A 55763-nucleotide genomic window follows, 5' to 3' on the forward strand; every position below is an offset into this window, starting at 1 on the left:
TATGCAGGAAATATTATTCGAGAGTATGGCAGCTGGGTTGATAAATATATCGGCGATGCGGTCATGGCGATTTGGTTTCATGGACCCCAAGGAGTGACCGATGAGGATATGCTCAACATTTGTCAAGCAGTGAGCGCCCTCCATAAAATCACAATGGATTTGAGTAATAAATATCCCGTGCCCTTTCCGCTGCGAATTGGGGCAGGAATTAATACGGGTTTTGCAATGGTTGGGAACACGGGTAGTGGCGATCGCCCCGATTACACCGCGATTGGGGATACGGTGAATGCGGCATTTCGTCTGGAATCTGCCACCAAGCAACTGGGTCTGGATATTGCTGTGGGAGAAACCACTCACGAATATCTCATCTCTTTAGCAAAGCAAGAGACTGGTTTTAAGCAATATATCGTCAATCTAAAGGGCTATGAAGTGCCCACCGTGACCTACGCAGGCTCCTACGCTGACTTAGATAGTTTTTTGCAGGTCAATACGCTCAATAAAGACTAAACAGCAATAAACAATTAGCAATTTTGCACAATTAGCTGAACGTGGAAAACTTCCGCAAAGGCTTTCGCCACTTCTTGGCGCACCTGGTGCAAGTCAATTGCGGGTACGAACTGGGCAAGACTGCCAACCGACTTATCAGCAATGCCGCAAGGGACAATGCGCTCAAATCCGGTGAGGTCGGGACAAACATTTAAGGCAAAGCCGTGCATAGTAATCCACTTGCTGACCTTAATGCCAATCGCTGCTACCTTACAGCCTTCCAGCCAAACGCCAGTCATTCCGGCAACGCGATCGCCCTTTAACCCGTAAACATCCAGTACCCGAATCAATACCTCTTCTAACTGCCGCAAGTACCAGTGCAAATCTTGCTGGTAATAGCGCAGATTAAGGATTGGGTACCCCACCAGCTGACCCGGACAGTGGTATGTCACCTCACCCCCTCGTTCCACTCGGAAAACCTCCCAGTCGGTCGCTGCGGGATCAAACTTAAGAAATTCCAGACTGGCTCCCTGTCCAAGCGTGTAAACGGGCGGATGCTCTAGCAAAATCAGGGCATCCGCCAGACTAGGGTCGTTGATGCGTTCGGAAACTAGCGATCGCTGCCAGTCCCAAGCTGCCGAATAGGACATCTGCCCCCGATTGTATAACCAGAGTTGGCGCAGTTGCTCCGAGGCATTCCCGGCAGAACTTTCAGACTTACTTAAAATCATGGCAAAAATCAACAGTAATTTGACTTATATTTTTTGCATAATTAATCTGCTGGAATCAAGAAATGTCAAAAGATGCAAAGGATTCTGAAGAGAAGTCAAAGGCATAAGTTCTCTAGAATACAAAGTGCTAGTGTTGAAGTTATAACCTCAAGTGTTGAGGGAGGATGCCTCTTCAAAATAACCCCAAAGATAGACTTGGCGATCGCAACCAAGCTGGGGAATGTACATTAGTTAAATAGCACCCTAAGAAACCTAAACAAGAACATCGGCAGTTGCTTATTTGCGATAGGGCTGCTGACAACGCCTCTAGCTGAGGGACTGCCAGCAAGAACATCCTAGCAACAGTGTGAAATCGGGAAAAATTTGCTACTGCTCAAAGTTTTGGCTCCGTTCAACGTTTGCTAACACCAAAAAACGGGAACGCGATCGCTACTGAGAAAGCCGCAATTCTGCTGAGCTTTCTGAATTATCACAACGGTACAGCATGGAGTATCCGGTATGAAGCTTGTTATCCACGGCAAAAACATTGAAATTACCGACGCGATTCGTGAGTACGTAAATCAAAAAATTGACAAGGCAGTCAGCCACTTTCAGAGTTTGACGAGCGAAGTAAACGTGCATCTTAGTGTGGCTCGCAATCCCCGGATAAATCCAAAACAAGCCGCTGAGGTGACTATCTTTGCCAACGGTACAGTAATCCGTGCTGAAGAGAGTAGCGAGAGTCTCTACGCGAGCATCGACCTAGTTGCCGATAAAATTGCCCGCAAACTCCGGAAATATAAAGAAAAGCGTCTGGATAAGAAGACTCAGACTCAAATGAAGACTGGCATTGTGGTAGAACAAGAGCCAGTGCCAGAGGATCTCATTGGTTCTCGCACCCCCGAACTCCCCTCAGAAGTGGTGCGTACCAAGTACTTCGCAATGCCGCCAATGACGATGGACGAAGCCTTGGAACAGTTGCAACTGGTGGATCATGACTTCTATATGTTCCGCAATGCCGAAAGCGGTGAGATTAACGTTATTTATGAGCGCAACCACGGTGGTTATGGAGTGATTTTGCCGCGTAATGGGAATGGACATACCCATCACAAAAATGGCAAAACTGACAACCACAGCAGTGGAACGCCAGAAAAGTCAAGCTCTGCAAAGGCATAAACAGAACTGAAGAGCATCTAGATTCTCGTTCCCAGACTCTTAGTGGACTCTAACTTGATCGGGTAGGAGCATTCTTTGTGGATGCCCCTACCTTCCTGATTTCACAGGATCGCCCCACAGGTTGTAGAGAAACTTTTTCTTGCAAATCGCACTCGCCACTACTGTGCTGGTATTGATTCCAATTTAGGTTGCGATCGCTTTCCCAGCCTCATTACGAAACTGAGCGATCGCACCTTGCATTGCTCGTAGTTCATCTTCTGAAATTCTTAAACAATTTGTCTACATAACACTTTGTTGAAACCCTAATTTCTAACGATCAACACAAACAAGAAATTAGATAAACTTAGCGCCGCAGTAGTTTTATCCCTGGGTTTTCTTCGGCAGCCACTTGCAGGTATCTTTCAACTAAGTGCTGCTATCGTTCCCTTCAAAATCAACCAGATGCAGTTGAAACTTCAAAACAACTTCTTTCTCAACTTTTAAAGGAGCTAGTTGGCAATAAGTAGGATCGTCGTTGCGATGAGTGGGTCAACATGACCAAACCTATATTAAGCCAGAGGATGAGAAGGATAAACAAGTATTAACCTGAGACAAGCGGGTTGTACAAAAAACAGGTTGGTAGAGAAAAAGGAAGGTAAAGTCATTATGCATGAGGTATCAGAGGAACACGCGAAGGCCGCAGAGGAACACGCGAAGGTCTCAGAGGGACATGGGAAGTTAATCGAGGAGGTAGGAAAGACTCTAAAGGAGCGTGGAAAGAGCGCCCAAGAGCATGGAAAGTTGATAGAAGAGTACGGAAAGGCCACACAGCAGCATGCGAAGGCATCGCAGCAGCACGCGAAGGCATCGCAGCAGCATGATGGAAACTCAACAGAGGAATTCGTGAAAGCTGCACAGGAACACTCCAAGGCAACAGAAAAACATACCAAAGCAGTCAAGGAGTTCCTCCAGGTAGCACAGGAGTTCGTCCAGGTAGCACAGGAGCAGGTAGAGACATCCAAGAAATTGTTGGACAAACGATAACTTGATTTGGATATCTATATGCCTTACGAGCGCGATCGCATCAGCTGTTTCAACTCTCGCCAAACTGGCGAGAGTTGTCCAAAATCCGATTGTTTATTCGTGAAGATTCCGTAGCTAGGGCTGAATAATAAAGCTAAAACAAATAATCCTGATGCAACTAATACAATCGCTGGGCCGGAAGGCAAATTTTGGTAATAACTGAGGTACATCCCGCTGATGCTGGAAATAATGCCAATCCCCGCCCCAACTATCATCACATTGTGCAGCCGCTTCACTAATAGATAGGCGGTTGCTCCTGGTGTAATTAACAGTGATAGCACTAGGATGACACCCACAGCTTTCATGCTGGCAACAATGGTTAAGGCAATCAGCAGCATTAAGCCAAAATTGAGCAAGTTAGTAGGCAATCCCGCTGCCTGCGCTCCCAATGGATCGAAGGTATAAAATAATAATTCTTTGTACAGTAGCACGACCACCAATAGGACAATTGCGGCAATGATCGCAGTGTCGCGGACTTCTTCAACGGTAACACCCAAGATATTGCCAAATAAGAAGTGATTGAGGTCAATTTTGTTATCTTTTTGGATCGTGGTAATTAAGGTAACGCCGAGGGCAAAAAAGGCAGAGAAAACAATACCCATTGCGGCATCTTCTTTAATTGGCGATCGCGTTCTGATCCAAGCGATCGCCATCGTACTCAAAACCCCGGCAATAAATGCCCCGACAAAGATATTGGCACCTACCATAAACGCGATCGCTAACCCTGGCAAAACCGAGTGGCTGATGGCATCTCCCAACAATGCCAGCCGTTGCACCATCAGATAGCTACCGACAACAGCGCACAGCAAGCCGACGAGAATGGCAATAATCAGCGATCGCTGCATGAAGCCGTACTGCAACGGCTCAATCAACGCTTCTAACATAAAAATTTAGAGGATTCTAACCGCTCCAGGCGCAAAGGACACAAAGTTTAAGAGGGAGTGAGAAGTGATTTCTTTAATTTAAAACTCACTCCGGGCGGATTGATGAAATATATTTCTGGGCGGATAGATAATGACATAAAGACCTCCTCTACGCAGCTGCTTCTGTAAAGAACATCACCTGCCCGCCATAGGCACGATACAGGTTTTCCTGACTCAGCACCTCGTGGCGCGAACCAGAGGCAATTAACTCAGTATTCAATAAAATTAAGTCATCAAAGTGGGTGATAGATGCCCCTAAGTCGTGATTGACAACGAGAACCGTTTTTCCAGCGTCGGCAAGGTCGCGGAAAATGTCAAAAATAATTGCTTGGGTTTTCTGATCGATCCCGGCAAACGGTTCATCAAAGCAGAAAACCTCTGCTTCTTGGGCTAAAGCCCGTGCTAAAAATACCCGCTGCTGCTGTCCTCCGGAGAGTTGTCCAATCGGGCGATCGCGATAATTGCTCATTCCCACCCGATCCAAAGCCTCTGCTGCCACCCGTCGGCTTACCGTAGAGAAGCGACGAAACCAGCCAGTTTTCTTGACACGCCCCATCATTACAGCATCCCAAACAGTCGCCGGATAAGTCCAGTCAATTTGCGATCGCTGCGGCACATACGCTACCCGTTCCCGTTGCTCCATCAAAGGTCTATCGCCATACAGCACCATGCCACCCGTCACGGGAATCAATCCCAACATCGCCTTCATCAAAGTACTTTTTCCCGCACCATTAGGGCCAATAATCCCTGTCAAACGTCCCGGTGCCACTACACAACTGACATTCCGTAGCGCCTCTACGGTGCGGTACTGCACTCCCACCTGGCTGATTTTAATCGGTGCAGATGCCTCTAGCGAGGCGGCTGGCAGAGGGCAAACCATTTTTGCCCAATCGGTATCAGGAGAGAAGGTGGCAGTATTCATAGAGTAGTTTTATCTTGCTTTCTTTTTAGATTACTCTAATAATGAAAAGAATATGAAAACATCTATAAAGAGAAATAATCTAAAAGATAGGTGAAATTGATGGTACAGCGCTCTAGGCTCTCCCAAAAGGTAAAAGAAAGTAATTTTTGCCTTTCCCAGGCAAAGTCGGGGAATCCTCTAGCTCTGGTTTCTAGCCTTTGCCTGGGAATGCTCTTGCCTTTTGCTTTATTCAGCTGTACCCAGCCTTCCTCAAATCGTGCAAATCCAATTGCAAATGGTAAACCTAATGTAGTTGCCACTAGCACTATCATTGAAGACTTGGCTGCGGAGGTGGCGGGAGACGAAATTCAGATCCAAGGCATTCTTAAACCGGGAACCGATCCCCATGTTTATGAACCTGTGCCTCAAGATAGTCAGGCTTTAGAGAAAGCGAACCTGATTCTATATAACGGCTATAACCTGGAACCAGGGCTGATTAAACTGATGAACGCAACCGGCGGCAAGATTCGCAAAGTTGCTGTAGGGGAAGTTGTGAAGTCTTTGCAACTGGATAAAGGCAGAGGAGAAGTGGTGCCAGATCCCCATGTTTGGGGCGATGTTGATAACGTCATTCAAATGGTAAATGCCATTCGTGACGCCTTGATTGAGCTATCACCCGAAGACAGAGAGAAATTTACTCAGAATGCGGCGCAGCTAACGGGTGAATTAAAACAACTGGATAGTTGGATTACCCAGGAAATTAAAACGATTCCAGAAAATAAGCGCAAATTAGTAACAAGCCACGACGCTTTTCAATATTATGCTCGTGCCTATAGCATTCCCGTTGCTGGCACTTTGATTGGCATCAGTACAGAAGAACAACCCAGCGCCCAAACAGTAAAGCGATTAGTAGAAGCTGTAAAGGCTGCGACTGTACCGACGATTTTTGCAGAAACAACGATTAACCCGGCTTTGATTAAGACTGTAGCTGAGGAATCTGGGGTAAAGTTAGCCCCACGCCAGCTCTATTCTGACTCGATTGGTGCTGCTGGTAGCGATGGAGATTCTTACATTAATATGATGGTTGCGAATACCCGCACGATTGTGGAAGCTTTGGGGGGGAAGTACACGCCCTTTGAGGCAGCAAAGACACCGAAGGAATAAGCTTTTTAGATAAACTAGCGTCAATTAAGATAAAGAGCGATCGCTTTCACCTGCATTAAACTGAAGCTAGAGTAGGTTACACAAAGCGATCGCTCTAAAACTTAGACTTTAAACTTAACTGTCTGATATCGGAAAAAAATTTTGGAATTTTTTTAACTGAGCTAAAAATTACTAGATATATTCTTTGTACACCAAAATTTACTCCTAATTTATCAAAGATTCTTCATCAGCAAAATCTCCTGTAGTTTTAGATTTCTTGAAGGGTAAAGCGTGAACAAGCATACTTAAACCTATTACGGCAAAAAGACCTCCCATTCCCAATAAAAATATCGCCGCAAACCAAAGTGACCAAAAAGAGTTTATCTCTGCTTCGCTCGGATTATTAGGGCTATAAATAATCGGCACGGATTGCCCAATTTCATATCCGGGTGGATTACTCCCCATATTAGATTCAACCTTTATCGTTTCTCCATTGGGGGTTTGAAATTGGAATACAGGGAAATAAGCCCGCGATTTTCTAGATACTTGAAGTTTTAAATTAATGATTGTACCTGTAGTAGAGGATGAGCTTTTAATAAAATCTTGCTTTTGATGGTAATTTACAAAACTGCCAAGTACCATACCCGCTCCAACTACAAAAAATATACCCCCCAGTCCCATTAACCCTGGCTTATCAGACATTTTTAACTTGTTTTCCTTTCTCTAAATATTTTTAACCTAAGTTTGCGACGGCTTAACTATGCCAATTGCTCTCACCATTTTTGGGTGAGTAGTGTCAACCTCCCATCAGGTAAGGAAAGAACACCTGTCTATCTGGATCGCCTGTCCGATAAAAGCTACAGGCTAGCCGGTAAAGATTCCGCGATCTTTTGTTTAATTTTGCTTAAATATCTGATAAAAGTTAACAATAGGTAAGGTGAGCGAGAGGAGAAGCAATGGCTGTTACTCAGCCAAATATTGATATTGCTCCATTTATCGATCATGCGCTGCTCAATCCAACGGCAACCCCAGAGCAGGTTAAGCAGTGGTGTGAAGAGGCTGACAGGTTTCAGTTCGCGGCAGTGTGCGTTTATCCGGCATACGTGCGGCAAGCGGCTGAGCTTCTCAAAGGCAAGCAGCCGAAAGTTTGTACAGTCATCGGTTTTCCCTCTGGAGCGACGACATCGGCGGTTAAGCTCTACGAAGCCCAAGAAGCCGTCGAAAATGGGGCGGTGGAATTGGATGTTGTCATCAATCAGGGTTGGCTGAAAATTGGGAAGACTGAGGAACTACACCGGGAAATTGCAGAAATTTGTGAAACGGGTCAAACTGTCAAGGCAATTTTGGAAACCACCCGCCTGACAGATGCAGAGAAACGACTGGCAGCGGAAATATGTATGGATGCAGGAGTGGCATTTTTAAAAACCAGCACTGGTTTGTTTGGGGGTGCCACAGTAGCGGATATCCAACTTTTGAAAGAAGTAGCACGAGAACGGGTGGGAATTAAAGCATCGGGGGGAATCCGTACCCCTGAGCAAGCCTTGGAGTTAATCATGGCAGGAGCGACGCGGTTAGGCACGTCGCACGGCCCCGATCTGATTCGTCAGCGCGATACGCTGGAGAAGGAGGGAAAGGGGAATTGGTAATGAGTAATCGGGAATGAGTCTGCTAACTCTTGACCCATTACCTCTTGATCAATTACCCATCACCTCTTGACCAATTACCCCACGTCATGAGTCGAACTTACAAAGCAACCGGAATCAATCTAAAGAGTATGGCGCTGGGCGAGTCTGACCGGCTGCTAACGATTTTGACGCCTGAATTTGGTTTGATTCGGGCTGTAGCACCGGGGGCACGCAAGCACCACTCGAAGCTAGGCGGTAGGAGTGCTTTGTTTGTAGTGAATGAGCTACTGATTGCCAAAGGGCGATCGCTCGATAAAATTACTCAGGCAGAAACGCTAGAATCTTTCCCCGGCTTAAGTCAGGATCTACAAAAACTGACAGCCAGCCAATACCTGGCGGAAGTGGTTCTATGTCAAGCGTTGAGCGACCAACCGCAAATGGAATTGTATGAGCTGCTCAACGAACATCTGCATCGGTTAGAGCGGTTGCCTGCCAACAGCGCGGCTCTGGTTTTAGCTCACTTAGCCCACGGGGTGTTTCACCTGATGGCTTTGGCTGGCGTTGCGCCTCAGGTTCAACATTGTTGTGTCTCGCGGCATCCCCTGATGCCGGAATTTACCGATCCAGACTGGCGGGTTGGGTTTAGTACTGCTGCTGGTGGAACGGTGAGCTTACCAGCATTAGAACGCCTGCAAGCCGAAGCGCGATCGCGCATGTCTGGTAGTACAGCAAAAGGCATGGCAGTAAAGGAGAAATTCTCGCCTACAGCCATCGGCTTTTCACCTCAAGGTCAAGGCACAGTGCCAGAGGAAGTCAGTGGAAACTACCAAACAGTTGTTCATCCACAAACGCCCTTGATGCTGAACACCAAACTGAACGCCATCGAGCTGGCGCTGCTACAGCAGCTGGCTCAGCCAGAGCTACCCCAGAACGGAAAAAGCAATGAAAAATTAACTCATCCGACATCCCTAACCCCTCATCCTTCCGAAGACTCCGCTTGGGTTTCAGTAGAGCAACTGTTACGTCAGTACGTCCAGTATCACTTTGGTCGGTCAATTCGCTCTGCTGCTTTGATGGATGCTTGTTTCTCGTCCCAGCTGAATTTATCCTGAACCATGATGCAACGGTATGATTCCGATCTACAAGCTCGAATGTCCCTAAGTCAGTCTAGACAGAGGATTGAGGACGGCGAACGGTGGACTGAGGAAGGAAAATTTCCTCGCTCTTCCGGACTCAGCGTTCCCGCTTCCGAGCGCCCCCACCCTGCTTTTACTGGATCGTCAACACCTACCACATCACGCCCCTTGTCTGACGAGCGCTTAACACCCCCTGAAACTTCTGAATGGGAAGAGGTTCGCCCTGCGATTTCTTTCCCCCACTCCCCCGTGGACGATGCTGTAACCCCAGAGATAGATACAGAAACAGAAACGGATGCTCCCTCAAATGGAGGGTTGAACCACAGCGCCTCACCGTCCAATCTGGTTGTCAATGAGGAAGTAAAGAATGAGGAAGTAGAGGAGGACGCACAAGGATTTTTGCCGGTTCTAAAAAACCGGAATTTCCTGGCGCTATGGGGGGGACAAGTTTTCTCACAGATAGCGGATAAGGTGTATCTGGTGCTGGTGATTGCATTGATTGCCACTCACTTTCAAGCACCCGATCAGACAATCAGCGTGTGGGTATCGGCGATCATGATGGCTTTTACGATTCCCGCCATACTGTTTGGTTCCGTGGCGGGTGTGTATGTGGATCGGTGGCCTAAGAAGGCAGTGCTAGTGGCAACGAACCTGCTGCGGGGGGCACTGGTTTTGGCAGTGCCACCGCTGCTGTGGATTTCGCATGGCTGGTTAACGCTTGGAGGGTTGCCGGTGGGATTCTGCATCCTGCTGGGATTAACGTTTCTGATTTCTACACTGACGCAGTTTTTTGCTCCTGCCGAGCAGTCAGTGATTCCGCTAGTTGTGGGACGCCATCATCTGCTTTCAGCGAACTCGCTGTACACGATGACAATGATGGCTTCAGTGATCGTGGGATTTGCTGTGGGAGAGCCGTTACTCGGAATTGCCGACACCTTGGTGGGACGCTTGGGTGGGGGAGCGGACATTGGCAAAGAATTGGTGGTGGGTGGCAGTTATGCGATCGCGGGATTGCTGTTGATGATCCTCCGCACAGGGGAAAAAACGAACGCTCCCGAACACGAATCACCCCATGTTTGGGAAGACCTGCGCGACGGACTGCGTTACCTAAACGAACAAAGCCGCGTTCGCAATGCCCTGATCCAACTGGTAATTTTATTTTCAGTTTTTGCGGCGCTGTCGGTTCTAGCTGTGCGGATGGCAGAAGTTATTCCTGGTTTGAAATCCTCTCAGTTCGGTTTTTTACTCGCAGCTGGTGGGGTTGGCATGGTTGGGGGGGCAACGGTGCTAGGACACTTTGGGCAGCGGTTCTCCCATACTCGGCTCAGCCTCTATGGTTCTATCGGAACGGCAGCCTCTTTGGTTGGTCTGGGATTGTTTACGAAGCAGCTATTGCTGGCATTCCTGTTGACAACGCTTTTGGGCTTTTTTGGGTCGCTGGTGGCTATCCCGATGCAGACAACCATCCAAGCCGAAACTCCCGACCAAATGCGAGGGAAAGTCTTTGGGTTACAAAACAACGTCATTAATATTGCTCTAAGCCTGCCTTTAGCCTTAGCAGGCGTTGCAGAGACGATTTTGGGTTTACAGGCAGTATTTCTCGGTTTAGCAGCGATCGCGATCGCAGGAGGACTCTTAACCTGGTATATTTCCGGTACAGGAAAAGAAAAGTGATGAGTTTTGAATGACGAGTTTTGAATGATTCACTCATAACTCAAAACTCAAAACTAAAAACTCAAAACTCTTAGAAAATGCACATAGCCTGGCTCGGAAAAAAATCACCCTTTTGCGGCAATGTCACCTACAGTCGAGAAGTTACGAATGCGTTGTTAGACCAGGGCCATCGAGTTAGCTTTCTCCACTTTGCCCAAGACGAAGAATCTGACCTCCAGGCTTGGCCTGGATGTGAAGAAGTGTCTCTACCTTTCCTGTACAAGTCCCAGGTTTATACGATTCCCACCCTGAGATCGAGAAAGGTTTTGACGCAATCGCTTGAAGAGCTAAAGCCAGACCTGGTGCATGCCTCGCTCACTTTATCACCCCTAGATTTCCTACTGCCGGAAATCTGCGAAGAACTGAATTTACCCCTGGTTTCCACCTTCCATACCCCTTTTGACGGGAAGCGACGAAATCTCAAATCAGGGACTCAGCTTTTGACTTATCAGCTGTATGCACCTTTCCTGGCGTATTACGACCGAACGGTTATCTTTTCTCAAGTTCAGCGGGATTTACTCGCACGATTGGGAGTGGCAGCATCAAAGGTAGCTGTAATTCCGAATGGCGTTGATGTCCAGAAGTATTGTCCAGGGCCTTCTAACATCAAATCTGAATTAAACGCTAAGCGCCTCTTTGTCTACCAGGGTCGAATTGCTACCGAAAAAAATGTGGAAGCAATGCTCCGAGCCTGGAAAGAGTCAGAAATGGGGCCGGAGTGTAAATTATTAATTGTCGGCGACGGGCCGATGAAGCCCTCTTTAGAGCCTTTTTACGACTCAGAATACGGAATCATCTGGTGGGGAACCGAACCAGATGAGCAACGGCGAATCGAAATTTTGCGGGGAGCTGATGTGTTTATTCTGCCTTCTCTGGTGGAAGGACTTTCACTTTCCCTACTAGAAGCAATGGCTTGTGGCGTCGCCTGTGTAGCAACTGATGCTGGTGCTGATGGTGAAGTTTTGGAGGGGAATCCATTAGAGGGAGACGCTGGGATAATTCTCAGAACTCAAGGGGTTGCGGGGCAGTTGCGAACTCTACTGCCTGTGTTACGAGGCAACCCGGAGTTTACGCAGCGACTGGGACAAAAAGCGATCGCAAGGGTTTTAGAGCGATATACCCTCAGCCGCAACATCGAGCAATTAGTAAAACTTTATACTGAGTTGCTACAGGAACGGCGAGTCCAGTTGAGTGATTGGCGTTATCCAGGGAGAACGAAAATCAGCTAGTCATCCTTCTCAAGGAGTAATCGCGTATTGTTTTATTGGCCACTACTCTACGCTTAAGCTGGCTTTGGGTGGCATTGGGCAAAGGCCATCCCAGTCGCGTTGGTTGCTCGTAAATCCGTTTGAGGGTGTTGATGTCTCTCGAAGAAATCTGGGGAGGATTACGCACCTGGGAAAAATACAGGGCGTCTGTTTCTAAAGGACTGTGCCCCCAGATACCTAGTGCGTGCCCTAGTTCGTGACGGGCAGCGGATTGAATATAGTCGCCGGTTTGAGTCGGACTCAGTTGGATCGTAAATCGATGGGATAGTACAGATGGGGTGCCCGTCGCTGGGTTGAGGTAGAATTCATAGCGGGTTTCAGCAGAACGAGCGCGAGGCAGGTGAAATTCCCCGGTGCGGCGGTTAAAGGATGGCTTGAGGGGAGGAAGCGATCGCACAATCTTGATGTCAGCTATTTCTGACTGCTCGACCACTTGGATGGGCAAATAAACGCCCCATTCCTGCACGGCTTTTAACACAGCACTTGCCCACCGTTGGCTGGCAGTGGAAGTTTCTGGCATCTCTACGAACACCTTAACCGGAAACTGCGACCAAACCAGATAGCCAACGGGGGTAGGCTTCACCTGAGAGAAGTAATCACCACTGTTGCTAGTATCTTGCCATTGCAACAGTGTCGGCGGTAGGACATGCGCTTGGAGTATGGGGAGGGAGGTTGCAGATAGCTGGCGTGACCCTTCAGACGCCCAAACATCACCCGTATCCACCACCTGAAAATGGGCTAAAACTACCAATAAGCCAGTAGCGATCGCGATCCCCACCCGAATGACTCGTTTTGAGTTTTGAAAAGAGTTTGGATACCACAGGCGGTTCTGTAGGCTTCGTTTAAGAGTTTGAAAGTTTGAGGGTTTCGCCTTTTTTACTTTCCCACTTTTCTCCTTTTTCCACTCAAAAATCATCATTTATCATGCGTCACGATTTGATGCTATTGCCATAACCGATCCATGCTCAAAATTACCGACAAACCCAGAAAGATGACAGTGAATATCCAGGTTACTCGGTTCAGGGCTGTTTCTGCACTTCTAGTGCTGGTAAACAATTGAGCCTGTCCGCCAATCCCCCCAATTCCGTCTCCTTTAGGACTATGTAGCAGCACTAAAACAATCAGAATTGCGGAAGAAACCGCCCATATAATTTGCAGGATGCTATATAGATTCATAGTTGGTTGTTCGGTGTCAGTTTTTAAGAATCGTGAATTGCGGATCGTTAAGAGCTAACTGCTAAGCATCAGAAAGATGCAATGAGTCATTAGCTATTAGCTCCTAGCACTTTACAGAGAAACTCGCACGGGTGTGCGATTGGCGCGGACATCAAATTCCAGAGGAACCAGCATCGAACGACCTGTCATCTCTACTGGCTGTGGCAGCTTTAATATCTCCAGAATCGTCGGTGCAATGTCCGATAAACGTCCATCACTTCGCAAAGTCACTTCAGTCCCATAGCCGGGAATTTTTAACCCTTCCCCTTCCACCAGGATAAAGGGCACAGGGTTCGTTGTGTGAGCCGTCCAAGGGTTCCCTTCCTTATCCTGCATATATTCAGCGTTCCCGTGGTCGGCAATGATGATCGCCGTGCCACCCGCCTTATTGATGCTTTCTAGAAGGCGTCCCAAACATCGGTCTACCGTTTCCAGGGCTTGAATTGTTGGTTCCATCTGACCTGTATGCCCCACCATGTCAGGGTTGGCGTAGTTGATGACCATGAAGGAGTAAATGCGTTTTTCAACGGCAGCGATCGCTACATCCGTCGCCGCTGCTGCTGACATCTCCGGTGCTTGGTCATAGGTTGGAACCATTGGACTCGGTACCAGTTCCCGATCCTCCCCTTCAAAAGGCTGTTCCCGACCGCCGTTGAAGAAATAAGTAACGTGGGCGTATTTCTCGGTTTCAGCAGTCCGAAACTGGCGCAGTCCCCGATTGGCAATGACTTCTCCCAGGATGTTACTCAAGTTCTGGGGTTCAAAAGCCACCAAAACTGGTAAATTCGGTTCGTACTGAGTAAAAGTAACAAAGCTCAGTGGCTCGATATGCTGTCGTTCAAACCTCTTAAAGCCTGGAGACACGAAGGCTTGGGTAAGTTGTCTGGATCTATCAGGTCGGAAGTTAAAGAAAATCACACCATCCCCCGCTTCTATAGCTCCAGGAGCAATTCGGGTTGGGATGATAAATTCATCTGTGACATTTTCAGCATAGGAAGCCTGCAAAACTTCTTGCGCCGAGCGACCATCTCCTAAGCCATCCTGAGTCATCACATCGTAGGCGCGTTTCACCCGATCCCACCGCTGGTCTCGATCCATTGCGTAGTAGCGACCGCTGAGGGTGACAATGCGCCCGACCCCAATCTGGTCAATGTGGTCTTGAATCTTCTGAATTGCCTCTATCCCCTCGTGGGGATAGGTATCGCGCCCATCTGCGATCGCGTGGATACAAACTGAGGGAATCTCTTGCGCTTTCGCTAAATCCAGTAATCCTAGAAGATGCGCCAGATGAGAATGCACCCCACCTTCAGAACAAAGCCCAACTAGGTGAAGCTTACCACCCCGGCTCTTGACTTCCTGACAGACTTGCACCAGTGCAGGATTGCTCAGTAAACTACCGTCTTCCACGGCGTCTGAGATACGAACTAATTCTTGCGGTACAACCCGACCAGCACCAATGTTGAGATGGCCTACTTCTGAGTTACCCATCTGACCTTCTGGCAATCCTACAGCCTTGCCGGAGGTGTAAATGAGTGTGTGGGGATAGACTGCCCAGAGGCTATCCATCACAGGTGTGTTAGCGGCGGCTATGGCGTTTCCATCGGTTTCTTCGCGGTAGCCCCAGCCGTCTAGAATGACTAGCACCACGGGAGACACAGGTGCTTGCGCCATACTCAATTGCCCTTTGTTTTCAGTAATTTCTCCGTCATGATATCATCGCCCTTTGTACTCGCAGTGTTATTTTTAGCAGCTTCTGTTAGCTTTTTTAGTTTTTTTGTCAGGGACAGCACAGCAATTCTCTCTAGATCGGATGACTATTTTATTACAGGGTTCTGAAGACAGTCCTGGTAGGAAGCGATCGCTAAAAGTACGTAAGGGAGCGCTACTCCCTTGATGACAATCCCTTGACGCACCTGCGAGACTAGTAGGCGTCAAGCCCACACATGGAAACAAGTCTAATAAGGTACAGGCTTTGCAAGCAGGCTTTTTGGCTTTAAGAACAGATCGACCGTGATATGTCAAGAAAACGAAACAATTCCCGATTCTTGCTGGAGCGCAGAGTGGTTTCTAACTCAGGGGGATCTGCTAAGAGCGATCGCATTGAGAAACCAGCGATACAGTTCTGCGGTGACTTGGTTGGCTAGCTCGTCGGTGCCTTGAGCCGCCATAGTTACAGCCAGCCGATGCATAGGCGTTTCGTAGTTGAGAGGACAAGGAAAGTCTGCATAAAGCGGCTTCCAAGGCTCCAAGATTTCTAAGGCTTGTTGCTGGTTGTTCGCCAGGTCGAGGAAAGTGGCACGATTTCCTCCAGCGATGGAAACTTAGTCTTTTTATTATAACTTGCATCTACCTAAAGTAAGACTTTTGGGAACTTGGAAAGCCCACCCTAAGCGGCGTACCTTTTTAGCTCTCAAGAACGCAATAAGCAAGGGTTTAAACCTATCTTTATTGCCAAAGGAACGTCAGCAGTGGTGAGACTACTGCTGACGTTCCTTTGCGACGATTCTTTACGTTCTCTGCATTTAAAAAACGACTTCTAGACTTTATTTGCGTTTGCTAGATTCCTTAGCAGCTTTTGCAGCTTTCTTAGCAGCTTTATCAGCAGCGATCGCCTCTAATCTTGCCTGCTCTTTTTCTTCAGCAATTTTGTCTAGATAGTAATGGTAATCTCCTCGATACAGGCGGAATTCGCCGTCACGGATCTCGACAATTTTATTGGCAACTTTGGAAATAAAATATCGGTCGTGGGAGACTAAAATTACCGTACCTTCGTAGTTTTGGATTGCCTCTTCCAACATTTCTTTAGCCGGAATATCCAAGTGGTTAGTAGGCTCGTCCAAAATCATTAAATTAACTGGGCGCAAAAGCATTTTTGCTAACGCCAGACGAGCTTTTTCACCTCCGCTCAGAGCCTCAACTTTTTTAAATACGGTGTCACCGCTGAACAAGAAGCGTCCTAGAAGTGTGCGAACCTCCTCATTTTTCCACTCAGGAACTTCATCATGGATAGTTTCCATGACAGTTCTAGACAGATCCAACGCTTCCGCCTGATTTTGCTCAAAGTAGCCAGGAATCACGTTGTGAGCGCCTAATTGAACTGAACCTTCAGTAGGTTGTTCCATGCCCATAATTAGACGCAACAAGGTTGATTTTCCAGCCCCGTTCGGACCGAGAAAGGCAATGCGATCGCCTCGTTCCATTAGTAGATTCGCATCTAAAAATAGAATTTTTTCGTCGTAAGTATGTACCAAATTCTGAATTTCTACCACCTCGCGACCACTACGGGGAGCGTCAGGAAAGCGGAAGCGCAGGGTTCTTAATCCCCCAGTCGGCGCTTCAATCCGTTCGATTTTTTCTAGTTGTTTCTCACGGCTTTTCGCTTGGGTGCTGCGGGTAGCACTAGCACGGAAACGATCAACAAAGACTTGCTGCTTTTCTAGTTCTTTTTGCTGGCGTTCGTAGGCGCTGAGTTGGGCTTCTTGGTTTTCTGCTTTTTGTTGTAAATAAGCCGAGTAGTTGCCTAAGTAGGTGGTAGAAACGCCGCGTTCTGTTTCTACAATTTGGGTGCAAAGACGGTCGAGAAATTCTCGATCGTGCGATACTATCACGATTGGAGTCTTCAGCCCTTTGAGATAGGTTTCCAACCACTCAATGGTTTCTAGATCCAGGTGGTTCGTTGGTTCATCCAGTAGTAATAAATCGGGTTTTTGGAGTAAAATTTTGCCCAAACTCATCCGCATTTGCCAGCCACCGCTGAAAGCGCTAACGAGGCGATCGCCATCTTCTGGCGCAAACCCCATTTCTGGCAACATCTTCTCAATCCGCGCGTCTAACCCGTAGCCATCCAACGCTTCAAACTGCCGCTGTAGCCGATCCAATTTGTGGATCAGTCGGTCTAATTCATCTGGATTCGCAGTTTCCATTTCTCTCGGCACCCGCGCCAGAGCGTGCTGTACTTCATTGGCTTCTTTGAAAACCGTCCAAAGTTCTTCTCGCACAGTGCGCGTCGGATCTACCTCAAATTCTTGAGTCAGATAGGCAATGTGCAAATTTGCAGGACGAATCACTTCCCCAGCAGTGGGTTCCATCTCCCCCGCAATAATTTTGAGCTGAGTCGATTTTCCTGCACCGTTAACGCCGACTAAGCCAATGCGATCGCCCGGTTTGACTTCCCAGTTGACATCCTTGAGAACTTCGCCGGTGGGATAAATTTTACTGATATGTTCAAGTCGTAACATCAAGAGTCTCCAAGGATGCTGGGGGGATGAGCGAATTATTTGACGGATGTCCGTTGGTATTGCCAGTAAGTCCGTCAGGCGATCGAGAGAGTCCAGTTTATCTTAACAAAATTTAATTCTAAAATCGGAATTGGCAACTGTTGGTAGACAACTTGAAAATCCAACAGCGCGATCGCCTTTCTCTAGGTGTACTGAGTGGAAAGCTGATTTTAGATTACATAAGTCCTTCTTCTCGTCTATGACTTCAGGCGCTTTTGTTATCACCTGCTCAGAGCAAATAACAACTACTGATATTCCTTGATTCAGGAACGCGATCAAAAATTGGTAAATCTTCTCCAGCCTCAAATTTCCCAAATAATCAGTTGTATTTATTTTTTCCCGCACGCTGACTCACATTAGCGATCGCCTCTGGGAGGTGGCCCATCCCGCACTTCAATCAACTCTTCAATAGATTTCCCTACGATTCGTGCAATTGGCCCTAGCTGATTATCGTTAATTTCTTTTCCTAAGAAAATTTCTTTCAGCTCTTTCCAAGACAATCGATAAGAGTCGCAGAATCGGGCAAATTCTTTATCACTAATATCAAGTTCATCTTGTCTATCCCTCAACAGCAAGGCGACCGCCGCCGATCCATATTTAGGACGCTCGGTACTTGCAATATATCTTTTCATTAAAAGATCGACTCTACTCGTATCGCCCCCTGCCTCAGTTATCAAGTCAAAACAAGCCATTTTGAGAGCTTTGCGTAGCCGTTCATCTTCATTGAGAAAGTCAACGATTCGGAGTGCATATTCTGGTTTTATAAATCCAACGACTGCTCCCTTATAGTAGATTGGAGAATAGGGATCGTTTGGATCGTAATTCCAATCCGAAGCTTGATTATTGTTTGGCATCTCGGCACCTCTGGTCAACGCTATTTATACAAGCCTTTAGAACGGTTTTTTTAAGGAATTTACAAGAGTCTATTTTTACATTGATTTACTTAAACATAGAGTTAGAGAACCTTGACTTAATAGTGTTATTAATAATACATGAGGAATTATTGATATCTCTCTAATAAGAATAAAATACAAGAAAAAAAGGCATTTGGACAGTTTGATTTATCCTAGTCTCACTTCCAATCCACATAGATAGAGGAAAAGTTAGCTCTTTTTTAGGTAAGGGCGATCGCTATTCCAATTTTCGAGCAACACAGCAGGGTCTAACCGTTCCTTAGCTAATTTTGCCAGAATTTCAGCCTGCGGATAGTGATATAGGAGGCAAAACCGCTGATGTTGAAGCGATCGCGTCTAAGAGCAGGTTTGTTAATTTTCCAGTATTCGCTGGCAGGCTGAGTTTCCCTGATTTTGGGCAATTTACTAGAGATGATCTGGATAAAAATAAAAACCCAGCCGTTTATACGTCGGCTGGGTTCAGGATGGCAAAAACGCGATTAATCGCGTCTGTCGATACATTTAGCGCTCATCTTAATTAAGCGACTCAGCGTTGGTAGTGGAAGCGGCTAATTCTGCCAAGCGTTCTTGCTGATCTTGAGAAATACAAGCCTGAATAATATGTTCTAGGTCGCCTTGCAGAACTGGGTTAAGGCTGTAATTCTGACCCAGACGATGGTCGGTGACGCGGTTATCTTTGTAATTGTAAGTACGAATTTTTTCCGAACGGGAGCCAGTACCTACCTGAGAACGCCGCATGGAGGTCACAGCTTCCTGCTGTTCGCGCAGCTTCATTTCGTAAAGCTTGGCACGGAGGATTTGCATCGCGCGTTCTTTGTTTTGCAACTGCGATCGCTCTTCCGTACAGAAAATCCGAATCCCCGTCGGCTTGTGGAACAAGTCGGCAGCAGTTTCTACCTTGTTCACATTTTGACCGCCAGCACCGCCAGAGCGAGCTGTACTCATTTCAATATCCTTCGGGTCAATGTGTATCTCTACATCATCCACCTCTGGCATCACCGCCACTGTTGCCGTTGAGGTGTGAACCCGCCCTCCAGCTTCCGTCACTGGCACTCGTTGTACCCGATGGACGCCTGCTTCAAATTTCAGTTGGCTGTAAACGTTGTCCCCTTGGATTTCCAAGATGGCTTCTTTAAAACCACCCGACTCTGCCCGCGACTCGCTGAGTAACTTAATCTTCCAGTTTTGAGTTTGGGCATAGTACGAGTACATCCGCACCAAATCTCCAGCCCAGATACTCGCCTCATCTCCACCTGTACCCGCGCGAATTTCCAACATGATGTTTTTGTCATCATTGGGATCGCGGGGCAAAAGTAAAATCTTGAGGCGTGTTTCCAAATGCTCAAGCTTGCTTTCCAGTTCTTCCACTTCCAAGGCTGCCATTTCCTGCAACTCAGGATCGCTGGCAGATTCCTTCTGTACCAGTTTTGCTCCCACCAAGTTTTGCTGAGTTGTTTTCCAGCTTTCGTAGGTATTAACAACTTCCTCCAATGAGGAACGAGCTTTTGCCACCCGTTGATACTCATCTGGATTGGAGGCGGTATCTGGATCTGCCAGTCGGCGAGTTAACTCATTAAAGGTTTGCTCAACGGAATTTAATTTTTCCAGCAGGTATGTTTCAGCCATAGGAAATGCGATCGCTCCACAAAAACAGCAGGAAAGCTTATCATCAATAACTTCGACCCAACAGGCGGGTCGCGCTACGAGCAAGCCGACCCGCTACTTTTTGCCTTGGGAACCCGAATCATCACCTTGGGGTTGGGTAGTGTCCAACATTCCATATTTCCGCATGAAGCGCTCTACCCGACCTTCGGTGTCAATAATTTTCTGGGTTCCAGTGTAAAAGGGGTGGTTCCCCGACCAAACATCAACGTGAAGTTCTGGCTGTGTTGAGCCAACGGTCATTACCACTTCTCCGTTGCAGTAAACTTTTGCTTCTGGATACCACTCTGGATGAATTCCTTGTCTTGCCATGATTACTCCTCGACTGGGTAATGTCCCTATATAATTCTAGCTTTCCAGGATCAGCGAGTGCGAGGCAGACCTCGCACCTACCATCGATAACCAACTCAAATGCGATCGCTTTTTTATCGCTTCGAGTACTGCGGAGCCTTCCGGGCTTTGTGCAAGCCGTATTTCTTCCGCTCTTTCGCTCTGGGATCGCGGGTTAAGTAGCCTTCGCTTTTCAGCGGTTGGCGATTGTCCGGGTCGAGTTGGCACAAGGCTCTCGCTACTCCCAAACGAATCGAATCAGCTTGCCCCGTTAATCCCCCACCGTGGGCTTTCACCAGAATGTCATACTCATTTTCCAGACCCAGAGTTTCCAGGGGGGCTTTTGCCGCTGACATATAAGCCGGTTGGTAATTGAAGTAATTGTCGCCCGGTCGGTCATTGACAATCATTTGACCGCTTCCGGGAACCAGGCGAACTCTTGCTACGGACGACTTCCGGCGACCTGTTCCCCAATAAACGACTCGACCACTTTGTTCTACTGCTTGCATTAATTTTCTCCTCCTGGAATTGTTTGAATTTTGAGTTCCTGGGGCTGTTGAGATTCATGGGGATGGGATGGTCCCGGATAAACTTTCAGCTTGGTGAACAGTTGTTTCCCTAGAGAACTCTTGGGCAACATCCCGCGCACGGCGTGTTCGATAATCCGCTCTGGGATACGGCCCTGTAGCTTAGCAAAGGTTTCCGTCTTCATTCCGCCCGGACGTCCAGAATGTTTCCGGTAGAGCTTTTGAGTGCGTTTTTTTCCGGTGACTACCACTTTTTCGGCATTGACGACGATCACGAAATCGCCGGTATCCAGATGGGGAGTAAAGGTAGGCTTGTTTTTGCCTCTGAGAATCATGGCAATTTCACTCGCCAGACGACCCAGCCGCTGCTCTGCGGCATCAACGACGTACCAATTGCGTTCGATGGAATCTTGAGATGGGATGGGGGTTTTGTTCATGGTTCTTTTTATACGCTTCAAGGGGTGAGTCAAAAGTTGGTAAGTTGGAGCTTTGAATGTTGAAGAACCTTGTAACCTTCAACCTTCTCATCTTCAAGCTTTCAACTTAGGCAATATTCGGCGGTGACAGTCGGCAAGACCAACTTAGGCTGGGTGTCAAACCAGACTTCCGGGGGAAAGGGAAACTCTGGGTAGCCAACTCGCAACAGGCACAAGCCTTTAGCGGGCGCAGAGTACTTTACTTCGTGACGACGCTGGTTTACCCACAACTCGGTGAAGCTTTCTGGCGATCGCTCTCCCTTTCCTACCTGCACCAGTAATCCCACTAGCAGCCGCACCATGCCATACAAAAATCCGTTGGCTTGAATCTCAATATGAATAAATGAGCCGTCTCGGTAGCACTCTGCCGCCTGCACATCCACCCAGGAATGCGATCGCGCCGAATTTGCCCTGTGAAAAGCAGCCAAATGATGGCTACCTATCAAAGGGGTTAAAGCTGCCTGGATGAGAGATTCATCTAGCGGTGCATAATAATAATGCCAACTGAAGGGCTGCACAAACAAGTTTGGCTTGGGATCTGTATAGAGCGTGTATCGATACCGACGCCAGCTCGCAGAAAACCGAGCGTGCCAATTTGAACCTACAGCCGCTGAGGCTCGAATCAGAATATCATCGGGCAGATGAGAATTAAGAATCGCAGCCCATTTCTCAGCCGGAATGGGACCCGTAGCCTCAAAGTGTGCCACTTGTGCTGCTGCATGCACACCGCTATCAGTGCGCCCCGCACCGTGTAGAGTAACAGGTCGTTCCTGCACCTTAGACAGAACTGTTTCAATCTCTTCCTGCACGGTGCGCCCATTAGGTTGTCGCTGCCAGCCATGAAAATGAGTGCCCAGGTATTGGATTACCAGGGCAACTCGCTGGGTTGATAATGGCATGGCTTGTAACATGATGAGCTTTGAGTAGTGAGTAGTGAGTTTTGAATTCTCTCAGTCCTCAGTCCTCACGTTAAACCAGCTCGATGATTGCCATTTCAGCATTATCACCCCGACGTGGCACAGTTCGCAGGATACGGGTGTATCCCCCGTTGCGTTCGCCGTAACGGCTAGCGGCTTGCTCAAACAGGGCATGAACCAACTGTTTGTCATAAATGTAGCCCATGGCTTGCCTGCGGGCTGCCAGAGAGCCGTCCTTTGCCAGAGTAATCATTTTTTCCACTTCCGGGCGCAGCGCCTTAGCACGCGTCTTTGTGGTTGTGATTCGGCCCTGACGGATTAATTCGGTTGTCAGCGCCCTTAACAGCGCTCGACGCTGGTCGGCAGGCTTACCTAGTTTTGGAATACGACGACAGTGACGCATAACGATTTTGAATTGCTAATTGGGAATTGGTAACTGCTAATGGGTACTCGGTGAAGAAGTAATGGGTAATCGGTAATTAATTCTACCTATTACCATTACTCTTTACTTCAAGTTGTTTTCGCAGCCTTTTCGTGAGGCAGGGTAATTCCTAGTCGCCGCTGTAAGGCTTCGATGACTTCTTCTGCCGACTTTTGACCAAAGTTTTTAATCTCTAGTAGATCCTCTTGGCTGTAATCCAGCAAGTCAGCTACAGAGTTAATTTGCGCTCGCTTGAGACAGTTGTATGCCCTCACCGAAAGCTGCAATTCTTCGATTGGGATCTGGCTGGTAGGATCTTCATCATCGGCATAGTCTACCGTCATCGGATCGAGGGTGATATCTTTCAGGGGATTGAACAAATCCACCAGAATACTTGCCGCTTGAGAAAGTGCCTCTTGGGGACTGAGGCTGCCATTCGTCCAGATTTCAAGGATTAGTCGGTCTCTTTCCAGAGAACCGTCAATCCGGGCATCTTCAATGCTGTAGTTAACTTTATGCACGGGCATAAACACAGCGTCAATCTGGAGGAAGTCTAAAGCAGCAGTGTCATCTCGTCCCCGGTCTACGGCGCGATATCCCTTTCCTCGTTCGATGCGGAATTCCATTTCCAACCTAGCGTCGTCTGCTAGGGTAGCAACGTATTGATTAGGATCGACCACCTCAACTTCAGAGGGTAAATCAAATCGTCCGGCTGTCACCGTTGCTGGGCCTGTGACAGTTAATCGAGCAATTTGGGGATGGGAGGAGTGACTTTTGAGTACAATGTCCTTCATGTTCAGCAGAATTTCTAGGACATCCTCCCGAACTCCCTCAACTGTGGCAAACTCATGATTAACCCCAGCAATCCGAACAGCTGTCACGGCTGTCCCTTCTAAATTAGACAGTAGAACCCGCCTCAGTGCATTGCCGACGGTGGTACCTTGACCCCGTTCTAGAGGCTCCAGGACAAATTTGCTATATTGGCTCCGATTATTCTCAGTTTTGGACTCTACACACTCAATTTGAAACTGCGCCACGGAGTGACCTCCCTTCTTCATAAAACCCCTGGAAAGAACGCTAGAAGCTCTTCCCTAGCATTGCCCCTACTGTCTCAATGCCAATTTAGCAGTTAGCTGTTTGCCACTTGCTGCTAATTACGAATTGCTTTGACAGCGATTGCTGTCAAAGCAATTCTAGACTCGACGTCGCTTGGGCGGACGGCAGCCATTGTGGGGGATTGGCGTCACATCTCGAATTAAGGTAATTTCTAGCCCCGCCCCTTGCAGCGCTCGAATCGCGGTTTCTCGACCAGCTCCTGGACCGCTAACCATGACTTCAATCTGACGCATCCCCTGATCGGTCGCCCGGCGAGCCGCGCTTTCAGCTGCGGTTTGCGCTGCAAAAGGAGTTCCTTTTTTTGCTCCTTTAAAGCCACTTGAGCCAGCTGAAGCCCAGGATAGGACGTCCCCATTCGTGTCAGAAATCGTGACAATCGTGTTGTTAAAAGTAGACTGGATGAAGGCTACGCCATTAGGTACGTTGCGTTTTTGTTTTTTTGGACCTGTTTTTTTTGTTGGTTGTCGCGCCATGTGGATCTAGTTGACAGTAGTTATAATGGGTTGGCTGAATTGGTTGGTCAATTTTGCTTTTAGCAAACGAACGAAATCCAAGCCTCTGCTTTTAGCTTTTCAGCTAGCAGAAGAAGGTTATTTCGGCCCTGGTGCCTTTCTCTTACCTGCGACTGTGAGACGTCTGCCGCGACGGGTTCGCGCATTTGTACGGGTTCGTTGACCCCGAACTGGCAAGCCCATTCGATGACGCCGACCCCGGTAGGTGCCAATGTCAATCAGGCGCTTGATGTTCATTGCCTCCCAGCGTCTGAGATCCCCTTCAATTTGATAGTTGCTTTCCACTGCTTCGCGCAGAGCAGCAACGTCGGAATCACTTAAGTCTTTTACTCTTGTGTCTGGATTAACTTTGGATGCTGCCAAAATTTCTTTGGAGCGCGAGAGTCCAATTCCATAAATGTAAGTCAGACCAATTTCTACGCGCTTATCGCGAGGAAGGTCTACCCCAGCAATCCGTGCCACGCTTGTTGTCTCCCTAGTCTTGTTTTTAGTGCTATAAACTTGTCCTGAGGATCGGGTTGAGTTAACCTTGGCGTTGCTTGTGTTTTGGGTTAGAACAAATCACCATGACTCGACCGCGCCGCCGAATGACACGGCATTTTTCACAAATTTTTCGGACTGATGCTCGAACTTTCATGCCTATTTTGGCTACATTGCAAGCTCTACATTATATCACTTTTTAAGTGTATTTAAAAGTTCATCTGATTGATGAATTTTTTCATAACACAAGCTTTTAAAAACGAGCGAGTCGCTTTTTTTCGCAACTACTTTTTGTTGCGTAGCCGGTAAGTTATTCTACCCTTGGTTAGGTCGTATGGGGTGAGTTCCACTTTGACGCGATCGCCCGGTAGAATCTTGATGTAATTCCGGCGGATTTTCCCGGAAATATGGGCTAATACATTAAACCCATTGTCTAAATCAACGCGAAACATTGCATTAGGCAGGGATTCTGTTACCGTGCCTTCCATTTCAATTAAATCTTGTTTAGCCAAGTTATCCTTTTCCTCAATTCTTCAGCTTGCCTACTGTCATTCACAGCTCATTCCCCTGACTGACAGTTAAGGTCTTATTAACATATTTTATCAAAAATTTACTTCATCAGGTTGGGGGTCAGTCGCAGCCGCCAGTCTGGAAAGTAGATTAGCAACGAACTGACCCCTGACATTGGGCGATCGCACCCGCTCCTGTCAAGAACGAACAACTTGTTTGAGTGCGGAAGTAACTTCCTCTAGAGAGCGATCGCCATCAATTGAAACCAACTGTTGGCGCTGCTTGTAGAAATCAATTAGCGGAGCCGTTTGGTTGCGATAAACTTCCAAACGATGACGAATGACTTCTTCTGTATCATCCGTTCGTCCTTGCTTGCGACCTCGTTCCAGCATCCGATCTACCAAAACTTCGTCCGCAACTTCCAGATTGAGAACGTAATCGGAGACTTGGTCTAATTTTTGCAACAATTCATCCAGAAAAGTTGCCTGAGAGACGTTACGGGGGAAACCATCTAAAATCCAACCAGGTTGGGCATCTGTTTGGGTCAAGCGATCGCGCACCAAATCCAATATCAAAGCATCGGGAACCAACTCACCTCGATCCATATAGGACTTCGCCTTCAAACCGAGTTCAGTTCCAGCCGCCTTGGCATTTCTCAAGATATCACCCGTGGAAACATGAGGAATTTCCAGCTCTTGAGCGAGGATATGTGCCTGAGTTCCCTTCCCCGCTCCTGGCGGCCCCAAAAAAATCAATCGCGTCACTACTGCTTCACCATTCCTTCATAGCGCTGGGAAATGACATAGGTTTGGATTTGCTTTGCTGTATCAATTGCCACGCCCACCAAAATCAGCAAAGAAGTAGCTCCCAGCCCTTGAAAAGTTGTAATGCCGGTGGCTCTTTCTACAATTGTGGGCACAATTGCCACTAATCCCAAAAAGATAGCGCCTAAGAAAGTTAGCCGATTCAAAACTCCTTCAACGTAATCGCTAGTAGCCCGACCTGGACGGATGCCAGGTATGCTGGCTCCCATCTTTTTCAAGTTCTGTGATAAATCCACAGGATTTACAATCAAAGATGCGTAAAAGTAGCTGAAAAACAGAATCAAGATCAGATAAACGACCTCATAAACTCCGGGCGTCTGACTATTGGGATTTAGAGCATTCGCAACTTGATTGAGAACTTGATGTATTTGACTCAAGACCGGATTATTGCCCGTATTTTGAGTCATCTGAGCTAGGAAACCTGGGAAAATTAGAACGGAAGAGGCAAAAATGATCGGCATAACTCCACCCTGGTTCAGCCGCAAAGGCAGGTAGCTCGTCCTTTCCCGGTAGAGTCGTTTACCTACCTGTCGGCGTGCCGAAATAATCGGAATCCGCCTGGTTCCCTCCTGCACAAACACAATTCCCAAGATCATGACTAGGAAAACTAGCAGCAGAATGATCACGGGTCCTACATTGCGATTGTCAACCTGGGCATAATTAATAGTTTGCCCAAGGGATTTAGGTAGAACTGCAACAATATTGATGAAAATCAACAAAGAAGCGCCGTTACCAACCCCCCGCTCGGTAATCAGCTCTGACACCCACATAACAAACATTGAACCAGCGGTTAGAGCGAGTGCAGTCTCCGCGATAAACAGGGGTCCCCGAACGTTTGTTGCATAGCGTTCAAGCCATACCGCAATGAAGCTAGTTTGAATCAAAGCCCCTCCCAGCGCTACATAGCGAGTAATCTGAGAGATTTTTCGCCTTCCAGCTTCTCCTTCATCCTTCTGCAATTTTTCCAAAGAAGGAATGGCAGCTGTTAGTAATTGGATAATGATGGAGGCATTGATATAGGGCAAAATCCCTAGAGCAAAAATTCCCAAGGCGGTAATTCCGCCCCCAGAGAAGATGTCCAGAAATCCAATTAATTGGTTATTTTGAATATCTTGAGCAAACCTAGCCCGGTCAATTCCCGGTACTGGCAAAAAGATGCCAATGCGAACTAAAATCAGCAAGCCGATGGTGAGAAGCAGCCGACCTCTAAGACCGGCTGCTTGAGCCATCTGTGCAAAGGTTTCCTGAGCAGTTGGGCTTTTGTCTCGACTAACGACCATGTAAGGAATACCTCAACGATGAGCAAGAGACGCTGGCATGCAATATGTTTAACCCTTATGGGCACGGGCAGCAACAACTTCACAACTGCCACCAGCGGCTTCAATCTTGCTGCGAGCCGAGCTAGTGAAAGCTGCTGCTTTTACGTTCAGAGCCACATTCAGTTCACCGTCACCGAGGATTTTCAGAGAACCATGATTTGCGGTGAGAATGCCAAACTCCATCAATGAGTCTAGAGTCACTTCCGTGTTAGCAGGGAGTGATGCCAGCTTACTTACGTTGATCGTAGTGTATTGCTTACGATTAATGACCGTAAAGTGCTTTAACTTAGGCAGGCGACGGTACAGTGGCATTTGTCCGCCTTCAAATCCGGGTCGTGTGCCCCGCCCCGATCTAGATTTTTGACCGCGCATCCCAAAGCCACCACTGGCACCTTGACCAGCTGCTATACCTCGTCCAATGCGTCGGCGGCGCTTCTTTGAGCCTTTTTTAGGAACTGCATCTTCTAATCTCATTCGCTTGACCTTGAGGATTGACGACTTATTTTTTGGGGAAGCTATTAGCTGTTAGTGTTTTGTTGTTTGTCCAAGATATTAAAGTTGCCTTTAAACTGAGAGTCACTAATAGCTAATCGCTGATGGCTAAATTTAGGCGTAGAGATTTTCGATAGGAATCCCGCGTTCTTCAGCCACTTCAGAAAATGTACGCAAGGTGGAAAGAGCATTCACGGCAGCTCTAGCATTGTTCAAGGGGTTATTAGAACCCAGCTGTTTTGCCAAGATGTTACGCACACCTGCTAACTCCAGCACAGTACGTACAGCACCACCGGCAATAACGCCCGTTCCTGGAGCTGCGGGTCGCATCATCACTTGGGCACCACCCCCGGCTCCGTTAATAGGATGGGGGATAGAATTTGCCTTGGTCAAGGGGATGTCAATTAAGTGTTTTTTGCCATCGGCAACGCCTTTACGAACAGCTCCAATTACATCACTTGCTTTGCCAACGCCGACGCCAACTTGACCGCGCTCATTGCCAATGACAACGATCGCGCGGAAGCTGAGTTTTTTACCGCCTTTGACGACCTTACTAACACGACGGATCTGGATCACCCGTTCTTGAAAGGTAATTTCTTTTTCCCGACGCGCAGAACTTTTCCGACGCTCTTTTGCCATAGTTTTATCCTGAACCTTGAGAGTGAGAGTAAAAACTAAAAATGTAAAAAGGCAAAAGAAAGAGAAATCAAAGGTAGAAATATGAACATAAAAACTTCTTTCTTTTTACTTTTGCCTTTTGCATGCTTGTCTTTAGAAATCCAACCCAGCTTCGCGAGCAGCGTCTGCCAGGGCTTTGATTCGACCGTGATAAAGGTTGCCGCCTCGGTCAAAGACAACCCTCGAAATGCCTTGAGCGATCGCTCGCTGAGCAATTAACTTGCCTACCTCAACAGAGGCGGCACAGGAAGCTCCTGTTGTTAACTGTGATTTTAGATCCGGTTCCAAAGTTGAGGCACAGGCAAGAGTACGTTGTTGAGTGTCGTCAATTACCTGGACATAAATATGCTGATTGGATCGAAAGACAGCTAACCGAGGACGCTCACTACTGCCATTTACCTTACGCCGCACCCGGTGATGCCGACGTTGAATTAGTTCTTTACGAGTTAGCTTCATCTTTACTTCTTACCTGCCTTTCCAGCTTTACGTCTTACGACTTCACCCGCATAGCGAATGCCTTTACCCTTGTAAACTTCCGGTGGACGGACAGCACGGATTCGAGCAGCGATATTTCCTACGATTTCTTTATCAATGCCGCTTACAACTACATTTGTGTTGTTTTCTACGGCCATTTGAACACCGTCGGGAGGTTCAATCTGAACTGGATGACTGTAACCCACGCTCAGAATCAGATTGCGACCTTGAACTGCCGCACGATAACCGACTCCCTGGATTTCTAGACGACGCTGAAATCCTTGAGAAACTCCATCGACCATGTTGGCAATCAGAGTACGAGAAAGACCGTGGCGTTGACGAGCTGCGCGAGATTCATCCCGCCGCTTGACCAAGATCGTTTCTCCCTCCTGCTCTATACTCACCTCAGATGGTAGAACCCTGGATAGTTCTCCTTTAGGCCCTTTCACTGCAACATGTTGCCCTTCGATCGAGACTTGTACCTTAGCAGGAATATTAATAGGGCGTTTGCCAATACGAGACATGACTTAATCCTCCTAATCAATTAGCCGTTAGCCGTTAGCTGTTAGCTGTTAGCTTTTGGTCTATCGGTGAGTCCGAAAGTCTGTGCTTTTCTAGGTTTTTGAAACCTACCAGCCAATCGAGCTAATAGCTAATAACTAATAGCTATTAGCTTATCTACCAGATGTAGCAAAGCACTTCTCCACCTACACCCTGACGCCGTGCTTCCCGGTCAGTCATAATGCCGCTGGAGGTAGAAATGATCGCAATTCCGATACCGCCCAGCACGCGGGGTAGTTCTTTGCGGTTAGAGTAGACCCGCAGACCAGGTTTGCTGACCCGCTTCAAGGTATTAATAATCGGTTGACGGTTTTTGCCTTTGTACTTTAGAGAAATTAGCAAGTGTTGCTTAATCCCTTCGCCAACTTCTTCAAATTCAGCAATAAAGCCTTCCTCCCTGAGGACTTTGGCAATACTGCGAGTCATCTTTGTCGCTGGTATTTCTGTTGTTTGGTGCCGCGCCAGATTCGCATTCCGAATGCGAGTCAGCATATCTGAAATTGTGTCGTTTGCCGCCATTATTCCCTCCTTATTTTGACTGCCTCATTGATCCCGGAAAGGCATTCCCATTTCTTTTAGCAAGGCGCGGCCTTCTTCGTCGGTATTTGCTGTAGTAATGATGGAAATGTCCATGCCCCGAATTTGGTCGATGCTGTCGTATTCTATTTCTGGAAATATCAGCTGTTCTCTAATGCCTAAGCTGTAATTTCCCCGACCATCAAAGCTCTTGGGACTAATGCCGCGAAAGTCCCGAATCCGTGGCAAGGACAGGTTAATTAATCGGTCGAGAAAGGCATACATCCGATCCGCCCGCAGAGTCACCATCACGCCGACTGGCATCCCTTGGCGAAGTTTAAATCCAGCGATCGCCTTTTTCGCCCGCGTCACTACTGGTTTTTGACCCGTAATTTTGGCAATTTCAGCAAGGGAAGATTCCAACGCTTTAGCGTTGGTAGAAGCCTCACCTAAACCTCGATTAACCGTAACCTTTATGACTTTGGGTACCTGATGGGTATTCGTGTAATTAAACTGAGTCATCAGTTTAGGAACGATCGTATCTTGGTACAGCGTTTTCAGTTTTTGTGTCATTGTTTTTTCCTTAATATCCCTGGGCTTGGTCAGGGGAAATAGCAGTTAGTAATTAGCAATATGCTGTAACTAACAACTATTTAGTCAATAATTTCACCCGTTTTTTTGAGCATCCGCACTTTGCGTCCTTCTTCATTCAAGGTGTAGCAAATGCGGCTGGCAATCTTTTGTTGAGCCGAGTAAAGCATCACGTTAGAGCTATGGATTGGTGCCTCTACTGTCACGATTTGACCGGATTCACCTTCTTGTTGAGGTTTAACGTGCTTGGTTTTAATGTTGATGCCTTTGACAATTACTCGACTTTCTTGGGGAAGCGTCCGCAAAATTTCACCAACCTTGCCTTTATCACGACCGGCAATCACTTGTACTGTGTCGCCTTTTTTGACATGCATTTTATAGCGCTGGGGAAGCTTCGTCCCGTTTCTTTTAGACTGTTTTTTTGCGGCCATTAGAGTACCTCCGGAGCTAGAGAAACAATTTTGGTGAAGTTTTTGTCGCGCAGCTCGCGTGCAACTGGCCCAAAAACGCGCGTCCCTCTAGGGTTGCCATCTGCGTTGATGATGACGGCGGCGTTATCATCGAAGCGAATACTCATACCGCTGTCCCGGCGCATATTTTTTCGGGTACGGACAATCACGGCTCGCACAACATCCGACTTTTTAACCGCCATATTGGGAATGGCATCTTTGACGACCGCAATGATTACGTCGCCAACACCGGCATAGCGTCGGCCACTGGCACCTAAGACGCGGATGCACATCAATTTACGAGCGCCGCTGTTGTCTGCGACATTAAGGTAAGATTGGGGCTGAATCATAGTTCTTAGCTTCGGATGCGTAAGTTTTGAATAATAGTTTTGAGCTGTAAGTTTTAAGTTTTAGCAAAAGAAAGAACGTAAGAAGTTTGATTTTTATTCCCGACATTCTTTCGTTAGATTTCCGCTTAAAACTTGTTACTGACGGGTTTACCTCATTAAATATCGGTGTCAAATCGAAATTTTCGATGAACCCGCCTTTACAAACTCAAAACTCATAACTTTACTTATTGAACCTCACGGTTGAGAATTTCAGCCACTGCCCATCGTTTGGTGCGGCTTAGAGGACGTGTTTCGGAAATCCGGACGCGATCGCCTACCTTGCACTGATTTTCTTCGTCGTGAGCTTTGTAACGCTTTGTACGCACTACAATTTTTCCGTACTTGGGGTGCGGTGAGCGGTTCTCGACAGCAACCACTACGGTCTTTTGCATCTTGTCGCTGACGACCAAGCCAACTCGTTCTTTAACTGCCATTGGGGTCTACTCCTCGGATGTTGCATCTGGTTGTGGCTTTTGAGCCTTTGCAGCCCGTTGCCGCTCCCCTTCTACAGTTAGGAGCTGACCTAAACGATGCTTCGTATGCTTGAACTGGTGTAACTTTTCCAAGCGTCGGGTTGCCTGTTGCAGCCGTAAATCAAACAGCTGACGCTTGACAGCTAAAATTTCTTCAGCCAGTTCTCGATCGCCTAAATTTCTGGCTTCTTCTATCTTGGGCAGAGCCATAACTCACACAGTCCCTTCTTCTTCACGAGTGATGAACTTCGTCTTAATTGGCAACTTGTGGGAAGCTAGACGCATCGCCTCCCTGGCGGTTTCTTCAGGAACCCCGGCAATCTCAAACAAGATCCGGCCTGGCTTCACGACAGCTACCCAAAATTCCGGCGAACCTTTACCAGAACCCATACGGGTTTCAGCAGGGCGCATTGTAACTGGTTTATCGGGGAAGATCCGAATCCAGATTTTTCCACCCCGACGGATGTAGCGGGTCATGGCTCGGCGGCTGGCTTCAATTTGACGGGAGGTAATCCAAGAAGGTTCTGTGGATTGGAGGCCAAAGTCACCGAAGTTTAGGCTACTGCCGCGAGTTGCCAAACCGTTCATCCGCCCGCGCTGCTGTTTGCGAAATTTTGTTCTTCTGGGACTTAACATGACTTGGTAATGGGTAATTGATAATTGGTAATTAGTAATTGGTAACTGGTAATTGGGCGTTTTCTTTTTGATTACCCATTACCGATTACCGATTACCTATCAACCTATTCATTAGAGCGGTCTTCAAATTGCTGGCGACGACGCTGTTGACGACGTCTAGGCTGAGCGTTGTTAGGAGCCGGAATTTCTTCCTGACCAGGAATCACTTCACCTTTGAAGATCCAAACTTTAACGCCAAGAATGCCGTAAATAGTTTTGGCAGTGCGGTAAGCGTAGTCAATGTTGGCTCGAAGAGTATGCAGAGGAACTCTGCCTTCCCTTGTCCACTCGGTTCGGGCAATTTCCGCCCCGTTTAACCGTCCGCTGACTTGTACTTTAATTCCCTGGACTTCAGCGCGTTGGGCACGTTGAATCGCCTGACGCACGACGCGCCGGAAGGAAACTCGTCGCTCTAACTGTTGGGCAATATACTCAGCAATCAGTCCGGCGTCGGCATCTACCCGTGCTACTTCGATCACGTTGATCCGAATTTGACGATTGCCACCGCCTAAAGCTTCTTGAAGATCGCCGCGTAATACTTCAATGCCAGTACCACCGCGACCTACCACAACACCCGGTCGAGCTGTGTGGATTTCTAAGTCAATTTGATCGGCTTTACGCTCAATCCGTACTTGGGAGATACCAGCGTTACTGAGTTTTTTCTCTACGACCTGCCGAATAGTGTGGTCTTCTTGCAGGAGTTCTGGGTAGCGCTTAGCATCCGCAAACCAACGGGAGCGATGTTCTTGGGTAATCCCCAGCCGAAAACCAATTGGATGAATTTTCTGTCCCACGAATGCGTCCTCTTAAATCAGCTAATTGCTAATTGCTAATTGTTCAAAAGCTTGTTTCTGACAATTAGCGCTTAGCCAAAGTAGTGTTATTCATCTGCTGCTGCTTGTGCAACAGCTACGGTGATATGACACGTTGGTTTACGAATTTGATATGCACGACCTTGAGCGCGGGGCCGGAAGCGCTTCAAGGTTGAGCCTTGGTCGGCATAAGCCTTAGAAACCACTAATCTTGCAGGGTCTAAACCGGCATTATGTTCGGCATTGGCGGCTGCTGAGCGCAGTACCTTGCGGACGGGATCGCAAGCCCGATAGGGCATAAATTCCAGAACGATCAGTGCTTCCCGATAGGAGCGTCCCCGAATTTGGTCGAGAACCCGGCGCACCTTGTGGGGAGACATCCGGATGTATCGCGCGATCGCTTTCACTTCTTCTGTAGTATCAACTGCCATAGATTTCTCCCTTTTAATAATTTTGAATTTGGAATTCTGAATAATCTCAAAACCCAAACTTCAAAATTACCTCTTTGCCTTGGAATCTTTCGAGTGTCCCCGGAAGGTGCGAGTTGGAGCGAATTCTCCCAACTTATGCCCTACCATTTGCTCGGTGACGTAAACTGGCACGTGAGTCCGCCCGTTATGAACCGCGATGGTGTGACCTACCATTTGCGGCAATACAGTTGAAGCACGAGACCAAGTTTTAATAACCTGCTTATCGCCCCTAGCATTCAAATTTTCAATCTTTTTCAACAAATGGTCCGCAACAAAAGGACCTTTTTTAAGAGAACGACCCATAGTTCAAATAACCCCAATTACTTCTGGATTTTTGGATCTTGGATTTTGGATTTTGGACGTATTGCTAATCTAAAATCCAAAATCTAAAATCCTAGGACTCCCGACCGCCCCGACCTCGCTTAGAAGATTTGCGACGACGCCGGACAATTAATTTATTGCTTGGCTTGTTCCGCTTACGGGTCTTAGCACCTAAAGTTGGCTTACCCCAAGGTGTGACTGGTCCACTTCTACCAATTGGTGCCCGTCCCTCACCACCGCCATGTGGGTGATCGACTGGGTTCATGACACTGCCTCTTACCTTCGGACGGCGTCCCTTCCAGCGATTACGACCAGCTTTACCAGCACTCAAGTTGCGATGCTCAACATTGCCGACTTGTCCGATGGTAGCGTAGCACTCGCGGCGGATCATGCGGACTTCACCGGAGGGTAGCTTGATGGTGACATAGTCACCTTCTTTAGCGACTACTTGTGCAGTGGCACCAGCAGCGCGAACAATTTGCCCGCCCCGTCCAGCAGTCAGTTCTACGTTGTGAACGGCAGTTCCTAACGGAATTTTGCTTAATGGTAATGCGTTGCCAATTTCAATTGGGGCGTCTGGGCCAGCAGTGATAACTGTACCGACGGTTAAGCCGACTGGGTGAAGAATATACCGCTTTTCGCCATCCTGGTAATAAACCAGGGCAATCCGGGCATTGCGATTTGGATCGTACTCAATGGTTGCCACTTTTGCCGGGATATTACGCTTATCGCGGCGAAAATCGATTTCCCGATAGAGTTGTTTATGACCACCACCTCGACGGCGGCTAGTAATCACCCCACGATTGTTTCGACCTTTGGGGCGGTGCTTTGTGTAGGTTAGTGACTTTTCCGGCTCACTCCGCGTAACTTCGGCAAAGTCCGAAATGGTAACTTGACGAGTACTGGGAGTATAAGGCCGATAAGAACGGATGCCCATAACTTAAAAAAGAGGTTTGAAGGTTGAAGTTTGAAGACGCTTGTAGGGCGGCTTTCCGTTGAGATGGTTGAAATTAGTTAAAATTTAAAATTTCAACTTTCCAACTTTCCAACTTATTAAACTTCTGGGAAGAGGGTAATGGTTTCTCCGCTTGCCAGAGTTACAATTGCTCGCTTGTACTGAGGCTTAAACCCTGCAAATTTGCCGACGCGACGCTTTTTGCGCGGTAGGCGAAGGGTGTTCACACTCACAACCTTTACTTTAAAGAGGTCTTCAATTGCTGCTTTAATTTCTGGCTTAGTCGCTTTGGGAACAACTTCAAAGACATACTTGTTCTGCTCCATCAGCAGAGTTGCCTTTTCAGTTACGATCGGTCGATACACCAGATCCGCAAGTTCGCGGGGGTTATACTGACTCACTGTAAACCTCCTGAATTTTGGCAAGGGCGGATGGCGTTGTCACGATTTTGTCAGCTGCCAACAGGTCAAAGATATTCAATTGGGTGGCAGGGATGATCTTCATTTTGGCAACGTTCCGGGCTGACAAATAAACGTTTTCTTCCCGTTCAGCTAGGATCAGCAGGACTTTAGAATCTGGTTGGACGCCCCAACGTGCGATCGCTTCTACCAATTCTTTAGTCTTAGGCCGAGGCAACTTGTCAGCAAATTCCTCCACCACAATCATGTCTTCAGCTCGGCTAAAGAAGGCGGTTCTCAGTGCTAAACGCCGTTCCTTCCGGTTCATCTTTGTATCATAGTCTCTTGGCTTAGGACCAAAGATGACACCGCCGCCTCGCCACAGTGGTGAACGAATCGACCCAGCACGAGCGCGACCCGTCCCTTTTTGACGCCAAGGCTTACGACCTCCCCCCCTAACTTCCGCGCGGGTTTTGGTGCTGGCTGTGCCTTGACGAGCATTCGCCTGTTGCCTTACTAAGGCTCGGTGGACGATATGAGCCGCATTCTCTTCTTTAGCAACTTTTAATTCTAGAGTTGCCTGTCCGACCTCTTCCCCGTTCCAGTTTCGTACTACACAGTTAACCATATCCGTTGTCCTTTGTTCGTTGCTAATTGCTAATTGCTAATTGAAGATTGCTAAGTATCAAAAGCTCTTAGCGATTAGCCAGCCTGACCTTAGAAAATGACTACTTTCGACCTACTTTCTTGGCAGGAACAATATTAACCAGCGCCCCTGGCTTACCAGGAACCGCTCCTTTGATCAGTAGCAAATTGCGTTCTGCGTCTACCCGCACTACTGTCAATTTGCGAACGGTAACGCGCGTGCCACCTAGACGACCTGCCATCCGCTTACCAGGATAAACACGCCCTGGTGTGGTTCCAGGACCGATCGAACCAGGTAGACGGTGGTTTTTGGAACCGTGGGACATGGGTCCTCGCTTAAAGTTATGGCGTTTTTGATAACCGGCGAAGCCTTTTCCGATGCTTGTGCCGATTACATCCACAATTTGACCCGCAGTAAAAATATCTGGTTTGAGTTCTTGCCCTAGCTCAAACTCTCCCACATTCTCAAAGCGATACTCTCGCAGTTTTTTCAAGGGAGGAGCGCTTGATTTTGCCAAGTGACCCAATTCAGGCTTGTTCAAACTCTTGGGTTTGACTTCTTTATAACCAAGCTGGACGGCAGTATAGCCATCTGTTGCTTTGGTTTTAATTTGCGTAACGGTGCATGGCCCTGCTTGAATGACCGTCACAGGAATTGCTTTTCCTGTTTCGTCAAATATTTGGGTCATGCCGAGTTTGGTGCCGAGGATACCAACAGACACGGCTTTCTGGTCTCTCCTTTTTACACAGTACAAAGAGGCGGGATTACGAGTATTTCGTAAATCCGCTTGCTCCAACAAACGTTGTTATCAAACCAGCCAGCTGGGGCGCATCCTCGGATTGAGAGAGGCAAGCTTTCAAGTCAGCCTAACTTAGGCTTTTTCTTTAGCTGGGATGAAGCTATTCGACGGTCGGGTAAGCGCTAGAAGCGCGTTGCCTATATTCGCGGGGACTTAGGTGGCAAGCCATCCAGTATCCGAGAAAGCGAAAGGGCTTTTTCCGGCTGAAAAGGGTTCTTCTCAAGAAACCTTCTAGATCGTCGCTAATCCTGAAATCGATGTCTCTGTTGCTTTACGCTCGCTTGGGGGCACTAACCTCTTATGAGAAAGACTCAATAGTTTTTCACTCGCAAGGCGTGCTGTCCCTGGACTCGATTTCAACTTCAGCGGCAATAGCTGCTCGAATTTTGATCACAATCGTTAACTATAAACGATTTGTTACAACTTGTCTAGCAATTGTGCCAAAAAAATTTAGCGGTCTGCTGGATCGTCTGCCTCGCTTGTCGTGCAACTCCAGATCCAGAAGACAACTGTCCAGTTAACGGCTTACGGATAGATAAGGAAGAAGGCGATCGCATACCAACGACCCGCACTTAGGTCGGTTATAGCATTTCACAATGTGTTTGCACAGTATTTGTAAACACTGTATTACAACTCCGGCGACATTTTCCCTACAGTTAAAAGGACTACAAGAGATTGCGGATAGAAGCAAGCTGGCTTTCAAGCATAGATTCAGCCGTTTAACGTTACCTGTTTGAGCTTTTTTTTTCCGACCTGTGGTATTAAAGCGCAATAAGGGATTACCAGTACATGATTTTTGGGATTAGGTCGATTGCGATTCCATCTTCACGAGAAGCCTATTCACTTATTTTGAGTAGATGTTGAGTCAAAATAAGTCAAATCTTTACAGCTCTACGTAGCGATCGCATCTCCACAAAAAGCGCGATCGCCCAAACAGTTTAACCTCGATTGTCTGTAAGCCTATGTTCAAACGAGGCTCAAAACTCAACACTGTCTGGAAAAAGTGCAACCTTACTAAAATTTTCAAAGCTTTTGTTGCACATTGCTTTTTGCTTAAAGTTGATAGGTTCCTCAGCGCCCAACTATAATAAATTGCCAGCAGCAATTAACAAAACTTAAAGCTGGGTAGAACATAAAAATATGGCACTGATCACCATCGGCAATCAATTCGTCAAAGACTTGGAAAAGTCAGGTGCTTTAGGAACGTATGTACCCTTAGAAGGAGGGTTTGAAGGGCGTTACCAGCGGCGGTTGCGTGCAGCTGGCTATACCACTTTAAGCCTATCAGCACGGGGACTCGGCGACGTAGCAACGTATTTAACTGGCGTACACGGCGTTCGTCCCGCGCATTTGGGCAAGAAAGACATTCGTGTTTACTACGTGCCACCTATCGTGACCTATCAGTTGGAACAACTACCTCCCAAATCGAAGGGACTGGTGCTGTGGATAATTGAAGGACACGTATTGTCCCGTGAGGAAGTGGAATATTTAACCACCTTGCCAAGTATAGAACCACGCCTAAAGATTGCTGTAGAAATGGGAGGCGATCGCGCTTTCCGCTGGACACCGCTTAAAAACGCGATCGCTGCTGCTTAAACCCGCGTCAGTCAATCCAATCTTAGGGTCGCACCAATGCTTGGGTGTAGCTCTAAGTCATGTCGAGCTAAAACGAGCTGGAACGTCTGAATAGTCAAGCTTTATGACCTACAGACGTTTTAGCTCGGCTAGAGGATTTTGATACCTTTAAAGAAGTAAGCAAATAAGGCAAACTCTTATGGTAGAAAACCGCGACTATACATTAATTATTGACAAAAGCGGCAGTATGTCGATGACAGACCAGTCAGGCGGGAAAAGCCGCTGGGTCATGATGCAGGAGTCTACTCTCGCTTTAGCCAGTAAATGTGAAGAATTTGATCCGGATGGCATCACTATCTATCTATTTTCCGGTCGATTCAAACGCTATGACAATGTAAACGCCAGTAAAGTTGCACAAATTTTCCGCGAAAACGAACCGTCTGGACGCACTGACTTAGCGGCAGTCCTTCTAGATGCGACGAATAACTACTTCCAGCGTAAAGCAGCAGGACAAACCAAGCCCAATGGAGATACCATTTTAGTCGTCACAGATGGGGAACCGGATGACCGGAAAGCGGTAATGAAGGTAATTATTGAAGCGTCGCGCCATATGGATCGGGATGAAGAACTCGCGATTTCCTTTATCCAAGTTGGCACAGACGCGCAGGCAACAAAATTTCTGAAAGTGCTGGATGATGAACTGCAAAGTGCTGGGGCAAAGTTTGATATCTGCGACACAGTCACGATGGATGACATGGAGGACATGACCCTAACGGAAGTGTTGATCAATGCCATTATTGACTAAGTTCAAAGTCTAATTTGGGATTTGGGATTTTGATCGTGAAGAGAAATCTAAAATCTCTCTAGAGGCGTCCAAAATTATGGAATCAATCGATGACATACTCGCGGCAGTCAAAGCTGAGTATGAGACAAAAGATAAACCAAAAGAACTGCAAAAACCGCCACAACTGAAAGAAGAACCAGTCAAACCGCAACCAGCGAACTTCTTACAAAATCATTCTGCGAACCTCCCGCTTGCTGCAAACGCAATTCCGAAATTGCCCCGGCAAAAATGGCAAAACGAGCCGATTAGCTCATCTGAAGACATTGTTCTGGCTCAAATTAGGGCTGAGTTTGAAGAACAAGAACGTACAGAACAGCTAAAAAAACAGCAACAACTCAGAGAAGAACAACTCAAACAGGAGCAACTAAGGCAGAAACAACGGGAAGTATTCAAAAACCAAGCGCGAGAATGGCTGAAAAATTTAAAGCCACTTTCAGAAGAAGGTCTTTGGTTTGAAGAGTTTGCCGATGCATATCCCTCTAAACTTGAGGCGGCGATTGATTATTTGCAAGCCTTGCGGGAGACTAAGCCGTAGAAGCCAGCAGCGATCACCAGACAAATATTTACGCCCCTCTCTGCTGTAGAAATTTTTATATTTCTTTTATCTAATCCAACTAGATAGTCACAGCAGGTGGGCTACGCTAGATTGGGAAATCTTGACAAACACTGGAGGTTATCTTTGGTGGAAGGAGGATCTGTGGCAGAAGACCGTGACTATACATTAATCATCGATAAAAGCGGGAGTATGTCTACCCCAGAGCCACCGAGCGGTAGAAGCCGTTGGGAAACCGCAGAGGAATCTACTCTGGCGTTGGCGAGAAAATGTGAAAAGTTCGATCCCGATGGGATTACGCTTTACCTATTTTCCGGTCGGTTTAAGCGATTTGATAATGTGACTTCTAGCAAGGTAGCGCAGATATTCCAAGAAAACGATCCCTCTGGCACTACGAATCTTGCCGATGTCTTGAAAAACGCCACTGACAACTACTTTGAGCGGAAGGCGGCTGGTCAGACTAAGCCAAATGGCGAGACAATTCTAGTGATTACAGATGGTGAACCCGATGACCGCAAAGCCGTGATGCGGGTGATTATTGAAGCCTCTCGCCGAATGGATAGAGATGAAGAATTAGCCATCTCCTTCATTCAAGTGGGTTCGGATCAAACGGCGAGTCGGTTTCTGAAAGCCTTGGATGATGATTTGCAAGGTGCCGGGGCAAAGTTTGATATTTGCGACACTGTAACGCTGGATGACATGGAGGGCATGACTTTACAGGAAGTGTTGCTCAACGCCATTAACGACTAGGTGCTGTCTGTTTATTTTGGATTTTGGATTCCATATCTGAAATCCAAAATTTTGCTTGCCAGTATTTAATCGCAATTTTGTTGCGGAATCAGCAGCAAGTCATTCGATCTAAAAAAATAATGGGGAGATTAGCTAATGAGCGCAGAAGATCGGGATTATACGTTAATTATTGACAAAAGCGGCAGTATGTCTACGCCAGACCAGCCGGGAGGCAGAAGCCGCTGGGATGCGGCACAAGAGTCTACCTTGGCGTTGGCGCGAAAATGCGAACAGTTTGACCCGGATGGGATCACAGTTTACTTATTTTCCAGCCGATTTAAACGCTATGAGAATGTGAATTCCAGTAAAGTCGCACAAATTTTTCAAGAAAACGACCCGGCTGGCACAACTAATTTAGCAGGTGTATTACAAGATGCGATCACTGCCTACTTTCAGCGGAAAGCAGCCGGTCAGACTAAGGTGGGTGGCGAAACCATTTTGGTGGTCACAGATGGTGAACCCGATGACCGAAAAGGCGTGATGCGGGCGATTATTGAGGCGTCCCGACAGATGGAACGCGATGAAGAACTGGCGATTTCGATGATTCAAGTAGGGTCAGACGCTACAGCAGCTCGGTTTTTAAAGGCGTTGGATGATGACTTACAAGGTGCAGGGGCAAAGTTTGATATCTGCGACACGATAACGCTGGATGATATGGCAGATATGACCTTGGCGGAAGTGCTGCTCAATGCGATCGCTGACTAAAGGCAAACCCCTGATGCTTACGGTTTCTATGAAAGGGGGAGTGGTGAAAACTCCCCTAATTTTTGCTACTTGGATCTCCCCATTTATCCGGGAACGCACTAGCATATAAGGGTGACTGATACCTACTATCCTTTGCGTTCCTTAAGAGAGGGTCACTGGTTTAAGCTCATTTGCGGAGCTAGTTTCCAACACCTCCCTGCCGTCCGAAATCTTACGTTGGCATATACCCTTGCTGGGGCTGACTGTATCGATGTTGCCGCTGACCCAGCAGTTATTGCTGCGGCGAAAGAAGGTATAAAGGCTGCGGCTACCCTTGCCGATGCCGCCCGCGATCGCGGCTATTGCGTAGAAGGTTTGCCGTGGCTGATGGTCAGCCTAAATGATGGGGAAGATCCTCATTTCCGAAAAGCTGAATTTAACTCAACTGAGTGTCCAGCAGATTGCTGGCGACCTTGTGAAAGTATTTGTCCGGCTGATGCGATCGCTTTTGACTTTGGCCAGAACGGTTTTTCAGGGGTGATCGATCAACGTTGTTATGGCTGCGGACGGTGTATTCCCGTATGCCCAAATAATTTAATTTATACTCGTTCTTATGTATCCGCACCGGAAGCGATCGCACCTTTGGTATTTCAAAGCGGCGTAGATGCCTTAGAAATTCACACGCAAGTTGGCAGAGTAGAAGACTTTAAACGACTCTGGAGTGCGATCGCGCCTTGGGTAAACCAGCTCAAGCTTTTAGCCATTAGTTGTCCAGATGGTGAAGCGATGCTTGATTACCTCCGAGCGCTATACGAATTGATGGCACCCCTACCTTGTCCTCTCATCTGGCAAACAGATGGGCGTCCTATGAGTGGCGATATTGGCGATGGCACAACGATAGCTGCTGTAAAGTTAGGTCAAAAAGTTCTAACTGCGGGATTGCCCGGATATGTGCAGTTAGCAGGAGGCACTAATCGCCACACTGTTGGCAAACTTAGGACAATGGGACTGCTCAACAACCACCAAAAGCCAGAAGTCCAAGAGTCAAAAGTCGGAAGGGCATCTCTATCAAGCATCCCTGTAGGGAACCAGGGATCAACGAAAAACCCGCCCAAACCAACTCAAACTTTTCCCGCTCAATCCCCCAATATCGCCGGGATTGCTTATGGCAGCTACGCTCGTGTTTTGTTATCACCCATTTTGGATGAATTAGAAAAAATGAATATAAACGAAGTAGGTGGGAATGCCTCCGCGTCAAGTCAAACACCCTTACCTGGACGCTTGGAAGAAAAGCCGGATTTACTCTGGCAAGCTGTTGCTCTTGCTCACTCGCTAGTTTCTCAACTCAAAACCTTTTCCCAATAGCCAGTAGAAGCGCGATTTCAGATATGTCATCGATTAAAAGGTTGGAGGTTAAAAGATTGACGATTTGCAAAAAGCGACTTTTCAACCTTGCGATCGCCAACCTGCAACGCTTCCCAGGTAAAGAACAAACATCAGTTATTTAAATCACCGATTGTGGATAAAAACGTCACTGTACAAAGAATGCAGATTACAGACGATCTCCAGAAATTACTGGACGTGTTACCGAATGAAATTCGGCAACCTTTAGAGCAGCATCCGGGACGGGATAAGTTAGTTGAGGTTGTCCTAGACTTGGGGCGTCTTCCAGAGGCTCGGTTTGCTAAACAGGCAGAGTATCTCTCCGAAACGCCAGTATCGAAAGAACAACTGAATTATTGTGTAGACCGGGTAGGAAATTTTGGTGGGGATAACCGAGCAGGGCTAGAGCGAACTCTGCACCGGATTAGCGCTATCCGCAACCGAAGCGGCGAGATCATTGGTCTTACCTTGAGGGTAGGTCGAGCCGTGTTTGGCACCATCGGCATGATTCGCGACCTGGTAGAAACAGGTCAATCGATTCTGATGCTGGGGCGTCCCGGTGTTGGCAAAACAACAGCACTGCGGGAAATCGCCAGAGTTTTAGCCGACGATTTACAGAAACGAGTTGTCATTATCGACACTTCCAACGAAATCGCTGGGGATGGTGACGTTCCTCATCCAGCAATTGGTAGAGCTAGACGGATGCAAGTCGCCCGTCCCGAACTCCAGCATCAAGTCATGATTGAGGCAGTGGAAAACCATATGCCAGAAGTCATCGTCATTGATGAGATTGGCACAGAACTAGAAGCCTTGGCAGCTCGAACGATTGCTGAACGAGGTGTTCAACTGGTGGGTACAGCTCACGGAAATCGGATTGAAAATCTGATTAAAAATCCAACGTTATCTGACTTAGTGGGTGGCATTCAGGCCGTAACTCTGGGAGATGACGAAGCCAGACGCCGGGGTAGCCAAAAGACGGTATTGGAACGCAAAGCCCCGCCAACCTTTGAAATTGCTGTTGAAATGCTAGAACGGCAGCGCTGGGTGGTACATGAAAGTGTTGCCGATACCGTTGACACCCTGCTGCGGGGGCGTCAGCCGGGTTATCAAGTTAGGACAACCAGCGAGACTGGGGAAGTTACGATTACCCATGAGACCCCCCAAGCACCGTCACTCATGCGACCAGCGATGAGCGGAGGTAGCCGTATATCCTCCACCCACGACGCCCCACCGCGACCAATGGGCTGGCGGGCTTCTGGGCAAATGACTCCATTACCAATGCAGTCAGAATCAACGCGAGGCATGAGGGCAGAACCGCAAAACCTATTAGCTAGAGGAGAAGAAGCTGCCTCTACTTCATTGCCTGTCTCTTCTAACCTTGCACCTTCTTTTGAGCAGATGCTGGATCAATCTTGGCATCAACCTCAGGCGATCGGAAATGAAACCTTTGTGGGGCCAAATGGCGAAGAGTTGCCATTGCACGTTTATCCTTATGGGGTGAGCAGCCAACAATTAGAGCAAGTCATTCGGGTGCTGAATTTGCCCATCTTGCTGACGAAGGATATGGATAGCGCGGATGCAGTTTTGGCGATTCGGTCGCACGTAAAAAACCATTCCAAGCTACGACATATTGCCAAAGCCCGTCAGGTTCCCATCCATGCAATTAAGGCAAGTACCATTCCCCAGATTACCCGCGCCCTAAGGCGTCTGCTGGATATGGATGACTCTCAGGTTCTAGATGTCCCCGAACTCAGCTTATTTACTAGTAGCGGTAGTGAAGACGAGATTGAGGCTCTCGAAGAAGCCCGCCTTGCCGTGGAGCAAATCGTGATTCCCAAAGGACAGCCGGTGGAACTCCTGCCGCGTTCTTCTAAAGTTCGTAAAATGCAACACGAACTCGTCGAACACTATCGCCTCAACTCTGACAGTTTTGGGGAAGAACCGAACCGACGGCTGCGAATTTATCCCGCCTAATCGAAAAAGCTGTGGATCTATATGGGGCGTTGCACAGTAGAAAGATGATTATCTGGCGCAAAGACGAGGTAGCGCGGAGTTTAAAAGAAAATCATCGCATGATTGTGCAACACCCTATATGGGTTTCGAGGAGGTAAAGATGTCGAAAAAGCTAAAACACTTTCCCGGCACGCTTTCCATAAGAGGGGGAGAAGCTGGCTAGGAGAGCCACACTGTTTAACTGGTAAGCGTTCAAGAAGCCTTTTCTATGCGTCAATTTCCAAAAATCCATACTGAGTCTTCACCATTTATCTACTGATGAAGAAGGATTTAAGAGAAATTTCCTAAAAATGGTTGACAATTCCCTAGTAGGAACTGCTACTATAACGAAGGTTGATGCGATGGGGTGTCGCCAAGTGGTAAGGCAGCTGGTTTTGGTCCAGCCATTCCGAGGTTCGAATCCTTGCACCCCAGTTAAATTTTGAAACCTAAGTTTTGAGAAACCTAGTAGAGACGCGATAGCTCGCGTCTCTACTGGTTATTGGGCTTGTTGGGCAAATTGTGCCAAGATAAACCGAAAGATTGCGGCTTTAGAACCATGCGTGCAAGTTATCCAAATATTCTCGCCCTTGACTTTGACGGTGTTATCTGTGACGGGCTAATCGAGTATTTTCAGACAGCTTGGCGCACCTACTGTCAAATTTGGGCACCGCCTAATCTCACACCTCCACATGGTTTGGCTGAAAGTTTCTACCAGCGACGACCGATTATAGAAATCGGTTGGGAAATGCCGGTGGCAATCCGGGCGCTAATATTGGGCATTCCTGACGAAAAGATGTTGCAAGATTGGTCAGGGGTGGCTCAGCAAATCTTGCAAGAAGATAATTTGAATGCGGCTGATATCGGCACGAAGCTCGATCGTATCCGGGATGAGTGGATTGATAGGGATTTAGAGGGTTGGCTAGCCTTGCATCGTTTCTATCCAGGTGTTGTTGAAAAAATGCATCGGATGGAATCGGAGAAGGCATCGCTTCCAGATACACCCGTCCAAACGTACATCGTCACTACCAAAGAGGGACGCTTTGTCCGCCAGTTGTTGCAGCAACAGGGTATCCAACTACCCGATCGATGCATTATTGGGAAAGAAAATCGGCGTCCTAAGTACGAAATTTTGCGCGAACTCAGCAGCGATTCGTCGGTTCACCTTTGGTTTGTGGAAGATCGCTTGAAAACTCTGCAAACTGTGCAACAGCAACCAGACCTCAATGATATCAAGCTGTTTCTTGCCGATTGGGGCTACAATACTGCTGCTCAACGAGAGTCGGTCGCGTATCAGGAGCGAATTCAGCTTTTATCTCTGTCTCAGTTTGCTCAAGATTTCTCGGCTTGGGCTTAGATGAGAAAAGGGAACCCAAGGTTAAGGGATGAAGAAGTATCAAGTGTAAATTATAAATTCATCCCGATCGCCTTGATGTTTCATGCTTTAAGCTGAGAGCTGATAGGCGAAAAGCGGATAGCTGACTATGCTTGACCTAACCAAACTCGCGCGGCAAATGCAGGGGATTAGTCAACACCTGACGGTAGAGGCTGCTGCCAGTCGCCAACGCTTGGAACGCGCCCAGCACTTACTGACGCTGGCTCAAAAGTCTCAGGCAGATTTAGTACATCTGCAAGAAAAGTGGCGCGATCGCTTGGGGTTTGCAGCAGCCGCACCCATTGAATCTCTAAGCACTGCCATTGACCTTCCTACCCCTCCGGCTGTCCATACGATTATTGCTACAGACGGGTCTCAGATTGCTCCGAGTCACCATGAAATTGCCTACTGCTATCTGATTAATGTGGGTCGGGTGGTGCTGCATTACGGACAAAGCTTGTATCCGCTCTTAGATAGCCTGCCAGAAGTCTTTTATCGCTCGGAAGACCTATATATTTCCCGCCAGTGGGGAATTCGCCCTGAGGAATGGATGGGCTATCGACGCACGGCTTCGGAGGCGTCTGTGCTGGCAGAATTGGCTGCTAGCTGGATTAACCGACCTTCACAAGTCACGTCAAGACAGGGAAACGGAAACAGAAAATCGAAAATTCCATCTTCAATTCCCGATCCCGAATCCCCAATCCCTGCCTTAGCAATGGTAGATGGATCGCTAATTTATTGGTTTCTAGAGCAGTTACCGGGGGAAGCCCGCGACCATATTTTGCCTCCGATTCTGGAAGCTTGGGATGTTCTACGCGATACGGGGATTCCAATTATGGGCTACCTGAGCGCTTCTCGCAGCAGCGAAGCACTGAACTTCCTGCGTTTGCCAGCCTGTCCGCATCCAGTTCCCGACTGTATGACTCATTGTCCTGGTCAGTTTGACCGGGCACCCTGCCAGGTTTTCGATCCCTTGCGGGATACTGCCCTCTGGGCGTCTCAATTGCAGCCTGGTCAACGCAGTCCTCTATGGCGCAGTTCTGCACGAATTCTGGAGTTGTACGGTGCCCATCAAATCTACTTCTGCTACGTCCATGTCGGGACTGAAATTGCTCGCGTGGAAGTTCCCGCTTGGGTGGCGGAGAATCCAGAGAAGCTGGATGTTTCGCTCAGCTTGATGTTGGCTCAGGTGCAGAAGGGTTATGGCTATCCGGTGGCGCTTGCAGAGGCACACAATCAGGCAGTCGTGCGAGGGGGCGATCGCGCTCGTTTCTTTGCCTTACTCGAACAACAAATGATTAAGGCTGGTTTGAGAAATGTCGGGACTTCCTATAAAGAAGCCAGGAAGCGCGGTAGTATCGCCTGATGGCATCTCTCAAAAGGACGTTGGCTCGTCTGCCAGGGTCTCAATTAATAAATTCATCTGCTGTTGCCGCTCTTGCAGAAAGATTTCACATTGGCGCAAGTATTCTACCGCAGCGGTAAATTCTTCAAAAACGTCGGCAAGTTCTAGTTTTCCGGCTTCAATTTGCCGAATGATCCCTTCAACTTTGGCAACCGTCGCTTCGTAGTTCCAATCTTTCGGAAATTGGGTATTGATGCGGCGATCGCTTGAACCGTCGGTGGTGTTGGTGCGTTTGCTCATAAAAAATACCCGTATTGCGTGAAATAGCTACTCCTTGCTATTTATAATTTCACTAATTTTGACTTTAATTTGTCCTGTGCCCAGATGAACTTGTAGTTCCTGTCCGAGTGCCAGTCCTTCTGTGGAACGCGCGATCGCACCATCTTGTTGTCGGACTACTGCATAACCTCGTTGCAAAACGCTTTCGGGGTCAAGTGTGGCTAGCTTTTGTCGGAGCATCTGACAGTGTTGGTTTGCCTGCGCTAAATGTCGCGCTGTTCCTTGTAACAGTTGTTGACGTTTCCAAGCGATCGCTTGTTTTTCTTGGTGAATTTGTCGGTCTAACGGAATCCGCCCCAAGCGGCTTCGCACTCTTTGCAATTGTGTTTGAGCGTTTTCCATGTGTTGATTTACGGCTTCAGTCAAGGCGAGGACACGTTCCTGGTGTTCTGCGTAAAGACTTGCCAGTTCTGGAACCACTTGTTCGGCGGCGGCGGTGGGAGTGTGAGCATAAGCATCGGCAACTAAGTCAGCCAAAGATTCATCTCGCTGATGACCAATGCCAGTAATCACGGGAATCGAACAATTTGCGATCGCTCGCACTACCCGTTCATCATTGAAGCAAGCTAGCTCCTCAACCGCACCACCCCCGCGCGACAAAATTAAAACTTCAGCGCGACCATCCCGTTCCACTCGCTCAATCGCCGAGACAATCAATGCTGGGGCTTGTTCGCCCTGAACTAACGCCGGTGAAAATAAAACTTGCAAACCCGGATAACGTTGCTTGAGCGTGCGTTGAATATCTCCCCAGGCAGCAGCTTGTGGCGACGTGACAACAGCGATGGTTTGGGGATGAGTGGGGAGCGATCGCTTGCGTTCTGGATCGAACAATCCTTCTGCCTCCAACCGATTTCGCAGCTGGCGATAGCGCAATGCCTGTAACCCCTCTCCCGCTGGTAGCGCCTGCCAGACAATCAGCTGGTACTGTCCTCGCTGGGGATAAACTCGGATACTGCCCAAAACAATCAACTGCTCTCCTTGCACCGGCAGCTGCATCAGCTTATTTAGCTGACTGTTCCATATCACACAACTCATTGCCGCCTTAGCATCCGGATCTTGCAGGGTGAAGAATAGTCCACTGCGATACTGAGAGGCGCTGGAGACTTCACCTGTCACCCAGACTTGCTGTAGTTGTTCATCCTGCTCTAACAGCAGTTGCAAATAAGACGTTAACCCAGCCACCGATACAGCTGTATCTGGAACCAGCTGATTGGAAAGATAATAGTTCATCGCCGAAAGATAAGGAAAATATAGGAATTGAGGCATCAGGAAACGCGGAGGATGCTCAAATAAGCCTAGATCAAGCCATTTACAGTTTCTGTCTCTAGATTAGCGAGACTCGGCTGCATTCGTTGACTTTTGACAAAACTGACGTGACCAAAGTGGCGATCGCAAATCCCACTTGTTGCTTAAAACAGGCTAGACGTTTATTTATTGACCGATTTTCTCTCTCAGTGTTGGGTAAAAGTAGAACATTTGAACTACAATAGAGATTCCTGTCACGAGCCTAGCTAGGGGGTTCCCCCATCCGTGTAAAGCTTGATGTAAGGGCACTTGCGGCTCTCATTTGTCGCTAAAAGTGATATAATAAAATATCTGAAACTAAAATTTGTCGCTATTTGGGACAATTTTAAGTTTCGGTGCCAATCGTTGAAGTAACCCTAGTTAGTGGAAATTTCCTACTCACTTACAAAGCCAAAAACTTGGTAAACCTGAGTGGGCAAGTGGCTAAAACCAGCATTCATTTTGTATCAAAAGGCGGTGGATTCCATCGTTTCTGCCTGTGGAGGCTGTAAGGATGTCTTGTTAGACATTTCTACTATCACAACCAGCCATCGAAGCAGGAAACTCCAGTCCGCGAGGCGGAGAAGCCCACACAAAAGCAATTTTTGCTAAGTGTGAAAAAAATCTCACCACACCTGATTCTGTTCTTGAGGCATTAATGGCTATCCAAATCACGAACAATCCCGACAAGGACAAAGCCCTGAGCCTGGTGCTAAACCAAATTGAGCGCAGCTTTGGCAAGGGAGCAATTATGCGCCTAGGAGATGCCACCCGCATGAAGGTGGAAACAATTTCCACTGGAGCGCTGACCCTGGATTTAGCTTTGGGCGGTGGCTTGCCGAAGGGACGGGTGATTGAAATATATGGCCCGGAAAGTTCTGGTAAGACAACCCTCGCTTTGCACGCGATCGCTGAAGTGCAAAAATTAGGAGGAGTTGCTGCTTTTGTTGATGCTGAACACGCCCTAGATCCCGCTTACGCAGCCGTACTGGGCGTTGATATTGACAATCTTTTGGTTTCTCAACCCGACACCGGAGAAGCCGCCTTAGAAATTGTCGATCAGCTAGTTCGCTCTGCGGCAGTGGATATCGTGGTCATTGACTCGGTAGCTGCTTTGGTGCCTCGCGCTGAAATTGAAGGCGAAATGGGGGATTCCCACATGGGTTTGCAAGCCCGTTTGATGAGTCAAGCTCTTCGCAAAATTACCGGAAACATCGGTAAATCTGGTTGTACGGTCGTTTTCCTCAACCAGCTGCGACAAAAGATTGGCGTCACCTACGGCAACCCAGAAACAACCACTGGTGGTAATGCCTTAAAGTTTTACGCTTCAGTGCGCTTGGATATTCGTCGGATTCAAACGCTGAAAAAAGGCAACGAAGAGTTTGGTAACCGAGCTAAAGTTAAAGTTGCCAAAAATAAAGTCGCCCCGCCCTTCCGCGTCGCAGAGTTTGACATTATCTTTGGCAAGGGAATCTCGACATTAGGGTGTATGGTTGACCTGGCAGAACAAACTGGGGTCATTACCCGTAAAGGAGCTTGGTATAGCTACAACGGTGATAATATTGCCCAAGGCCGGGATAACAGCATTAAGTACCTGGAAGAAAACTCTGAATTAATTCAAGAAATTGAGCAAAAGGTACGTCAAAAGCTAGAGATGGGGGCAGTTGTTCCTGCCAACTCTGTCACGCGAGTTGACGCCGAAGACGAAGAGTTAGAGGAAGAACTTTTAGACGACTAAAAGCGCTGTAGGGTGGGCGAGTCTACCCTATAAATCGTTTTTTGGGAAGCTTAGGGCTACTGTTACACATAAAAAAACCCGTTTTCTTATTGGAAACGGGTTTTTCGTATAAATTCTTATAAAGTTTAGTTTTGTGTGCCTGGATCGGAAATTCGTCTACTGAAAAAACGGTCTAAAATTTCTGATTGCTGAGTCGGAGTTAGCTGAGGGTCTACAGGAGATTCCAAAACTGGGACTAATGGATCTCTAATGGCAGAGGGGCCAGAGAGGAAATGTAGAGTCTCTTTTTGGCACTCGGTGTTGGGAGGCTGAACTGTTGTAGGAGAGGTAGGTGTTTCTACTTCTGTAACCGGAAGCGATTGCTCTGCATTTGTCAGCGCATTAATTTCTGCCATTAGGGTTGAAGAGACATTATCCACCATGCAGATAGTATTGCCCAGGAAAAAGGAGAAAGCCAGACCACCTAGACGAATGCGATCCCCGTCCTTGAGAAGAACACGTTTGTATACGGGTTCGCCATTAACGAAAGTCCCATTTGTACTATTCAGGTCAACCAGATAAAACCCCTGATCGTCGATATATCGAATCGCTGCATGATTGCGAGACAACCGTCTATCTGGAATCGGTAGGGCAGCTTGACGCGCCCGCCCCAGTGTCCAAATTCGCTGCGGCTGAAACAACATTTGCGTTTTAGCATCTATTAAATTTGTGACTAGATAAACTTGCTGCTCCTGCGCTACGCCTTGGATATATCGAGGTGCAATGCCACTAAGAAATTTATTGCCGCTATCTTCTAGCTTCAGAATCTCATCTAGTAAACCACGATGATGCTCATAGAGCTTAAGGAATACCTGATATAGACCCAAGCGTTGTTCTAGTTCCATGTGTTGGGATGACACTTAATCTTAGGTGAGGCTCAGCCGATGAAGTAACGCAGAACCTTATCGGCTTTCAACAAGGGAAGCCAAAGACTGCAAGAATGTCGTTAAGCCAAATAACTGAATCTAGCCTATTTTACTCGCAAGTTCTCAGGGTGCGAAATACTCACCAGATCCCTTCTTTCAAGCTTAGATTGTCTTACCCCTTCGAGGAATCCGCAAGATTACTGGAAACGATCAGCTTTATGGCTTACGTTGGGATTTTTGTTCTAGGCGAAACAGCCAAACCATCAAAGCAACTACGCCAATTTGTAGTGCTAAGTTAGGCACGGCTGAGGCAATTTCTCGACCGGAGGCTAACTTGGCAAGAAAGACCATCCCTCCGATAAAGCCAGAAGCGCCGCACGCCACATAAACAAATTGCCTAAGACCTTTGTAGGGAGTAGCAAGTTCAGCTTTTAGTTGTGCATACTGTTCAGCACTGACTTTCCGAGTGCCTTTGATGTTGCGGGTGCGATTTTTTAATTTTGGGTCTACCATCCGTCTCGATCCCCACCGACTTTAGATCCATCTTGGCATGATGGTGGTCGGCAGCAGCGGCGGCTGGTGCTATAAATTTGAACGCGATCGCATTTCTTCCAGAAATTGGGTGCAACAGTTTCTATCTAAACCTGCTACGATAGTAAATCGGCAGTGCCGGTGTAGCTCAGTGGTAGAGCATTCGATTCGTAATCGAACGGTCGGCGGTTCAAATCCGCCCATCGGCTTGAATCAAATTGTACAGTGACTAATTAATTGTCATTGGTGACAGATTTTTGTCGTCGTGACGAATTGTGTGTCGTTGAGACAAATTAATGTCGCTGAAGCAGCAGTGACAAATTGATGTCATTTAATATCTATCACTCAAAGCGCACAACGATCACGAATCGAATGCTCCTTTCAATCCACTCTAACACCTACAGTTCAACCCACTCCTAGGTGGGATGGTCATTGAAACTTGGGGTATTTAAAGATCAAGCCCAGAAGATTGCCCGCTTTCAACCCACCCCTAGTTGGGATGGTCGTTGAAACCCTCTACTGTCAGCATCTTGCATTTGATAGCGATCGCTATCAACCCACCCCCTGTTGGGATGGTCGTTGAAACGTTGAAAATTCGATCCAACACGCTAAACCTTACTGGGATAGCATAGAGCCGGTGTTGCAAGACATTCACGAGGTAAGGCTCGTGGAAGGTTCTGTCTTCCACTACGATTTGAGTTATGCCGGTCGAGTGGATTGCGTTGCGAGTTATAAGGGCATTCCCTGCGTCTGTGACTGGAAAACCGCTGATAAGCCGAAAGGGTCAGTTGAACGCCTCCGTGATAGCCCGCTTCAGTTAGCGGCTTATATGGGCGCAGTTAATCAATTTTACCAAGAGTATGGTATCCATCTGCGTCATGCCTTGCTGGTTGTAGCGGTTCCGGAAATGCCTGCTGAGGTGTTCTGGTTTGAACCAGATAATATGATGATTTACTGGCAGCAGTGGGAGCGCAGAGTTGGGGAATTTTGGCAGCGTAGAGGAACAATGACGCCTTCAAGCATCTAATTCTCCTTGAGATAATGCCATCCCTGCTAGCTCTTAAATCACTACGGACTGAATGCACGCACAGTCGCGATCGCCAACTACCCTGGAATCATCAGCAGTCCGGATAAAACACTTGAAATGAAAAGAAGCTCTAAAGTTTTAGCAGGGCTGATCGGTGCCTATGCCGGTGATGCGTTGGGTTTTCCAGTCAAATTTATTACCAAATCGATCGGTGAAGTCACCTGTAACAGAGATGATAGGTTCTGGAACTTATAATCAACCTGCTGGCACTTGGTCAGATGATAGCTCCCTTATCTTCTGCTTCGCAAAATCATGATGGATTTTCTCCGAATGTAACAGCTAACTATTTCTATCGTTGGTTGAACTGAGATTTCTGGACTCCCCACCGCGAAGTTTTTGACATTGGCAGCTCTTCTCATACCGAAGCGGTACTAAAAGCGGTGAATTTAAGTGACGATACGGATACCACTGCTGCCGTTACTGGTGGCTTAGTAGGAATTTATTACAGTATTGAAAATATTCTAGAAGAATGGATCGAGCAAATTGCCAGGATTGAAGACATCCTTGACTTAGCAACACGTCTGGAAGCAGCTATCTACAGGTAATTTCTCACATTATCTGAAATCCACTGAAGGTAGGGTGGAGAGCCAGCTAAGATTGGCAAAGCAATAATTTCTGGTACTTCATAAGAGTGCAACTCTCGAATCTTGGCTTCGAGGGCGGGGAAGTGCGCTAAATCTGTTTTAATGATTAGCTGCCATTCCTCTTCTGAGTTAACCTTACCTTGCCAAGTATAGACAGAATGCACTGGCATTAAGTTAACGCAAGCCGCTAGCTGGGATGCAACTAAATTTTGCGCGATCGCTTCTGCCTCTTGTCGCGAAGACGCCGTTACGAACACTACAGCATAACGAGTTGTACCAGAATCCCGATCCATAACCTGTAACCAGTCCACAAAAAATCCCAAATCTATCAGCAATTATCAGTTAGCGTTCTCCCAACTACCCAACCATTGCTCTAACTGGTTGTTCAAAAGGTGTCACACTACCACTAACAGTTGCTTCTGAGTATGAGTTTTGGTGTTCTGATGGCAGCACAGCGCCATTCATTTGAGCATCTTCCAAGTTAGTTCCTACCAGCTTTGCCTCACTCAAATCTGCTTCACTCAAGTTTGCTCTACTCAGAATCGTCCAGCTTAAGTCTGCCCCTTCCAAAGACGCCTTTGCCAGGTTTGCTCCCCGTAGATCTGCTCCTTTCAGATTGGCCCTACGCAGTGTCGCTTGGCTGAGATCTACTGCGCTTAGGTTAGCGCCTTCCAGGTTAGCGCCACTCAGTCTGGCATCATTAAGGTTGGCTCCCTCTAAATCAACTCCGCCCAGGTCTAATCCTTTTAAGAAAGCTCTTCTGAAGTTAACACCATTTAAGGAAGCGCCATACAATTTCGCGCCTGTGAGTCTCGCTTCGCACAAATTAGCCCAACTAAGGTTAACGCCACTGAGATTTGCTTCCCGCAGATTAATCCTTTGCATATTTGCTCCACAAAGATTAGCACCCCAAAGGTTAGCTACTCGAAGATTAGCACTGCTGAGATTTGCACCGCTCAGTTTGGCTCCAGGCAATTTTGACTTCACTAGAAACGCTCCACTGAGGTTCGCTTTCGTCAAGTCTGCTTCTACCAGTTTGCCTTCGCTCAGTTTGATAAAACTTAGATCGGCCCAGTTTAGGCAAGCACCCGTTAAGTCTGACTTTGTTAGGAAAGCTCGACTCAGATTAGCTCCTCTCAGGTTAGCGCCCGTGAGATTGACCCCAATGAGCGTCACTCCCCTCAAGTCACTTCCGTTAAGATCAATCCCGGCAAAGTCTCTTTGTCCGTCTTCATAAAGCTTAAGTAAATGGCTTACTTCCATAGCGCGATCGCTCCCTAGTTTATATAAACTGTTGAAGAGACTTGAAACGAATCTTACCTGGCTAAATACCCACATTTTCTGCGGTTGTTTTTATAACAGAATCTTTCTTTATTCCAGTTTTATCTGTTATTTGCCGACGCCTTAATCAAT

65 protein-coding genes, 2 tRNA genes and 2 pseudogenes are annotated in these 55763 nt (G+C 47.5%); 22 read left to right on the forward strand and 47 right to left on the reverse strand.

The window, feature by feature from the left end:
• On the forward strand, nt 1-507 hold a 507-nt coding region (locus NDA06_RS14050), incomplete at its 5' end, for an adenylate/guanylate cyclase domain-containing protein (RefSeq protein WP_348251755.1).
• Between the two features lie 14 nt (nt 508-521).
• Here the strand turns inward: NDA06_RS14050 and lipB are convergent.
• Nucleotides 522-1217, reverse strand: a complete 696-nt coding sequence (lipB, locus tag NDA06_RS14055; RefSeq protein ID WP_190985372.1) for a lipoyl(octanoyl) transferase LipB — start codon at nt 1215-1217, stop codon at nt 522-524.
• A gap of 498 nt (nt 1218-1715) precedes the next feature.
• Between lipB and raiA the strand changes: the two genes are divergently transcribed.
• The gene (gene raiA, locus NDA06_RS14060; RefSeq protein ID WP_190411856.1) at nt 1716-2372 is read left to right on the forward strand and encodes a ribosome-associated translation inhibitor RaiA; all 657 of its coding nucleotides are present in this window, start codon (nt 1716-1718) and stop codon (nt 2370-2372) included.
• Between the two features lie 615 nt (nt 2373-2987).
• Nucleotides 2988-3395, forward strand: coding sequence for a hypothetical protein (locus NDA06_RS14065; protein ID WP_190411857.1), 408 nt, complete (start codon nt 2988-2990; stop codon nt 3393-3395).
• Nucleotides 3396-3418: 23 nt separating this feature from the next.
• Here the strand turns inward: NDA06_RS14065 and NDA06_RS14070 are convergent, their stop codons facing one another.
• Both NDA06_RS14070 and NDA06_RS14075 read right to left on the reverse strand, forming a co-directional pair.
• Nucleotides 3419-4318 (reverse strand): metal ABC transporter permease, encoded by a 900-nt coding sequence (locus NDA06_RS14070; protein ID WP_190411858.1) that lies wholly within the window; start codon nt 4316-4318, stop codon nt 3419-3421.
• Between the two features lie 148 nt (nt 4319-4466).
• Complete coding sequence (locus NDA06_RS14075; RefSeq protein WP_242047407.1) at nt 4467-5237, reverse strand: metal ABC transporter ATP-binding protein; 771 nt, start codon at nt 5235-5237, stop codon at nt 4467-4469.
• A gap of 249 nt (nt 5238-5486) precedes the next feature.
• On the opposite strand from NDA06_RS14075, the gene NDA06_RS14080 reads away from it, so the two are divergent.
• Nucleotides 5487-6422, forward strand: coding sequence for a metal ABC transporter substrate-binding protein (locus tag NDA06_RS14080; RefSeq protein ID WP_242047406.1), 936 nt, complete (start codon nt 5487-5489; stop codon nt 6420-6422).
• 204 nt (nt 6423-6626) lie between these two features.
• Here the strand turns inward: NDA06_RS14080 and NDA06_RS14085 are convergent, their stop codons facing one another.
• Nucleotides 6627-7103: a DUF3592 domain-containing protein gene (locus tag NDA06_RS14085; RefSeq protein ID WP_190536841.1), complete on the reverse strand. Its 477-nt coding sequence runs from the start codon at nt 7101-7103 to the stop codon at nt 6627-6629.
• 254 nt (nt 7104-7357) lie between these two features.
• Here NDA06_RS14085 and deoC point away from each other — a divergent pair, with 254 nt between their 5' ends.
• The 4 genes and pseudogenes from deoC (at nt 7358) to NDA06_RS14105 (ending at nt 12104) form a co-directional block, all read left to right on the forward strand.
• On the forward strand, nt 7358-8047 hold the full coding sequence (deoC, locus tag NDA06_RS14090; protein WP_190985369.1) for a deoxyribose-phosphate aldolase: 690 nt from the start codon (nt 7358-7360) through the stop codon (nt 8045-8047).
• Between the two features lie 86 nt (nt 8048-8133).
• Nucleotides 8134-9158: pseudogene (recO, locus tag NDA06_RS14095) on the forward strand (DNA repair protein RecO).
• Nucleotides 9142-10836 (forward strand): MFS transporter, encoded by a 1695-nt coding sequence (locus tag NDA06_RS14100; RefSeq protein ID WP_242047405.1) that lies wholly within the window; start codon nt 9142-9144, stop codon nt 10834-10836. Before recO ends, NDA06_RS14100 begins: the two are co-directional and overlap by 17 nt.
• Nucleotides 10837-10913: 77 nt before the next feature.
• Entirely contained in the window at nt 10914-12104 is a 1191-nt protein-coding gene (locus NDA06_RS14105; RefSeq protein ID WP_190529477.1) for a glycosyltransferase family 4 protein, read from the forward strand.
• Here NDA06_RS14105 and NDA06_RS14110 read toward each other — a convergent pair.
• The 37 genes from NDA06_RS14110 to rplC all read right to left on the reverse strand — a co-directional run bounded on the left by NDA06_RS14110 (nt 12097) and on the right by rplC (nt 37264).
• Nucleotides 12097-13062: a peptidase gene (locus tag NDA06_RS14110; RefSeq protein WP_190985367.1), complete on the reverse strand. Its 966-nt coding sequence runs from the start codon at nt 13060-13062 to the stop codon at nt 12097-12099. The two genes, NDA06_RS14105 and NDA06_RS14110, sit on opposite strands and share 8 nt — an antisense overlap.
• 23 nt (nt 13063-13085) lie before the next feature.
• A complete protein-coding gene (secG, locus tag NDA06_RS14115) occupies nt 13086-13319 on the reverse strand; it encodes a preprotein translocase subunit SecG (RefSeq protein WP_190411866.1) in 234 nt (77 codons plus the stop codon).
• Nucleotides 13320-13430: 111 nt separating this feature from the next.
• Nucleotides 13431-15029, reverse strand: coding sequence for a 2,3-bisphosphoglycerate-independent phosphoglycerate mutase (gpmI, locus tag NDA06_RS14120; protein WP_190411867.1), 1599 nt, complete (start codon nt 15027-15029; stop codon nt 13431-13433).
• A 401-nt stretch (nt 15030-15430) separates the two neighbouring features.
• Nucleotides 15431-15607 carry a hypothetical protein gene (locus NDA06_RS14125; RefSeq protein WP_190985366.1) on the reverse strand — a complete coding sequence of 59 codons (177 nt, stop codon included), beginning with the start codon at nt 15605-15607 and terminating at the stop codon, nt 15431-15433.
• 294 nt (nt 15608-15901) lie between these two features.
• The gene (locus NDA06_RS14130) at nt 15902-17596 is read right to left on the reverse strand and encodes an ABC-F family ATP-binding cassette domain-containing protein (protein ID WP_190985365.1); all 1695 of its coding nucleotides are present in this window, start codon (nt 17594-17596) and stop codon (nt 15902-15904) included.
• A gap of 395 nt (nt 17597-17991) precedes the next feature.
• Nucleotides 17992-18489, reverse strand: coding sequence for a hypothetical protein (locus NDA06_RS14135; protein ID WP_190429488.1), 498 nt, complete (start codon nt 18487-18489; stop codon nt 17992-17994).
• A gap of 573 nt (nt 18490-19062) precedes the next feature.
• Complete coding sequence (prfA, locus tag NDA06_RS14140; RefSeq protein ID WP_190431830.1) at nt 19063-20175, reverse strand: peptide chain release factor 1; 1113 nt, start codon at nt 20173-20175, stop codon at nt 19063-19065.
• Nucleotides 20176-20268: 93 nt separating this feature from the next.
• On the reverse strand, nt 20269-20523 hold the full coding sequence (gene rpmE, locus NDA06_RS14145; protein ID WP_190985364.1) for a 50S ribosomal protein L31: 255 nt from the start codon (nt 20521-20523) through the stop codon (nt 20269-20271).
• Nucleotides 20524-20636: 113 nt separating this feature from the next.
• Nucleotides 20637-21050 (reverse strand): 30S ribosomal protein S9, encoded by a 414-nt coding sequence (gene rpsI / locus NDA06_RS14150; RefSeq protein ID WP_190411873.1) that lies wholly within the window; start codon nt 21048-21050, stop codon nt 20637-20639.
• Nucleotides 21050-21505, reverse strand: coding sequence for a 50S ribosomal protein L13 (gene rplM, locus NDA06_RS14155; RefSeq protein ID WP_190411874.1), 456 nt, complete (start codon nt 21503-21505; stop codon nt 21050-21052). The genes rpsI and rplM overlap by 1 nt, the downstream gene beginning before the upstream one ends.
• Nucleotides 21506-21606: 101 nt before the next feature.
• Nucleotides 21607-22455, reverse strand: a complete 849-nt coding sequence (gene truA / locus NDA06_RS14160; RefSeq protein ID WP_190529469.1) for a tRNA pseudouridine(38-40) synthase TruA — start codon at nt 22453-22455, stop codon at nt 21607-21609.
• A gap of 58 nt (nt 22456-22513) precedes the next feature.
• A complete protein-coding gene (rplQ, locus tag NDA06_RS14165; RefSeq protein WP_190411876.1) occupies nt 22514-22864 on the reverse strand; it encodes a 50S ribosomal protein L17 in 351 nt (116 codons plus the stop codon).
• A gap of 107 nt (nt 22865-22971) precedes the next feature.
• A complete protein-coding gene (locus NDA06_RS14170) occupies nt 22972-23940 on the reverse strand; it encodes a DNA-directed RNA polymerase subunit alpha (RefSeq protein WP_190411877.1) in 969 nt (322 codons plus the stop codon).
• A gap of 135 nt (nt 23941-24075) precedes the next feature.
• On the reverse strand, nt 24076-24471 hold the full coding sequence (gene rpsK / locus NDA06_RS14175; protein WP_190411878.1) for a 30S ribosomal protein S11: 396 nt from the start codon (nt 24469-24471) through the stop codon (nt 24076-24078).
• Nucleotides 24472-24588: 117 nt separating this feature from the next.
• A complete protein-coding gene (gene rpsM / locus NDA06_RS14180) occupies nt 24589-24972 on the reverse strand; it encodes a 30S ribosomal protein S13 (protein WP_190411879.1) in 384 nt (127 codons plus the stop codon).
• A 61-nt stretch (nt 24973-25033) separates the two neighbouring features.
• Nucleotides 25034-25147 carry a 50S ribosomal protein L36 gene (gene rpmJ / locus NDA06_RS14185; protein ID WP_071782548.1) on the reverse strand — a complete coding sequence of 38 codons (114 nt, stop codon included), beginning with the start codon at nt 25145-25147 and terminating at the stop codon, nt 25034-25036.
• Nucleotides 25148-25274: 127 nt separating this feature from the next.
• Nucleotides 25275-25502: a translation initiation factor IF-1 gene (infA, locus tag NDA06_RS14190; protein WP_015203280.1), complete on the reverse strand. Its 228-nt coding sequence runs from the start codon at nt 25500-25502 to the stop codon at nt 25275-25277.
• A 195-nt stretch (nt 25503-25697) separates the two neighbouring features.
• A complete protein-coding gene (locus NDA06_RS14195; RefSeq protein ID WP_190985363.1) occupies nt 25698-26264 on the reverse strand; it encodes an adenylate kinase in 567 nt (188 codons plus the stop codon).
• Nucleotides 26264-27604 (reverse strand): preprotein translocase subunit SecY, encoded by a 1341-nt coding sequence (gene secY / locus NDA06_RS14200; RefSeq protein WP_190411881.1) that lies wholly within the window; start codon nt 27602-27604, stop codon nt 26264-26266. Before secY ends, NDA06_RS14195 begins: the two co-directional genes overlap by 1 nt.
• A 48-nt stretch (nt 27605-27652) precedes the next feature.
• On the reverse strand, nt 27653-28117 hold the full coding sequence (gene rplO / locus NDA06_RS14205) for a 50S ribosomal protein L15 (RefSeq protein WP_190985362.1): 465 nt from the start codon (nt 28115-28117) through the stop codon (nt 27653-27655).
• Between the two features lie 132 nt (nt 28118-28249).
• Nucleotides 28250-28774 (reverse strand): 30S ribosomal protein S5, encoded by a 525-nt coding sequence (gene rpsE, locus NDA06_RS14210; RefSeq protein ID WP_190411883.1) that lies wholly within the window; start codon nt 28772-28774, stop codon nt 28250-28252.
• A 132-nt stretch (nt 28775-28906) separates the two neighbouring features.
• Nucleotides 28907-29269, reverse strand: a complete 363-nt coding sequence (gene rplR, locus NDA06_RS14215; protein ID WP_190411884.1) for a 50S ribosomal protein L18 — start codon at nt 29267-29269, stop codon at nt 28907-28909.
• A 2-nt stretch (nt 29270-29271) separates the two neighbouring features.
• Nucleotides 29272-29811, reverse strand: coding sequence for a 50S ribosomal protein L6 (gene rplF / locus NDA06_RS14220; protein WP_190411885.1), 540 nt, complete (start codon nt 29809-29811; stop codon nt 29272-29274).
• A 154-nt stretch (nt 29812-29965) separates the two neighbouring features.
• Nucleotides 29966-30367, reverse strand: coding sequence for a 30S ribosomal protein S8 (gene rpsH, locus NDA06_RS14225; RefSeq protein WP_190411886.1), 402 nt, complete (start codon nt 30365-30367; stop codon nt 29966-29968).
• A 24-nt stretch (nt 30368-30391) separates the two neighbouring features.
• A complete protein-coding gene (gene rplE, locus NDA06_RS14230) occupies nt 30392-30937 on the reverse strand; it encodes a 50S ribosomal protein L5 (RefSeq protein ID WP_190411887.1) in 546 nt (181 codons plus the stop codon).
• An 80-nt stretch (nt 30938-31017) separates the two neighbouring features.
• Nucleotides 31018-31386 (reverse strand): 50S ribosomal protein L24, encoded by a 369-nt coding sequence (gene rplX / locus NDA06_RS14235; protein ID WP_242028859.1) that lies wholly within the window; start codon nt 31384-31386, stop codon nt 31018-31020.
• Nucleotides 31386-31754 (reverse strand): 50S ribosomal protein L14, encoded by a 369-nt coding sequence (rplN, locus tag NDA06_RS14240; protein WP_190411889.1) that lies wholly within the window; start codon nt 31752-31754, stop codon nt 31386-31388. Before rplN ends, rplX begins: the two co-directional genes overlap by 1 nt.
• A 224-nt stretch (nt 31755-31978) precedes the next feature.
• Nucleotides 31979-32227, reverse strand: a complete 249-nt coding sequence (gene rpsQ / locus NDA06_RS14245) for a 30S ribosomal protein S17 (RefSeq protein WP_190411890.1) — start codon at nt 32225-32227, stop codon at nt 31979-31981.
• A 6-nt stretch (nt 32228-32233) separates the two neighbouring features.
• On the reverse strand, nt 32234-32476 hold the full coding sequence (gene rpmC / locus NDA06_RS14250; protein WP_190411891.1) for a 50S ribosomal protein L29: 243 nt from the start codon (nt 32474-32476) through the stop codon (nt 32234-32236).
• A 3-nt stretch (nt 32477-32479) separates the two neighbouring features.
• Nucleotides 32480-32902, reverse strand: a complete 423-nt coding sequence (rplP, locus tag NDA06_RS14255; protein WP_190411892.1) for a 50S ribosomal protein L16 — start codon at nt 32900-32902, stop codon at nt 32480-32482.
• A gap of 104 nt (nt 32903-33006) precedes the next feature.
• Nucleotides 33007-33735 (reverse strand): 30S ribosomal protein S3, encoded by a 729-nt coding sequence (rpsC, locus tag NDA06_RS14260; protein ID WP_190411893.1) that lies wholly within the window; start codon nt 33733-33735, stop codon nt 33007-33009.
• A gap of 86 nt (nt 33736-33821) precedes the next feature.
• Entirely contained in the window at nt 33822-34184 is a 363-nt protein-coding gene (gene rplV / locus NDA06_RS14265; RefSeq protein WP_190411894.1) for a 50S ribosomal protein L22, read from the reverse strand.
• A 66-nt stretch (nt 34185-34250) separates the two neighbouring features.
• On the reverse strand, nt 34251-34526 hold the full coding sequence (gene rpsS / locus NDA06_RS14270) for a 30S ribosomal protein S19 (RefSeq protein ID WP_190411895.1): 276 nt from the start codon (nt 34524-34526) through the stop codon (nt 34251-34253).
• A 91-nt stretch (nt 34527-34617) separates the two neighbouring features.
• Nucleotides 34618-35481 (reverse strand): 50S ribosomal protein L2, encoded by an 864-nt coding sequence (rplB, locus tag NDA06_RS14275; protein WP_190411896.1) that lies wholly within the window; start codon nt 35479-35481, stop codon nt 34618-34620.
• Between the two features lie 116 nt (nt 35482-35597).
• Nucleotides 35598-35900, reverse strand: a complete 303-nt coding sequence (locus tag NDA06_RS14280; RefSeq protein WP_190411897.1) for a 50S ribosomal protein L23 — start codon at nt 35898-35900, stop codon at nt 35598-35600.
• Nucleotides 35887-36525 (reverse strand): 50S ribosomal protein L4, encoded by a 639-nt coding sequence (gene rplD, locus NDA06_RS14285; RefSeq protein WP_190411898.1) that lies wholly within the window; start codon nt 36523-36525, stop codon nt 35887-35889. Before rplD ends, NDA06_RS14280 begins: the two co-directional genes overlap by 14 nt.
• Before the next feature lie 100 nt (nt 36526-36625).
• A complete protein-coding gene (gene rplC / locus NDA06_RS14290; protein WP_190411899.1) occupies nt 36626-37264 on the reverse strand; it encodes a 50S ribosomal protein L3 in 639 nt (212 codons plus the stop codon).
• A 1218-nt stretch (nt 37265-38482) separates the two neighbouring features.
• Here rplC and NDA06_RS14295 point away from each other — a divergent pair.
• The 10 genes from NDA06_RS14295 (at nt 38483) to NDA06_RS14340 (ending at nt 47903) form a co-directional block, all read left to right on the forward strand.
• Nucleotides 38483-38938, forward strand: a complete 456-nt coding sequence (locus NDA06_RS14295; protein ID WP_190411900.1) for an NAD(P)H-quinone oxidoreductase subunit N — start codon at nt 38483-38485, stop codon at nt 38936-38938.
• Between the two features lie 178 nt (nt 38939-39116).
• On the forward strand, nt 39117-39722 hold the full coding sequence (locus tag NDA06_RS14300; RefSeq protein ID WP_348251756.1) for a VWA domain-containing protein: 606 nt from the start codon (nt 39117-39119) through the stop codon (nt 39720-39722).
• Between the two features lie 76 nt (nt 39723-39798).
• Entirely contained in the window at nt 39799-40296 is a 498-nt protein-coding gene (locus NDA06_RS14305; protein ID WP_190986928.1) for a hypothetical protein, read from the forward strand.
• Between the two features lie 162 nt (nt 40297-40458).
• Nucleotides 40459-41064, forward strand: a complete 606-nt coding sequence (locus NDA06_RS14310; protein ID WP_190411903.1) for a VWA domain-containing protein — start codon at nt 40459-40461, stop codon at nt 41062-41064.
• A gap of 135 nt (nt 41065-41199) precedes the next feature.
• Entirely contained in the window at nt 41200-41808 is a 609-nt protein-coding gene (locus NDA06_RS14315; RefSeq protein ID WP_190986927.1) for a VWA domain-containing protein, read from the forward strand.
• A gap of 111 nt (nt 41809-41919) precedes the next feature.
• Nucleotides 41920-43152 (forward strand): circadian clock protein LdpA, encoded by a 1233-nt coding sequence (locus NDA06_RS14320; protein ID WP_190986926.1) that lies wholly within the window; start codon nt 41920-41922, stop codon nt 43150-43152.
• 180 nt (nt 43153-43332) lie between these two features.
• Complete coding sequence (locus NDA06_RS14325) at nt 43333-45144, forward strand: R3H domain-containing nucleic acid-binding protein (protein ID WP_190986925.1); 1812 nt, start codon at nt 43333-43335, stop codon at nt 45142-45144.
• Between the two features lie 381 nt (nt 45145-45525).
• Nucleotides 45526-45597: transfer RNA gene (locus NDA06_RS14330), tRNA-Gln, on the forward strand.
• A 124-nt stretch (nt 45598-45721) separates the two neighbouring features.
• Nucleotides 45722-46519, forward strand: a complete 798-nt coding sequence (locus NDA06_RS14335; RefSeq protein WP_190986924.1) for an HAD family hydrolase — start codon at nt 45722-45724, stop codon at nt 46517-46519.
• Between the two features lie 127 nt (nt 46520-46646).
• On the forward strand, nt 46647-47903 hold the full coding sequence (locus NDA06_RS14340) for a DNA double-strand break repair nuclease NurA (protein WP_190986923.1): 1257 nt from the start codon (nt 46647-46649) through the stop codon (nt 47901-47903).
• 9 nt (nt 47904-47912) lie between these two features.
• Here the strand turns inward: NDA06_RS14340 and xseB are convergent, their stop codons facing one another.
• Nucleotides 47913-48182: an exodeoxyribonuclease VII small subunit gene (gene xseB / locus NDA06_RS14345; protein ID WP_190986922.1), complete on the reverse strand. Its 270-nt coding sequence runs from the start codon at nt 48180-48182 to the stop codon at nt 47913-47915.
• A 27-nt stretch (nt 48183-48209) separates the two neighbouring features.
• Complete coding sequence (gene xseA, locus NDA06_RS14350) at nt 48210-49451, reverse strand: exodeoxyribonuclease VII large subunit (RefSeq protein ID WP_190986921.1); 1242 nt, start codon at nt 49449-49451, stop codon at nt 48210-48212.
• A 712-nt stretch (nt 49452-50163) separates the two neighbouring features.
• On the opposite strand from xseA, the gene recA reads away from it, so the two are divergent.
• The gene (gene recA, locus NDA06_RS14355; protein WP_190411910.1) at nt 50164-51243 is read left to right on the forward strand and encodes a recombinase RecA; all 1080 of its coding nucleotides are present in this window, start codon (nt 50164-50166) and stop codon (nt 51241-51243) included.
• 125 nt (nt 51244-51368) lie between these two features.
• Here the strand turns inward: recA and NDA06_RS14360 are convergent, their stop codons facing one another.
• A complete protein-coding gene (locus NDA06_RS14360; protein ID WP_339380224.1) occupies nt 51369-52142 on the reverse strand; it encodes an FHA domain-containing protein in 774 nt (257 codons plus the stop codon).
• A gap of 222 nt (nt 52143-52364) precedes the next feature.
• Nucleotides 52365-52661 (reverse strand): DUF3493 domain-containing protein, encoded by a 297-nt coding sequence (locus NDA06_RS14365; RefSeq protein ID WP_190430332.1) that lies wholly within the window; start codon nt 52659-52661, stop codon nt 52365-52367.
• A 155-nt stretch (nt 52662-52816) separates the two neighbouring features.
• Here NDA06_RS14365 and NDA06_RS14370 point away from each other — a divergent pair.
• The 3 genes and pseudogenes from NDA06_RS14370 to NDA06_RS14380 all read left to right on the forward strand — a co-directional run bounded on the left by NDA06_RS14370 (nt 52817) and on the right by NDA06_RS14380 (nt 54311).
• Nucleotides 52817-52888, forward strand: a tRNA-Thr gene (locus NDA06_RS14370).
• A gap of 431 nt (nt 52889-53319) precedes the next feature.
• Complete coding sequence (locus NDA06_RS14375; RefSeq protein WP_199324218.1) at nt 53320-53706, forward strand: PD-(D/E)XK nuclease family protein; 387 nt, start codon at nt 53320-53322, stop codon at nt 53704-53706.
• A 117-nt stretch (nt 53707-53823) separates the two neighbouring features.
• Nucleotides 53824-54311: pseudogene (locus NDA06_RS14380) on the forward strand (ADP-ribosylglycohydrolase family protein).
• Here the strand turns inward: NDA06_RS14380 and cutA are convergent.
• Nucleotides 54302-54643: a divalent-cation tolerance protein CutA gene (gene cutA / locus NDA06_RS14385; RefSeq protein WP_190529453.1), complete on the reverse strand. Its 342-nt coding sequence runs from the start codon at nt 54641-54643 to the stop codon at nt 54302-54304. The pseudogene NDA06_RS14380 and the gene cutA sit on opposite strands and share 10 nt — an antisense overlap.
• Nucleotides 54644-54707: 64 nt before the next feature.
• Nucleotides 54708-55613, reverse strand: a complete 906-nt coding sequence (locus NDA06_RS14390; RefSeq protein WP_190411915.1) for a pentapeptide repeat-containing protein — start codon at nt 55611-55613, stop codon at nt 54708-54710.
• Between the last annotated feature and the right edge of the window lie 150 nt (nt 55614-55763).

This window comes from Trichocoleus sp. ST-U1, assembly GCF_039961835.1.
Classification (GTDB): domain Bacteria; phylum Cyanobacteriota; class Cyanobacteriia; order Cyanobacteriales; family FACHB-T130; genus FACHB-T130.

Excerpts from the sequence above, each read along its gene's own strand:
- deoC (WP_190985369.1), top strand. The coding sequence starts at position 7,358 with ATGGCTGTTACTCAGCCAAATATTGATATTGCTCCATTTATCGATCAT.
- rplV (WP_190411894.1), bottom strand. The coding sequence starts at position 34,184 with ATGGCAGTTGATACTACAGAAGAAGTGAAAGCGATCGCGCGATACATC.
- rplO (WP_190985362.1), bottom strand. The coding sequence starts at position 28,117 with ATGAGATTAGAAGATGCAGTTCCTAAAAAAGGCTCAAAGAAGCGCCGC.
- raiA (WP_190411856.1), top strand. The coding sequence starts at position 1,716 with ATGAAGCTTGTTATCCACGGCAAAAACATTGAAATTACCGACGCGATT.
- NDA06_RS14325 (WP_190986925.1), top strand. The coding sequence starts at position 43,333 with ATGCAGATTACAGACGATCTCCAGAAATTACTGGACGTGTTACCGAAT.
- NDA06_RS14085 (WP_190536841.1), bottom strand. The coding sequence starts at position 7,103 with ATGTCTGATAAGCCAGGGTTAATGGGACTGGGGGGTATATTTTTTGTA.
- recA (WP_190411910.1), top strand. The coding sequence starts at position 50,164 with ATGGCTATCCAAATCACGAACAATCCCGACAAGGACAAAGCCCTGAGC.
- rplX (WP_242028859.1), bottom strand. The coding sequence starts at position 31,386 with ATGGCCGCAAAAAAACAGTCTAAAAGAAACGGGACGAAGCTTCCCCAG.
- NDA06_RS14390 (WP_190411915.1), bottom strand. The coding sequence starts at position 55,613 with ATGGAAGTAAGCCATTTACTTAAGCTTTATGAAGACGGACAAAGAGAC.
- rpsQ (WP_190411890.1), bottom strand. The coding sequence starts at position 32,227 with ATGGCAGTTAAAGAACGAGTTGGCTTGGTCGTCAGCGACAAGATGCAA.
- rpsH (WP_190411886.1), bottom strand. The coding sequence starts at position 30,367 with ATGGCGGCAAACGACACAATTTCAGATATGCTGACTCGCATTCGGAAT.
- secY (WP_190411881.1), bottom strand. The coding sequence starts at position 27,604 with ATGGTCGTTAGTCGAGACAAAAGCCCAACTGCTCAGGAAACCTTTGCA.
- rplD (WP_190411898.1), bottom strand. The coding sequence starts at position 36,525 with ATGGTTAACTGTGTAGTACGAAACTGGAACGGGGAAGAGGTCGGACAG.
- gpmI (WP_190411867.1), bottom strand. The coding sequence starts at position 15,029 with ATGGCGCAAGCACCTGTGTCTCCCGTGGTGCTAGTCATTCTAGACGGC.
- cutA (WP_190529453.1), bottom strand. The coding sequence starts at position 54,643 with ATGGATCGGGATTCTGGTACAACTCGTTATGCTGTAGTGTTCGTAACG.
- NDA06_RS14365 (WP_190430332.1), bottom strand. The coding sequence starts at position 52,661 with ATGGTAGACCCAAAATTAAAAAATCGCACCCGCAACATCAAAGGCACT.
- rpsE (WP_190411883.1), bottom strand. The coding sequence starts at position 28,774 with ATGGCAAAAGAGCGTCGGAAAAGTTCTGCGCGTCGGGAAAAAGAAATT.
- NDA06_RS14300 (WP_348251756.1), top strand. The coding sequence starts at position 39,117 with ATGGTAGAAAACCGCGACTATACATTAATTATTGACAAAAGCGGCAGT.
- NDA06_RS14340 (WP_190986923.1), top strand. The coding sequence starts at position 46,647 with ATGCTTGACCTAACCAAACTCGCGCGGCAAATGCAGGGGATTAGTCAA.
- NDA06_RS14105 (WP_190529477.1), top strand. The coding sequence starts at position 10,914 with ATGCACATAGCCTGGCTCGGAAAAAAATCACCCTTTTGCGGCAATGTC.
- rplM (WP_190411874.1), bottom strand. The coding sequence starts at position 21,505 with ATGAACAAAACCCCCATCCCATCTCAAGATTCCATCGAACGCAATTGG.
- rpsS (WP_190411895.1), bottom strand. The coding sequence starts at position 34,526 with ATGGGTCGTTCTCTTAAAAAAGGTCCTTTTGTTGCGGACCATTTGTTG.
- rpmE (WP_190985364.1), bottom strand. The coding sequence starts at position 20,523 with ATGGCAAGACAAGGAATTCATCCAGAGTGGTATCCAGAAGCAAAAGTT.
- rplQ (WP_190411876.1), bottom strand. The coding sequence starts at position 22,864 with ATGCGTCACTGTCGTCGTATTCCAAAACTAGGTAAGCCTGCCGACCAG.
- truA (WP_190529469.1), bottom strand. The coding sequence starts at position 22,455 with ATGTTACAAGCCATGCCATTATCAACCCAGCGAGTTGCCCTGGTAATC.
- rplN (WP_190411889.1), bottom strand. The coding sequence starts at position 31,754 with ATGATTCAGCCCCAATCTTACCTTAATGTCGCAGACAACAGCGGCGCT.
- rpsI (WP_190411873.1), bottom strand. The coding sequence starts at position 21,050 with ATGCAAGCAGTAGAACAAAGTGGTCGAGTCGTTTATTGGGGAACAGGT.
- xseB (WP_190986922.1), bottom strand. The coding sequence starts at position 48,182 with ATGAGCAAACGCACCAACACCACCGACGGTTCAAGCGATCGCCGCATC.
- rplF (WP_190411885.1), bottom strand. The coding sequence starts at position 29,811 with ATGTCTCGTATTGGCAAACGCCCTATTAATATTCCTGCTAAGGTACAA.
- prfA (WP_190431830.1), bottom strand. The coding sequence starts at position 20,175 with ATGGCTGAAACATACCTGCTGGAAAAATTAAATTCCGTTGAGCAAACC.
- NDA06_RS14130 (WP_190985365.1), bottom strand. The coding sequence starts at position 17,596 with ATGTTACGACTTGAACATATCAGTAAAATTTATCCCACCGGCGAAGTT.
- xseA (WP_190986921.1), bottom strand. The coding sequence starts at position 49,451 with ATGAACTATTATCTTTCCAATCAGCTGGTTCCAGATACAGCTGTATCG.
- NDA06_RS14295 (WP_190411900.1), top strand. The coding sequence starts at position 38,483 with ATGGCACTGATCACCATCGGCAATCAATTCGTCAAAGACTTGGAAAAG.
- NDA06_RS14135 (WP_190429488.1), bottom strand. The coding sequence starts at position 18,489 with ATGCCAAACAATAATCAAGCTTCGGATTGGAATTACGATCCAAACGAT.
- NDA06_RS14100 (WP_242047405.1), top strand. The coding sequence starts at position 9,142 with ATGATGCAACGGTATGATTCCGATCTACAAGCTCGAATGTCCCTAAGT.
- lipB (WP_190985372.1), bottom strand. The coding sequence starts at position 1,217 with ATGATTTTAAGTAAGTCTGAAAGTTCTGCCGGGAATGCCTCGGAGCAA.
- secG (WP_190411866.1), bottom strand. The coding sequence starts at position 13,319 with ATGAATCTATATAGCATCCTGCAAATTATATGGGCGGTTTCTTCCGCA.
- NDA06_RS14080 (WP_242047406.1), top strand. The coding sequence starts at position 5,487 with ATGCTCTTGCCTTTTGCTTTATTCAGCTGTACCCAGCCTTCCTCAAAT.
- rpsK (WP_190411878.1), bottom strand. The coding sequence starts at position 24,471 with ATGGCGCGACAACCAACAAAAAAAACAGGTCCAAAAAAACAAAAACGC.
- NDA06_RS14070 (WP_190411858.1), bottom strand. The coding sequence starts at position 4,318 with ATGTTAGAAGCGTTGATTGAGCCGTTGCAGTACGGCTTCATGCAGCGA.
- NDA06_RS14170 (WP_190411877.1), bottom strand. The coding sequence starts at position 23,940 with ATGAAGAAGGGAGGTCACTCCGTGGCGCAGTTTCAAATTGAGTGTGTA.
- NDA06_RS14335 (WP_190986924.1), top strand. The coding sequence starts at position 45,722 with ATGCGTGCAAGTTATCCAAATATTCTCGCCCTTGACTTTGACGGTGTT.
- rplB (WP_190411896.1), bottom strand. The coding sequence starts at position 35,481 with ATGGGCATCCGTTCTTATCGGCCTTATACTCCCAGTACTCGTCAAGTT.
- NDA06_RS14110 (WP_190985367.1), bottom strand. The coding sequence starts at position 13,062 with ATGATGATTTTTGAGTGGAAAAAGGAGAAAAGTGGGAAAGTAAAAAAG.
- NDA06_RS14315 (WP_190986927.1), top strand. The coding sequence starts at position 41,200 with ATGAGCGCAGAAGATCGGGATTATACGTTAATTATTGACAAAAGCGGC.
- rplP (WP_190411892.1), bottom strand. The coding sequence starts at position 32,902 with ATGTTAAGTCCCAGAAGAACAAAATTTCGCAAACAGCAGCGCGGGCGG.
- rpmC (WP_190411891.1), bottom strand. The coding sequence starts at position 32,476 with ATGGCTCTGCCCAAGATAGAAGAAGCCAGAAATTTAGGCGATCGAGAA.
- rplE (WP_190411887.1), bottom strand. The coding sequence starts at position 30,937 with ATGACACAAAAACTGAAAACGCTGTACCAAGATACGATCGTTCCTAAA.
- NDA06_RS14305 (WP_190986928.1), top strand. The coding sequence starts at position 39,799 with ATGGAATCAATCGATGACATACTCGCGGCAGTCAAAGCTGAGTATGAG.
- rplR (WP_190411884.1), bottom strand. The coding sequence starts at position 29,269 with ATGAAGCTAACTCGTAAAGAACTAATTCAACGTCGGCATCACCGGGTG.
- NDA06_RS14075 (WP_242047407.1), bottom strand. The coding sequence starts at position 5,237 with ATGGTTTGCCCTCTGCCAGCCGCCTCGCTAGAGGCATCTGCACCGATT.
- rpmJ (WP_071782548.1), bottom strand. The coding sequence starts at position 25,147 with ATGAAAGTTCGAGCATCAGTCCGAAAAATTTGTGAAAAATGCCGTGTC.